Source organism: Nocardia sp. bgisy134 (genome assembly GCF_057708325.1).
Genome location: NZ_JBYIRW010000007.1, coordinates 171,133 through 228,237 on the forward strand (window position 1 = coordinate 171,133; position 57,105 = coordinate 228,237).

53 protein-coding genes (2 of these 53 cut by a window edge) are annotated in these 57,105 nt (G+C 69.9%); 27 read left to right on the forward strand and 26 right to left on the reverse strand.

Features of this window, described 5'->3' with window-relative positions; translation table 11 throughout:
• Positions 1-2,965, reverse strand: partial view of a DUF5691 domain-containing protein gene (locus tag AC3ERS_RS14945; protein WP_431967741.1) — the 5' portion only. The gene continues 41 nt to the left of window position 1, outside the view; only the first 2,965 of its 3,006 coding nucleotides appear in the window; it begins with the start codon at positions 2,963-2,965; the stop codon falls past the left edge of the window.
• Between the two features lie 477 nt (positions 2,966-3,442).
• On the opposite strand from AC3ERS_RS14945, the gene AC3ERS_RS14950 reads away from it, so the two are divergent.
• From AC3ERS_RS14950 to AC3ERS_RS14965, 4 genes are read left to right on the forward strand one after another with little or no spacing between them, the layout of a single operon-like run.
• The gene (locus AC3ERS_RS14950) at positions 3,443-5,851 is read left to right on the forward strand and encodes an AAA family ATPase (protein WP_431967743.1); all 2,409 of its coding nucleotides are present in this window, start codon (positions 3,443-3,445) and stop codon (positions 5,849-5,851) included.
• The gene (locus AC3ERS_RS14955) at positions 5,848-6,321 is read left to right on the forward strand and encodes a hypothetical protein (protein WP_431967745.1); all 474 of its coding nucleotides are present in this window, start codon (positions 5,848-5,850) and stop codon (positions 6,319-6,321) included. Before AC3ERS_RS14950 ends, AC3ERS_RS14955 begins: the two co-directional genes overlap by 4 nt.
• Positions 6,322-6,343: 22 nt before the next feature.
• Positions 6,344-6,733: a YchJ family protein gene (locus AC3ERS_RS14960; protein ID WP_431967747.1), complete on the forward strand. Its 390-nt coding sequence runs from the start codon at positions 6,344-6,346 to the stop codon at positions 6,731-6,733.
• Between the two features lie 44 nt (positions 6,734-6,777).
• Positions 6,778-7,068: an Rdx family protein gene (locus AC3ERS_RS14965; protein WP_431967749.1), complete on the forward strand. Its 291-nt coding sequence runs from the start codon at positions 6,778-6,780 to the stop codon at positions 7,066-7,068.
• A gap of 12 nt (positions 7,069-7,080) precedes the next feature.
• On the opposite strand, the gene AC3ERS_RS14970 is transcribed toward AC3ERS_RS14965, so the two are convergent.
• The gene (locus AC3ERS_RS14970) at positions 7,081-7,305 is read right to left on the reverse strand and encodes an FmdB family zinc ribbon protein (RefSeq protein WP_357453088.1); all 225 of its coding nucleotides are present in this window, start codon (positions 7,303-7,305) and stop codon (positions 7,081-7,083) included.
• A gap of 153 nt (positions 7,306-7,458) precedes the next feature.
• Between AC3ERS_RS14970 and AC3ERS_RS14975 the strand changes: the two genes are divergently transcribed.
• Positions 7,459-9,030: a carboxylesterase/lipase family protein gene (locus AC3ERS_RS14975; RefSeq protein WP_431967752.1), complete on the forward strand. Its 1,572-nt coding sequence runs from the start codon at positions 7,459-7,461 to the stop codon at positions 9,028-9,030.
• A 7-nt stretch (positions 9,031-9,037) separates the two neighbouring features.
• On the opposite strand, the gene AC3ERS_RS14980 is transcribed toward AC3ERS_RS14975, so the two are convergent.
• The 3 genes from AC3ERS_RS14980 to AC3ERS_RS14990 form a co-directional block, all read right to left on the reverse strand.
• Positions 9,038-10,351: a cytochrome P450 gene (locus AC3ERS_RS14980; RefSeq protein WP_431967754.1), complete on the reverse strand. Its 1,314-nt coding sequence runs from the start codon at positions 10,349-10,351 to the stop codon at positions 9,038-9,040.
• A 138-nt stretch (positions 10,352-10,489) separates the two neighbouring features.
• Positions 10,490-11,212, reverse strand: a complete 723-nt coding sequence (locus AC3ERS_RS14985) for a TIGR03089 family protein (protein WP_431967756.1) — start codon at positions 11,210-11,212, stop codon at positions 10,490-10,492.
• Between the two features lie 15 nt (positions 11,213-11,227).
• The gene (locus AC3ERS_RS14990) at positions 11,228-12,706 is read right to left on the reverse strand and encodes an LCP family protein (protein ID WP_435591030.1); all 1,479 of its coding nucleotides are present in this window, start codon (positions 12,704-12,706) and stop codon (positions 11,228-11,230) included.
• Between the two features lie 164 nt (positions 12,707-12,870).
• Here AC3ERS_RS14990 and rfbD point away from each other — a divergent pair, with 164 nt between their 5' ends.
• From rfbD to manB, 3 genes are all read left to right on the forward strand, one after another.
• Positions 12,871-13,734: a dTDP-4-dehydrorhamnose reductase gene (gene rfbD / locus AC3ERS_RS14995; protein ID WP_431967757.1), complete on the forward strand. Its 864-nt coding sequence runs from the start codon at positions 12,871-12,873 to the stop codon at positions 13,732-13,734.
• 222 nt (positions 13,735-13,956) lie between these two features.
• Complete coding sequence (locus tag AC3ERS_RS15000) at positions 13,957-14,862, forward strand: glycosyltransferase family 2 protein (RefSeq protein ID WP_431967759.1); 906 nt, start codon at positions 13,957-13,959, stop codon at positions 14,860-14,862.
• Positions 14,863-14,987: 125 nt separating this feature from the next.
• Positions 14,988-16,067: a mannose-1-phosphate guanylyltransferase gene (gene manB / locus AC3ERS_RS15005; RefSeq protein ID WP_431967761.1), complete on the forward strand. Its 1,080-nt coding sequence runs from the start codon at positions 14,988-14,990 to the stop codon at positions 16,065-16,067.
• A 193-nt stretch (positions 16,068-16,260) separates the two neighbouring features.
• On the opposite strand, the gene AC3ERS_RS15010 is transcribed toward manB, so the two are convergent.
• Both AC3ERS_RS15010 and AC3ERS_RS15015 read right to left on the reverse strand, forming a co-directional pair.
• Positions 16,261-16,959, reverse strand: a complete 699-nt coding sequence (locus AC3ERS_RS15010; RefSeq protein ID WP_431967763.1) for a response regulator — start codon at positions 16,957-16,959, stop codon at positions 16,261-16,263.
• Positions 16,956-18,449 (reverse strand): sensor histidine kinase, encoded by a 1,494-nt coding sequence (locus AC3ERS_RS15015; RefSeq protein WP_431967983.1) that lies wholly within the window; start codon positions 18,447-18,449, stop codon positions 16,956-16,958. Before AC3ERS_RS15015 ends, AC3ERS_RS15010 begins: the two co-directional genes overlap by 4 nt.
• 251 nt (positions 18,450-18,700) lie before the next feature.
• Here AC3ERS_RS15015 and AC3ERS_RS15020 point away from each other — a divergent pair, with 251 nt between their 5' ends.
• Entirely contained in the window at positions 18,701-20,056 is a 1,356-nt protein-coding gene (locus AC3ERS_RS15020) for a cation:dicarboxylate symporter family transporter (protein WP_431967765.1), read from the forward strand.
• A gap of 152 nt (positions 20,057-20,208) precedes the next feature.
• Here AC3ERS_RS15020 and AC3ERS_RS15025 read toward each other — a convergent pair whose 3' ends face one another.
• Both AC3ERS_RS15025 and AC3ERS_RS15030 read right to left on the reverse strand, forming a co-directional pair.
• Positions 20,209-20,424 carry a DUF4287 domain-containing protein gene (locus AC3ERS_RS15025; RefSeq protein ID WP_431967767.1) on the reverse strand — a complete coding sequence of 72 codons (216 nt, stop codon included), beginning with the start codon at positions 20,422-20,424 and terminating at the stop codon, positions 20,209-20,211.
• A gap of 90 nt (positions 20,425-20,514) precedes the next feature.
• Entirely contained in the window at positions 20,515-20,931 is a 417-nt protein-coding gene (locus AC3ERS_RS15030; RefSeq protein ID WP_431967769.1) for a DUF4267 domain-containing protein, read from the reverse strand.
• 100 nt (positions 20,932-21,031) lie between these two features.
• On the opposite strand from AC3ERS_RS15030, the gene AC3ERS_RS15035 reads away from it, so the two are divergent.
• Entirely contained in the window at positions 21,032-21,625 is a 594-nt protein-coding gene (locus AC3ERS_RS15035; protein WP_431967771.1) for a TetR/AcrR family transcriptional regulator, read from the forward strand.
• Between the two features lie 9 nt (positions 21,626-21,634).
• Positions 21,635-23,104, forward strand: a complete 1,470-nt coding sequence (locus tag AC3ERS_RS15040; protein WP_431967773.1) for a phytoene desaturase family protein — start codon at positions 21,635-21,637, stop codon at positions 23,102-23,104.
• A 61-nt stretch (positions 23,105-23,165) separates the two neighbouring features.
• Here AC3ERS_RS15040 and AC3ERS_RS15045 read toward each other — a convergent pair whose 3' ends face one another.
• From AC3ERS_RS15045 to AC3ERS_RS15075, 7 genes are all read right to left on the reverse strand, one after another.
• Positions 23,166-24,089, reverse strand: coding sequence for a cation diffusion facilitator family transporter (locus AC3ERS_RS15045; protein ID WP_431967775.1), 924 nt, complete (start codon positions 24,087-24,089; stop codon positions 23,166-23,168).
• Between the two features lie 83 nt (positions 24,090-24,172).
• On the reverse strand, positions 24,173-25,393 hold the full coding sequence (gene manA / locus AC3ERS_RS15050; protein ID WP_431967777.1) for a mannose-6-phosphate isomerase, class I: 1,221 nt from the start codon (positions 25,391-25,393) through the stop codon (positions 24,173-24,175).
• A complete protein-coding gene (locus AC3ERS_RS15055) occupies positions 25,393-26,616 on the reverse strand; it encodes a tobH protein (RefSeq protein WP_431967779.1) in 1,224 nt (407 codons plus the stop codon). The genes manA and AC3ERS_RS15055 overlap by 1 nt, the downstream gene beginning before the upstream one ends.
• A gap of 169 nt (positions 26,617-26,785) precedes the next feature.
• Positions 26,786-28,162 (reverse strand): phosphomannomutase/phosphoglucomutase, encoded by a 1,377-nt coding sequence (locus AC3ERS_RS15060; protein WP_431967781.1) that lies wholly within the window; start codon positions 28,160-28,162, stop codon positions 26,786-26,788.
• 359 nt (positions 28,163-28,521) lie between these two features.
• A complete protein-coding gene (locus AC3ERS_RS15065) occupies positions 28,522-28,899 on the reverse strand; it encodes a DUF3499 domain-containing protein (RefSeq protein ID WP_431967985.1) in 378 nt (125 codons plus the stop codon).
• Between the two features lie 249 nt (positions 28,900-29,148).
• Positions 29,149-29,637: a metallopeptidase family protein gene (locus tag AC3ERS_RS15070; protein WP_431967783.1), complete on the reverse strand. Its 489-nt coding sequence runs from the start codon at positions 29,635-29,637 to the stop codon at positions 29,149-29,151.
• 62 nt (positions 29,638-29,699) lie between these two features.
• Entirely contained in the window at positions 29,700-29,933 is a 234-nt protein-coding gene (locus AC3ERS_RS15075; RefSeq protein WP_029901515.1) for a WhiB family transcriptional regulator, read from the reverse strand.
• Positions 29,934-30,422: 489 nt separating this feature from the next.
• Between AC3ERS_RS15075 and cofD the strand changes: the two genes are divergently transcribed.
• The 15 genes from cofD (at position 30,423) to hpf (ending at position 46,176) form a co-directional block, all read left to right on the forward strand.
• Positions 30,423-31,421, forward strand: a complete 999-nt coding sequence (gene cofD, locus AC3ERS_RS15080; RefSeq protein ID WP_431967785.1) for a 2-phospho-L-lactate transferase — start codon at positions 30,423-30,425, stop codon at positions 31,419-31,421.
• On the forward strand, positions 31,418-32,761 hold the full coding sequence (locus tag AC3ERS_RS15085; RefSeq protein WP_431967787.1) for a coenzyme F420-0:L-glutamate ligase: 1,344 nt from the start codon (positions 31,418-31,420) through the stop codon (positions 32,759-32,761). Before cofD ends, AC3ERS_RS15085 begins: the two co-directional genes overlap by 4 nt.
• 73 nt (positions 32,762-32,834) lie before the next feature.
• Entirely contained in the window at positions 32,835-33,353 is a 519-nt protein-coding gene (locus AC3ERS_RS15090; RefSeq protein ID WP_431967789.1) for an NUDIX hydrolase, read from the forward strand.
• Between the two features lie 215 nt (positions 33,354-33,568).
• Entirely contained in the window at positions 33,569-34,804 is a 1,236-nt protein-coding gene (locus AC3ERS_RS15095) for an alkane 1-monooxygenase (protein WP_431967791.1), read from the forward strand.
• On the forward strand, positions 34,801-34,971 hold the full coding sequence (locus tag AC3ERS_RS15100) for a rubredoxin (RefSeq protein WP_431967793.1): 171 nt from the start codon (positions 34,801-34,803) through the stop codon (positions 34,969-34,971). The genes AC3ERS_RS15095 and AC3ERS_RS15100 overlap by 4 nt, the downstream gene beginning before the upstream one ends.
• Positions 34,968-35,150, forward strand: coding sequence for a rubredoxin (locus tag AC3ERS_RS15105; RefSeq protein ID WP_431967795.1), 183 nt, complete (start codon positions 34,968-34,970; stop codon positions 35,148-35,150). Before AC3ERS_RS15100 ends, AC3ERS_RS15105 begins: the two co-directional genes overlap by 4 nt.
• Before the next feature lie 40 nt (positions 35,151-35,190).
• Complete coding sequence (locus AC3ERS_RS15110; protein WP_431967797.1) at positions 35,191-35,811, forward strand: TetR/AcrR family transcriptional regulator; 621 nt, start codon at positions 35,191-35,193, stop codon at positions 35,809-35,811.
• A 264-nt stretch (positions 35,812-36,075) separates the two neighbouring features.
• A complete protein-coding gene (locus AC3ERS_RS15115; RefSeq protein ID WP_431967799.1) occupies positions 36,076-37,233 on the forward strand; it encodes an alkane 1-monooxygenase in 1,158 nt (385 codons plus the stop codon).
• Positions 37,234-37,338: 105 nt separating this feature from the next.
• Positions 37,339-38,823 carry an adenosylhomocysteinase gene (gene ahcY, locus AC3ERS_RS15120; protein WP_431967801.1) on the forward strand — a complete coding sequence of 495 codons (1,485 nt, stop codon included), beginning with the start codon at positions 37,339-37,341 and terminating at the stop codon, positions 38,821-38,823.
• Between the two features lie 220 nt (positions 38,824-39,043).
• Entirely contained in the window at positions 39,044-39,691 is a 648-nt protein-coding gene (locus AC3ERS_RS15125; RefSeq protein ID WP_431967803.1) for a dTMP kinase, read from the forward strand.
• Between the two features lie 78 nt (positions 39,692-39,769).
• Complete coding sequence (gene mtrA / locus AC3ERS_RS15130) at positions 39,770-40,447, forward strand: MtrAB system response regulator MtrA (RefSeq protein WP_040781845.1); 678 nt, start codon at positions 39,770-39,772, stop codon at positions 40,445-40,447.
• 98 nt (positions 40,448-40,545) lie between these two features.
• Positions 40,546-42,471, forward strand: a complete 1,926-nt coding sequence (gene mtrB, locus AC3ERS_RS15135) for an MtrAB system histidine kinase MtrB (RefSeq protein WP_431967987.1) — start codon at positions 40,546-40,548, stop codon at positions 42,469-42,471.
• A 2-nt stretch (positions 42,472-42,473) separates the two neighbouring features.
• The gene (gene lpqB, locus AC3ERS_RS15140) at positions 42,474-44,276 is read left to right on the forward strand and encodes an MtrAB system accessory lipoprotein LpqB (RefSeq protein ID WP_431967805.1); all 1,803 of its coding nucleotides are present in this window, start codon (positions 42,474-42,476) and stop codon (positions 44,274-44,276) included.
• A gap of 255 nt (positions 44,277-44,531) precedes the next feature.
• Positions 44,532-45,176: a ComF family protein gene (locus tag AC3ERS_RS15145; protein WP_431967807.1), complete on the forward strand. Its 645-nt coding sequence runs from the start codon at positions 44,532-44,534 to the stop codon at positions 45,174-45,176.
• A gap of 310 nt (positions 45,177-45,486) precedes the next feature.
• Positions 45,487-46,176 (forward strand): ribosome hibernation-promoting factor, HPF/YfiA family, encoded by a 690-nt coding sequence (gene hpf, locus AC3ERS_RS15150; RefSeq protein WP_431967989.1) that lies wholly within the window; start codon positions 45,487-45,489, stop codon positions 46,174-46,176.
• On the opposite strand, the gene AC3ERS_RS15155 is transcribed toward hpf, so the two are convergent.
• From AC3ERS_RS15155 to AC3ERS_RS15170, 4 genes are all read right to left on the reverse strand, one after another.
• Positions 46,163-47,326: an MAB_1171c family putative transporter gene (locus AC3ERS_RS15155; RefSeq protein WP_431967809.1), complete on the reverse strand. Its 1,164-nt coding sequence runs from the start codon at positions 47,324-47,326 to the stop codon at positions 46,163-46,165. The genes hpf and AC3ERS_RS15155 overlap by 14 nt on opposite strands.
• Complete coding sequence (locus tag AC3ERS_RS15160) at positions 47,323-47,847, reverse strand: hypothetical protein (RefSeq protein WP_431967811.1); 525 nt, start codon at positions 47,845-47,847, stop codon at positions 47,323-47,325. The genes AC3ERS_RS15155 and AC3ERS_RS15160 overlap by 4 nt, the downstream gene beginning before the upstream one ends.
• A gap of 114 nt (positions 47,848-47,961) precedes the next feature.
• Positions 47,962-48,396 (reverse strand): hypothetical protein, encoded by a 435-nt coding sequence (locus AC3ERS_RS15165; RefSeq protein WP_431967813.1) that lies wholly within the window; start codon positions 48,394-48,396, stop codon positions 47,962-47,964.
• Positions 48,397-48,406: 10 nt separating this feature from the next.
• Positions 48,407-49,108: a helix-turn-helix domain-containing protein gene (locus AC3ERS_RS15170; protein ID WP_431967815.1), complete on the reverse strand. Its 702-nt coding sequence runs from the start codon at positions 49,106-49,108 to the stop codon at positions 48,407-48,409.
• Between the two features lie 390 nt (positions 49,109-49,498).
• On the opposite strand from AC3ERS_RS15170, the gene AC3ERS_RS15175 reads away from it, so the two are divergent.
• Positions 49,499-50,791, forward strand: coding sequence for an acetyl-CoA C-acyltransferase (locus AC3ERS_RS15175; protein ID WP_431967817.1), 1,293 nt, complete (start codon positions 49,499-49,501; stop codon positions 50,789-50,791).
• Positions 50,792-50,855: 64 nt separating this feature from the next.
• On the opposite strand, the gene bluB is transcribed toward AC3ERS_RS15175, so the two are convergent.
• From bluB to AC3ERS_RS15205, 6 genes are all read right to left on the reverse strand, one after another.
• The gene (gene bluB, locus AC3ERS_RS15180; RefSeq protein ID WP_431967992.1) at positions 50,856-51,530 is read right to left on the reverse strand and encodes a 5,6-dimethylbenzimidazole synthase; all 675 of its coding nucleotides are present in this window, start codon (positions 51,528-51,530) and stop codon (positions 50,856-50,858) included.
• 132 nt (positions 51,531-51,662) lie between these two features.
• Positions 51,663-52,937 (reverse strand): fatty acid desaturase family protein, encoded by a 1,275-nt coding sequence (locus AC3ERS_RS15185; RefSeq protein WP_431967819.1) that lies wholly within the window; start codon positions 52,935-52,937, stop codon positions 51,663-51,665.
• An 88-nt stretch (positions 52,938-53,025) separates the two neighbouring features.
• The gene (locus AC3ERS_RS15190) at positions 53,026-54,465 is read right to left on the reverse strand and encodes a fatty acid desaturase (RefSeq protein WP_431967821.1); all 1,440 of its coding nucleotides are present in this window, start codon (positions 54,463-54,465) and stop codon (positions 53,026-53,028) included.
• A gap of 161 nt (positions 54,466-54,626) precedes the next feature.
• Entirely contained in the window at positions 54,627-55,763 is a 1,137-nt protein-coding gene (locus tag AC3ERS_RS15195; protein WP_431967823.1) for a ferredoxin reductase, read from the reverse strand.
• A 214-nt stretch (positions 55,764-55,977) separates the two neighbouring features.
• Complete coding sequence (locus AC3ERS_RS15200) at positions 55,978-56,529, reverse strand: DUF6912 family protein (protein ID WP_431967994.1); 552 nt, start codon at positions 56,527-56,529, stop codon at positions 55,978-55,980.
• Positions 56,530-56,539: 10 nt separating this feature from the next.
• A protein-coding gene (locus tag AC3ERS_RS15205; protein WP_431967825.1) for a WS/DGAT/MGAT family O-acyltransferase crosses the window boundary here: on the reverse strand, positions 56,540-57,105 show its end. Its footprint extends 856 nt past the window's final position; 566 of the gene's 1,422 nt are visible here — the last part of the coding sequence; the start codon falls outside the window, past its right edge; its stop codon occupies positions 56,540-56,542.

The following is a 57,105-nucleotide window of genomic DNA, read 5'->3' on the forward strand; positions in this document are numbered from 1 at the left end:
CGGTGGCGAGCTGGTCGAAGGCGCGGGCCCAGGCCACATCGTCGCAGCGCTGGGCGATCGTGGCGACGGCGGCCGCCGCGTCGACGGGCAGGTGCACCGATGCCGCGGTGAGCAGGGATCGGTGCGCGGCGGGGCCCGTTCCGTGCCCGCCCGCGCGCTGGGCGGCGATCCTGGCGCGTTCGAACAGCAGCAGGATCACGTGTTGCGCCATGGGCTGCGGCCACGGGTGCGGCACGGCGGGCAGCAGCGCCTCCAGCTCGGAGAGCCAGGCGCCGTCGAGGCGAAGCAGGTGCCGGACGCGCTCGTCCACCGGCAGTAAGGCGAACAGCTCGCGGCGGCGCAGCAGCGCGGTGTCGGAGGGCACGCCGTTGGCGAACAGCGCCGCGGCCCAAGACGGATCCCGTTGCGCCAGTGCGGCATCCACCCAGCCGTCGAACAGCGGCTGGCGGAACCGCTCGTCCACCGTGACGCGCACCGCTCGCTCGGGTGCGCCGAGCACGGCCGTCCAGTGCCGCAGCGGCGTCGCGGCGACCAGCTGGCGCAGGCGGCCCGCGGTGACGTCGGGGACTCCGTTCCAGCGGTAGCTGAATTCGACGGCGCGATCGGTGATGCCGTCGCGGCGCACGTCGGCGTCGAGCGGGTCGGGCAACGCGATCCGCAGCGCCGCCCCGTCGGCCTCGACGACGATCCAGTCGGCCGCGCGGCGCAGCATGCGGTGTGCGAAGGACGAATCGGGAAGCAGCGCGAGCAGTCCGGCGGCGGTCCGGCGCACCTCGGCGCGGCGGTCGTCCAACGCCGTCTCCAGCAGCGGCTCGTCGGCCGCCGCGATGCCGTCGCCGAGGACCGCGAGCAGCTCGGCCCTGGCCTGGCCGGTTTCCGTGCCCCAGGTGGCGGCCAGGGCGGCCCGCGCGGCGTCGGCGTCGCGGGCGCGCAGCCGGGCGAGCCAGGCGCGTCGTTGCGGTGCGGCGCCGTAGCGCCAGATCTCGTCGGCTTCGGTGTCGAAGACGAACTCCGACAGCAGTTCCCGCCATTCCGGATGCCACTGCGCGAGCCATCGGCCGCGTGCGCCCGCCAGCCGAAGCAGCGGTTCGCGCAGTGCGGACTGCGCGCTCGCCGCGTCCAACAGCTCTGCGGCCAGCGCATCGGGCGCGCGGAAATCGTGCGGTTCGGCGGCCGCGAACCATTCGGGCAGGAAACGGGACCGGTCGCGCAGCAGGTCGGCCAGTCGCCGCGCGGCGGCGCGGGGCAGCAGCGCGCGATCGTCGTCGGGCGCGGGCGGTGGCGCGGCGGCATCCCGCGGTGCGACCCCGCCGCGCGCGAAAGTGTCTCGTAGCGCGGCGGATTCGAGAAGTAGAAAGGCCGGGTCGGTGCGCAGGCGAGCGGCGACGGCTGCGGCGGGCGCGGGCAGCAGGGCGGGGTCGAAGGCTCGGCGGGCGGTGCCGAGCAGCGCCGTCGAGATCAGGTCGTCGGTCTCGGCGCTCGGCGCGGGGGAGTCCCGGTGCGGCGCGGGCTCGCTCTCCACGTCGATCATCTCGCCCACCGCGAACGCCGAGAGTGGGACGAGTCCATCCGCCGTCCACTCGCCCAGCACCGTGACGGGATGCCCGCCGGAGACCGCAGAGACCGTCCACGGTTGTTCCGCAGGGGCCAGCGGCAGCGCCGCGCCCTGCGCGTCGACCACCCGCCAGCCCGCGTCCGTGATCACCGGAACCACGTCGCGCAGCAGCACCGGCCACGACCGCACCCACGGGTCGGCGCCAAGCGCCGTAGCGTGCGCCTCGAGCGCCTCGCGGACGGCGCCGCCTGCCGCTCCGGAACGGCTGCCTTTCGTCCCGATCGCTGCGGCACGCGCACGGGAGTCTCGTTCGCCGATGCGAGCGGTGTCGAGGGATGCGGCCGCCTCTTTCGCCGCGACAGTCGGGGCCAGGGATGTGGCCACCTCTTTCGCTGTGGGGGCGGCGGCCGTCGGGGCCGCGGGCAGGGTGGTGAAGGGTTCGTCGATTCCGTGGCGCTCGCCCCAGAGCGCGCGCAGGGGCGCCGCGCCTGGGTAGTAGTGCAGGTCCGCTTCGGCCATGCTCCCGAGGACGGGCGCGGTGGCCGGAAAGGCGGGTGCGCCGAAGGCGTGGTCGACGAGCAGCGCCCAACGGTGCGTCCGGCGGCCGTAGAGCCAGGTGCGGCGGGTGTAGAGCCGCTCGTCCTCGGTGCTGCGCACGCCGAGGGTCATCCACTGATCGCGGACGGCCGGTTCGGCGCGCACCGATTCGGCCGGGCTGGGATAGCCGACGTGGGTGCGGACGCTGGCGCGCAGCGCGGGCGGCAGGTCGTCGATGCGGCGGTGCGCCGCCACCAACAGGTGCAGCCTGGCGTATTCGCGCAGCACCGGTTCTGGCCAGTCGGCGCGGGTCGCCATGATCAGCGGCAGCCTGCGTAGTGCGCCCGCGACGCCGGGGGCCTGCGCGTCCACCATGCGCGCGGCGATCGCCTCGAACGCGTGGTAGGAGCGATCGGCCTGGGCGAGGCCGGTGCGCACCTGGTCGCCGAGCCAGATGTCGAGTTCCTCCAGTCCGGCGGTGACGCGCACTCGCCGCTGCTCCGCGGTGGCGGGGTTGGCCGTGCGCGCCGTCGCTGGCGTCGCGGGGCGGGCCGCGCGGGCGGCCAGCCATTCCGCCGCGAACTCCGCGACCTCGGCCGACGGCGCGACAGCGCCCTGGGACCAGTGCAGCAGCAGCGAGAGCGCGTGTTTGCACGGCGACTTGCGGCTCGGGCAGGTGCACGTATACGCGGGGCCGGAGAGATCGACGATCGTCGCGTACGGCTCGGGACCGCTGCCCCGGCACCGGCCCCACACGGCCTCGTCGCGGTACCCGGTCTCGCGCCAGCGGTCCGCGAGGCCACGCGCCGCCGCGAGCGAGCTCGCGTCCGGCGCGAGCGCGCCGACCCGTTCCTCGGGCCACGGTGCGTTCATCGGGTGGCGTCCGAACGTCCGTGCGTCATTCTCGTCTCCCCTGATCCTCTTGTTCGGATTTCTACCCCAGCCCACCGACAGCTCCGCAGGTACCCACGGCTTTCAGCCCGAAAACGCTGTGCGGGCGACGGATTCGCGCACCGCTTCGTCTTGCGCCGAATTCTGTTGTCTGGCATCCTGTTCTGTTCGGCTCCGACCGGGCCACCCACACCGGGTGAGACACCATCGAGCTGCCCGCCGGGGTTGGGCCGAGGGGTGGACATCGAGTCGCGGCCCAGCCGGCTCGATGGCCATATCCATCCCCGCGGGCAGGTTCGCATCTCCTTCCTCTCGTCCACCGCCGGTGGGCGGATGCGGCTCGATCGGGTAGCGTTTCGCTCAGCTTTCGACGGTGACACCGCGCGCGAATGTCGGGAGGGGCGCGCCGCGGTGCGGTGTGTAGGGGGTTTCAACGTGTGCCCGGAGCCCGCGGTCGACATGACGGCGGAGACCGTACCGCGCCTGACCGACGTGGTCGCGCGACGGTTGAACGAGGACCCGGCGGTCACTCCCGACGTGGCGCATGCCGTTCTGCGCGCGCTGGGCGCCATCGATTCCCGCCTCCGGGCAACCGAATTCGACGACTCCGGCATCTTCCTGCGCGCGATCCGAGTGCGCGGCTTCCGCGGCATCGGCCCCGAGGTGACGTTGCGCGTGCCGCCCGGCCCTGGCCTGACCCTGGTGGTCGGGCGCAACGGCAGCGGCAAGTCCAGCTTCGCCGAGGCCGCCGAACTGGCGCTGACCGGCGGCAACCGCCGCTGGGAGGGCCGCTCGGCCGCGTGGCGCGAGGGCTGGCGCAACCTGCACGACGGCGATATCGCCCGCATCGAACTGGAGTTGCTCACCGGCGGAGCCGATCCGGAGCTGACCATCGCCAAGGAGTGGTCGCCGAAGGACGAACTCACCGAGGCGCGCTGGACCGAGCGGCGCAAGGACGGCGCACCGGCGGATTTCGACGCGGGACGGTGGGCATCGGTGCTCGAGCTGTACCGCCCGTTCCTGTCCTACAGCGAGCTGGGCACCCTGGTCGACGGCAAGCCGAGCGACCTGTTCGACGCGCTGCACCAGCTGCTCGGCCTCGACGAACTCACCCTGGCGCAGGAACGGATTCGCGCGCGCAGGCTCGAATTGGAGCGCGCCGCACGGGATTCCCGGCAGGAGCGGCTCGACCTGCTCGCGGCCATGGAGACGCTGGCCGACGACCGCGCGGTACGAATGGCCACCCTGCTGCGCCCCGCGCAACCCGACCTCACCGCGGTCGGCCGCGACATGCTGGGCGGCGCCGACGGCGGCGACGGCCCGGCGGGCCTGCGCGCCATCGTGCGGCTCGCGCTGCCCACCGAGGCCCAAGTGGACGCGGTCGCCACCCGGCTGGAGTCCTGCGCGGCCGCACTGGCGCGGGATTCCACCGCCGACGCCGAGGCCGACCTGCGGGTACTGGAACTGCTGCGCCGCGCCCGCGAACACGCTGCGGCGAACGGGGATTGCGCCTGTCCGGTCTGTGGGCGGGGCAGGCTGGACGCGGAGTGGGCCCGCGGCGCGGACGCCTCGATCGCGCGGCTGAGCGCCCGGGTCGACGCGCTCACCACCGCCCGTGACGAGCTACGCAACGCGGTGCGCGCCGCGCGGGCGCTGCCCGACCACGTACCGCCCGAACTGGACTTCGATCCGCGCAATCCGCCCACCGTCGACACCACCGCGGTGCGCGCGGCCTGGATGGAGTGGGCCGCGCTGAGCCACGCGGAGTACTCCCAGGAACTGCCGGATCGGTTGCGCTGGGCGCACACTCGGCTCGTCGACGAGCTCGAGCTGGTCCAGCAGGGCACCCGCAAGGAGCTCGACCGGCTCGACGAGGTGTGGGCCCCGCTGGTGCCGCGGATCGCCGCCTGGCTGGAGGGTGCGCGCGAAGCGGCCCTGCGGGCGGGCGAGCTGCGCACACTGAAACGCGCCGAGGATTGGCTGAAATCGGCGACGGCGGGTCTGCGCGACGAGCGCATGGCCCCGTTGGAGACCACCGCGCGCTGGGTCTGGCGCACCCTGCGCCAGCAGAGCAATGTGGAACTCGGCGCGATTCGCTTGCAGGGCAACGCGGGCACCGCGCGCCGGGTGCTGCTCGACGTCACCGTCGACGAGGTGGACGGCGCGGCGCTCGGCGTGATGAGCCAGGGCGAGCTGCACGCGCTCGGCCTCTCGCTGTTCCTGCCGCGGGCGACGGTGGAGGAGAGCCCGTTTCGCTTCGTGATGATCGACGACCCGGTGCAGGCCATGGACCCGGCGAAGGTGGACGGGCTGGCCAGGGTGCTCGCGTTCGTCGCGTGGACGCGGCAGGTCGTGGTGTTCACCCACGACGAGCGGTTGGCCGAGGCGGTGCGCCGGATGCAGCTGGATGCCTGCGTGCTGGAGGTGCAGCGGCGCGAACGGTCCGTGATCGAGGTGCGCACGTCGAGCGATCCGGTGCGGCGCTACCTGGACGACGCGCGGTCGCTGGTGCGTACCCCGCAGCTACCGGAGGCGATCGCGGACGAGCTCGTCGCGACCTGCTGCCGGTCGGCGGTGGAGGCGGCCAGCCTGGCCAGGGCGCGGCGCGAGCTGCTGGCGCGCGGCATGAACCATCGCGAGGTGGAGCGGCACATCGAGGGCGCGCAGACCACGAGGGCGATGGTGGCGCTTGCGGTGATGGGCGTGCAGTACAACGTCGACAACCTCAACAAACACCTTGCGCGAGAAGGCAGATGGCTGGTCGGCGCGTTGCGCGACGTGACGGCGGGCGCGCACGTGCCCATCGATCGCGGCATGCGGGAGCTGATCGCGAACACCGAGCGGTTCATCGCCTGGATGGGCCGGTGACCGGGTCGCGCGGACCGCGGCGTCGTCCGCCCGGCCGGCCGCGCGGAGCCAAGCAGAATGCGCCGCGCCCGACGGTCGCCGAGCGGCTCGACGCGGTGGACCGGCTGCTGGACGGCGAGGTGACCGCGGCGGGCGGGGTGTGGTCGCGGGCGACGGCCTGGATTCTGCGGCTGGCCCTCGAACAGGCGGTGGACGAATTGTGGGTGCGCCTCGCGCCGGAGCTGGTGCGTTGCCCGATGCGCGCCCAACTGCTCGCGCTGCGCGTCTACGCCGGACCGGAGACCGGCGCGCAGGTGGCCGCGGTGTGGGCGGCGCTCTCCCGGGCCGCTCACCATCACGATTACGAACTCGCGCCGAGCGTCACCGAACTGCGGCGCTGGCGCGAGCAGACCGCCGCCGTCGCGGGCGTGCTGGCCAGGGTCGGCCGCGGGGATTCGGTGTGGGTGCGCACCGAGATCGTCCCGGAGTGACCGGGCGGGGGAGAATCCGGGCATGGATGAGTCGCAGCCGTGTCCGTGTCGTCGCGGGGAGTCGTTCGGGGAGTGTTGCGGTCCGGCGCTGTCGGGCGTGCGGCCCGCGGCGACGGCGGAGGCGTTGATGCGGTCGCGCTACACCGCGTTCGCCGTCGGCGACGTCGATTATTTGCGGCGGTCCTGGCATTCGCGGACCAGACCGCGGCGGCTCGAGCTGGATTCCGACCAGCGGTGGATGTTCCTCGAGATCGTGCGCACCGAGCGTGGCGGGCCGTTCGACGACACGGGGACCGTGGAGTTCGTCGCGCACTACCGCGCCGAGGGCGGACGCGGCTCGATGCACGAGGTCAGCCGGTTCGTGCGGGAGAACGGCGCGTGGGTCTACCTCGACGGTGTCGTCGAGCCGTGAGCACGGAGCGCGCTCGTGGCCGTGCTTCGGTAGCGTCGACTGCTATGCCACGTGTCGCGATCGAGTACTGCACCCAATGCCGCTGGCTGCTGCGGGCGAGCTGGATGGCGCAGGAACTGCTGAGCACCTTCGCCACCGAACTGGGCGAGGTCGCGCTGATCCCGGGCACGGGCGGGGTGTTCCGGATCACCGTCGACGGCGATCAGGTGTGGGAGCGCAAGGCCGACGGCGGGTTTCCCGACATCGCCGTGCTCAAGCAGCGGGTGCGCGACCGGGTCGCGCCGGACCGTGACCTCGGCCACGCCGACCGGCGCGAGGGCGAGCGCACCGACTGAGCCGCGGGCGGGTCAGCCGCAGCAACCGCCGCCGCAGCAGCCGCCACCGCTCGGCGGGGGCGTCGGAGCCTGCGGTGCGCCGCCGCCACCACGGCCGACGGTGGCGAACGTGGTCAGCAATTTCACCGTGTCGTCGTGGCCCTGCGGGCAGGCGGCCGGGTCCGACGACTGGGCCATGGGGCGGTTCACCTCGAAGGTGTCACCGCAGCTGCGGCAGCGGAAGCTGTAGTTCGGCACCGGCCAAGGGTAGCGCCCTGATCACGGTTGATGCGTCCTACCGGTGGCGCCCGCGAAATCGCACGTACTCTCGAAAAGAGATCACGACGTGCGGACCCGGGGTGTGGCAAACCCTCAGCGCACCGATGGGTCGCGGGCAGGAGGTGCGGGACGATGAGCACTCGGTTCGAGATCGAACGGGACTGGGATGCGGACGGCGCCGGGCCCATAGTCCAGACCACTTCCGGCCGGGTGCGCGGATTCCTGGACGGACCGATCGCCGCATGGCGCGGCATTCCCTATGGCGCGCCGGTCACCGGGACGCGGCGTTTCCGGCCGCCGACCCCGCCGGAGCCGTGGGACGGCGTGCGTGACTGCCTGACGTTCGGCGCGATCGCCCCGCAGACGATGGGCGCCATGGTGCCGGTCGATTCGGAACTGCGGATGGGCGAGGACTGTCTCTGGCTGAACGTCTGGGCGCCCAGCAGTCACGAGCAGGAGCCGCGTCCGGTCATGGTCTGGCTGCACGGCGGCGCCTACTGCCTCGGCACCGCGGCCCAGCGCATCTACGACGGTCGCAAGCTCGCCGAGACCGGCGACGTCGTCGTGGTCGGCGTCAACTACCGGCTCGGCGCGCTGGGATTCCTCGACCTGTCCTCGCTGTTCCGCGGGTTCACGCCGAATCTCGGACTGCACGATCAACTCGCGGCGCTCGAGTGGGTGCGCGACAACATCGCGCGGTTCGGCGGCGATCCGGACAACGTCACCTTGTTCGGCGAGTCCTCCGGCGCCGGATGCGTGACGGCCCTGCTCACCGCGCCGCGGGCGGCGGGGCTGTTCCACCGCGCCATCGCCCAGAGCCCGCCCGCCACAACTGTCTTCGGCCAGGAGCGCGCCGCGATCGTGGCGCGGCGCTACCTGGAGCTGCTGGAGATGTCCCCGACGCAGGCCCTCGACCTGATCGACTTGCCCATCGAACGGGTGGTGCAGGTGGCCGGGGTGCTGTTCGACGAGATTCCGCTCAAGGAGCCGGGGCGTCTGGCCGCGGCGCCGGTGGTGGACGGTGACCTGCTACCGGGTTATCCGATCGACCTGTTCCAACGGGGCCGTTCCCATCAGGTGCCGCTCATCGTCGGCACGAACAAGGACGAGGCCTCGCTGTTCCGGCTGTTCCGCTCGCCGATCATGCCGGTCACGCCGGACGCAGTGAACATCATGCTGCGCGACGCGGCGGCCAACCATCCGGGTCTGTCGGCCGAGCGGATCGCCGAGATCACCTCGGCCTACCCCGATCTGGCCAAGACCCGCGGCGCGCTGGCCATGTCCACCGACGCGGCGTTCCGGATGCCCGCGCACTGGGTGGCCGACGCGCACGCGGCCCATTCGATGACCTGGGCCTACCGCTTCGACCACGCCACCCCGATGCTGCGCGCGGCCCGCGTCGGCGCCGGGCACGCCACCGAATTGCCGTATGTTTTCGGCAATTTCGGCACCTTCAACCACGACCCCACGTTCTGGCTCGGCGGTCGCAAGCAGGCGACGGAGGTGTCCGGGCGGATGATGCGCCGCTGGCTGGCCTTCGCCAGGCACGGCGTGCCCGCCGCGCTGGACGGTTCCAAGCACTGGCCGCCCTACCGGTCGTCGACGCGCACCACGTTGCTCATCGACGCCGCCGACCGCGTCGTCGACAATCCCGACCGCGACCAGCACACCGCGTGGGGCGACCAAGCCGTCGGCTTCAGCTGAGCCGGGTTCAGACCGAGCTGGGTTCGGGCGCCTCGGCCTCCGCGCGACGGCCGAGGCGCACGGGCATGCGCTCGTAGCCGTGCAGCGTGAACAGCTCCCTGCGCTGCGGCGGGCCGTCCAGGCGCAGATCGGGGAACCGCTCGAACAGCGCGCGCAGCGCGTAGACGCCTTCCATGCGGGCCAGGCTCGCGCCGAGGCACGCGTGGATGCCGTTGCTGAAGGAGAGGTGATCCTTGGCGTTCGGGCGGGCCACGTCGAAGCGGTCCGGTTCGGAGAAAGTCTTCGGGTCGCGGTTGGCGCCCGCCAGCGACAACACCACGGTGTGGCCCTTGCGCAGCTGCTGGCCGTCGAGCTCGATGTCGGTCAGCGCCGTGCGCGCGGTGGTCTGCACCGGGGAGTCGATGCGCAGCACTTCCTCGATCGCGTTCGGCCACAGCTCCGGTTCGGCGCGCAGCCGGTCCAGCTGGTCGGGGTGGGTGAGCAGCTGCACGACGCCGTTGCCGATGAGGTTGACCGTGGTCTCGAAACCCGCGCCCATCAGCAGGCTCGCGGTGGCCTTCAGCGCGTAGTCGTCCAGGTCGCCCGCGGTGACCAGGGTGCTCATGATGTCGTCGCCGGGTTCGCGGCGCAGCCGGGCGATGTGACCGTCGAAGTAGTCGTTCATCACCTCCATCGCCTTCATGGCGCGGAGGTGCGCGCGCCATGGGATGCCGACATCGAGCAGCGGGGTCAGCTGGTCGCCCCAGGCGAGGAAGCGGGCGCGATCCGCATCGGGGAAGCCGAGCATTTCGGAGATGATCGCGATCGGCACCTGGGAGGCGAACGAGGCGACCAGGTCCGCGGATCCGCCGGACGGCAGCGCGTCGAGCAGCTCCTCGGTGACCGTCTCGACCCGCTCACGCAGTTTGGCGATGGCGCGCGGGGTGAACGCCGAGGCCACGGGCTTGCGCATGGCCGTGTGGTCGGGCGGATCGATCACCAGCATGGAGGGCGGCTCGACCGGGTTGGGCGGCATCGGCGAGCGGTCCGCGAGCAGTTGCATGGGTTTGGGGATGTCGAAGCTCTCGGTGTTGCGCACACCGAAGCGGGTGTCCCGCAGAATGGTTCGGCACAGCTCGTGGTCGAAGGTGGCCCAGGACAGCGAGGTGCGCATGATCCTGCCGCGCCCGCGCATCTCCTCGATCAGCGGATACGGATCGGCGATCCCGTCCGGCCCGCCCATCAGCCGCGCGAACGGATCACCACGGCGCGCCCGGGTACGCAAGACCAGCCTCGGCAAGCCTTGCTGCGACAACCAACGAACCCAATACTGCGGCTTCATATCCCACCAACCCCATCGTTGTGCGATACCTCCACCGTACGGACTTCGCCCCAGTTCTGGAACGTCCTCCGGTCGGATGCGTTCTCCTACCGGAGTAGGAGAACGCTCCCGCGCCGCCCGACGGCGACGACCGCGACGTCAGCCGACCTGTGCGGTGACGCGTTCGGATTCGATGCGGCGCTGGCGCTGGTCGGGGTCGGGGTTGACGACCTGGACGAGGGAGGCGCCCGCGGCGAGGACGGCGACGAAACCGTTGATCAGTTCGTCGGGGGTCTCCCACGGTGCGCTCGACAGCACCCGGTCGCCCTCCGCGAAACCTTGGCGCATGGCCGACTTCCGCGCGGCGGCGAGCACCTCGGCGACCGGCATGCCGTCCAGCGCGACGCCCGCGCCGCGCGGGAAGAACTGGTCGCCGTGCACGCGCACCGCGGTGGCGAAATCGGTGATGCCGACCGGCAGGTCCCTGATCGGAGCGCCGAGCGGATCCAGCGACAGCGCGGCGACCTCGGCGACGCCGTCGGCGTCATCGATGCGGTCGGCCGTCACCAGCGCCAGGTCGGCGTCGGGATCGGGACTCAGCACCACCTCGGTGCCCGCCCACCAGCAGCCCAGCAGCACGGCGGCGGTCTGCCAGTGCGCGGGGAGCAGCACCGCGACTCGCGCGCCGGGGCTCAGGCCGAATTCGTCCCGGAGCAGGTTGGCCGTCTTGGCGGCCCAGTTCGCCACCGTCAGCCCGGACAGCTCGATCCGGGCGCCGGTGGCGTCGTCGTAGTAGGTGACACGCGGGCCCGCGGGTTCGCGGGCGAGGATCGGGTCGAGCACCGCCTCGGTGAGAGTCAGTGCCTGGTTCTTGTCACGCATCAGTGGCTTCACGATTCAGTTCACGCATTTCGGTCCATTCTGGCCTGCGTCGATCGGTGGGGCGGGCGGAACCGGCGTCGCGGATGTCGACGTTCCGGAGAGGTCGAACATGGTGCTCGCGGCCGAGCCCGGCCCAGAATAGTCGCTCGCCAGCACGACGCTCACCGAGTCCGGCGACATCGACGGGTCCGCGACCACCGTGAGCTTGCCGAGGGCTTCGGCGACAGCCTTGGCCTTCGGATCCGCGGTGTCCGCCGCGAGCACCCGGCTGCCGGTGACACTCCCACCGGAATAGTTGCCCACCCGGCCCGCCTGGAAACCCTTGGCCGCCAAGGCTTGCGACACTTGAGCCGCCAGCCCGCCGACGCCGCCCGCGTTGAGCACGTTCACGGTGACCGTCGCCGGGTCCGCCGCGGGCGCCGAGACCTCCTCGGCCTCGGCCTGCTCGCCGACCAGCGAGGCCACATAGGACTTGACCGCCTTGGGATCCACCCGCACCACCGACTCGCCGTCGCTGGTCGTGCCGTTGAGATCGGTCACCGGGATGGTCTCGAACTGCACCTGACCGCCGGAGAGATCCTGGAGCTGCTGGAGGAAGGCCACCACGTCCCAGTCCTCGTCGAGCACCACGGTGCGTCCCACCGCCTCGCTGAGGTGGCTCAGGCGCGCCGGATTGGCGAGCATCTTCGCGCTGAGCATCTGACCGACCAGCTGGGCCATGAACACCTGCTGGCGCACGATCCGGTCCAGGTCGCCGCGCTGCAGGTCGTGGCGCTGACGCACGAAGCTCAGCGCCCGGGGCCCGTCCAGCCGCTGGCGGCCCGCCGGGAATTCCGCGCCCGACATCCACTCGTCGACCGGGTTGTTCAGGCACACCTCGACGCCGCCGACCGCGTCGGTGAGCAGCACGAAACCGAGCAGGCTGACCTCGGCGTAGTGGTCGACGGTGATGCCGGTGAGAGTGGCGACGGTCTTGATCAGCGCCTGCCGCCCCGCCTTGGTGGACTGCCGTTCGGCCTCGGCCTCCGGGACGCCCTGCTCGATCAGCTTCTCTCGCTCTGCCTCCTTGGTTACGCCGTACGCCGAATTGATCTTGCCCGTGCCGATGCCGGGAATGTCGACGTAGGAGTCGCGGGGCAGCGAGATGGCGGTCGCGGACCGGCCGTCGTTGGGCACCCGGACCAGCACGATGGTGTCGGTGTTGGTGCCCACCTCGTCGCCCGCGTGCAGCATGGCCCGTTCGGCGTTGGTGAGCGGATTGCCGTGCGCGTCGGTGCGACTGTCCACCCCGACCAGCAGGATGTCGACCGCGCCGTCGCGGCCGCCGCCGAGACCGAGGTCGCCGATGCGCTCGATGTTGGCGATCAGCGAATCGACGCTGTGCCAGGCGAAGCCGGTGATGACCAGCACCACGGCCGCCACGGCGGCGACGAAGGCGTGCAGCAGGCCCCACGAATCGGCGCCGGTGTCCGCGCCGGCGAGTCGCGACCGCACCGGTGTCCTCCTCCGCTGCAACTGCGCATCCTCTCGACAAGCCCCTGTATGCACCCCGACCGCCCCCGCGTCCGCCCGCCCCCGGAAGACGCCGCTCAAGGCTAACCAACGGTTACCCCGCGCGGCCGTACCCGCAGGTGTCACGGCGTGCCAGACTTGCGCCCGTGACCGCCGCCGTACCGCCCGCCGCCACCGCACGTCTCGTCGTCATCGGGGCCGCGGGCCAAGTCGGCAGGGAGTTGTTGCGCCTGGCCCCGAACGCCCGCGGTTACCGCCGCGCCGACCTCGACATCACCGACGCCGACGCCGTGCGCGCCGTGATCGCCCCCGGTGACGTGGTGCTCAACTGCGCCGCCTACACCGCGGTGGACAAGGCCGAGTCGGAACCCGATGCCGCGTTCGCGGGCAACGAGACCGGCCCGGCCGTGCTCGCCGCCGCCTGCGCGCGCGCCGATGCCCGGCTCATCCATCTCTCCACCGACTATGTCTTCCCGGGTACCCAGCGCGCGCCGTACGACACGGACGACCCCACCGGTCCGGCCACCGTGTACGGGCGATCCAAGCTCGCGGGGGAACGGGCCGTGCTGGATTCGGCTCCGCACGCGCACGTCGTGCGAACGGCCTGGGTGTATACCGGGCGCGACAACGATTTCGTGGCGACCATGCTGCGCCTGGAACGCGAGCGCGAGACCGTCGACGTGGTGGACGACCAGATCGGGTCGCCGACCTACGCCGCCGATCTCGCCGCGGGCCTGCTCGAGCTCGTCGCGCGGCCCGGCGCACCGCGGCTGCTGCACGCGACCAACGCCGGCGTGGCGAGCTGGTTCGACCTGGCGAGGGCGGTGTTCGAGGAGATCGGCGCCGATCCGGAGCGCGTGCGCCGATGCGATTCCACGGCGTTCCCGAGACCGGCTCGGCGCCCGTCCTATTCGGTGCTGTCGGACCGGTCCTGGGTGACGGCCGGTCTTGCGCCGCTGCGGGACTGGCGCAGCGCGCTGCACGACGCGCTGCGCGCGGTACGGGCCTGAATCCGGTGAGAAACGGTTGGCCCGTGGCCTTTTCGATCACCGCGTCGCGGCGTCCCCGCGAGCGGTGGAAGACCGATCGGTCTGGGGCCGGGTTCGCACCGGAGGACGCGCGGTCACGTCGTTCCGACTAGGCTTTCGGGTCGTGAGTGAGCGTAAGCGAGTGAACCATCGACACAGCGCGCCTGCGCGCACGACGCAGCCGAGCGTCAGCGAGGCGGAGTCGTGAGCGCTTCCGATTCCACGGCCCCGGGTGGCCTTGCCGTCGTCACGGTGACTTATTCACCCGGCGAGCACCTCGAGCACTTCATCACAACCCTCGCCCACGCCACCAGCGAGAAACCGCAGGTGATCCTGGCCGACAACGGGTCGGTCGACGGCGTGCCCGAGCTGGTGGCCGAGGCCAACTCGCACGTGCGGCTGCTGCGCACCGGCGGCAACATCGGATACGGCGGCGCGATCAATCGCGCCGTGGCCGAGATCGACCCGAGCATCGAATTCGTCGTCATCGCGAATCCCGACGTCCGCTGGGGCTCCGACTCCATCGACAAGCTGCTCGAGGCCGCCGAGCGCTGGCCGAGGGCGGGCGCGCTCGGGCCCATGGTGCTCGAGCCGGACGGCAGCGTGTACCCGTCGGCGCGGTCGGTGCCCGGCCTGCTGGACGGGGCGGGCCACGCCATCCTCGGCACCGTCTGGCCGGGCAACCCGTGGACCCGCCGCTACCGGCAGGAGAACGAGGAGATCTCCGAGCGCAACGTCGGCTGGCTGTCCGGCTCGTGCCTGCTGGTGCGCCGCGCCGCCTTCGACTCGATCGAGGGCTTCGACTCCCGCTACTTCATGTACATGGAGGACGTCGACTTCGGCGACCGCATGGGCAAGGCAGGCTGGCACAATGTGTTCGTGCCCACGGCCGAGGTCACCCACGCCAAGGGCCACGCCGCGGGGCGCCACCCCGAGGTGATGCTGCCCGCGCATCACGCCAGCGCGTACCGCTTCCAAGCCGACCGGCATCCGCACTGGTGGCAGGCCCCGCTGCGGCTCGCGTTGCGCGCCGGACTTGCGATTCGCTCCCGGATTGCGGTTCGATCTGCGCTGCGTGAGTTGGCCCGGGAGCGCGGCCGACAGGCGTAGGAGCACGGCCGACGAGCGCGGACCGCGGCCACCGGGCGTAGCTGCCACGGTGACGGCCGCGGGAAAGCGGTCGCCTCGGACCGGTGCCCGGCTCGGAACGATCCACTGTGAACAGGGGAACTTTGATGGCAGGACATCCAGGCACCGACGCCGTGATTCTGGTCGGCGGCCAGGGCACGCGGTTGCGCCCGCTGACCCTCTCGGCACCCAAGCCGATGCTGCCGACAGCGGGCCTGCCGTTTCTCACCCACCTGCTCGCGCGCATCGCCGAGGCCGGGATCTCCCACGTCGTGCTCGGCACCTCCTTCAAGGCGGAGGTGTTCGAGGAGCACTTCGGCGACGGCGCCGAGCTCGGCCTGGAGCTCGAGTACGTCACCGAGACCGAGCCGCTCGGCACCGGCGGCGGCATCCGCAACGTGCTGCCCAAGCTGCGCGCCGACAACGTCATGGTGTTCAACGGTGACGTGCTCGGCGGCACCGATCTCGGCGCGATCCTGGACACCCACGAGGCGACCAACGCCGACGTGACGCTGCACCTGGTACGCGTCTCCGATCCGCGCGCGTTCGGCTGCGTACCCACCGACGAGAACGGCCGGGTCACCGCGTTCCTGGAGAAGACCCAGGATCCGCCGACCGATCAGATCAACGCGGGCTGTTACGTCTTCCGCCGCGAATACATCGAGAAGATCCCCTCCGGGCGTCCGGTGTCGGTGGAGCGCGAGGTTTTCCCCGCGCTGCTCGCCGAGGGCGCGCGGGTGCAGGGCCACGTCGACTCGTCGTACTGGCGTGACATGGGCACCCCCGAGGACTTCGTGCGCGGCTCGGCCGATCTGGTCCGCGGCATCGCCCCCTCGCCCGCGCTGCCGGGCCAGCGCGGCGAATCGCTGGTCCACCCCGGCGCGGGCGTCGCACCCGGCGCGCTCCTCATCGGCGGCACCGTCGTCGGCCGCGGCGCGGAGATCGGCGCGGGCGCTCGCCTCGACGGCGCGGTGATCTTCGACGGCGCCATCGTCGAAGCGGGCGCGACCGTCGAACGCTCCATCATCGGCTTCGGCGCCCGTATCGGTCCCCGTGCCCTGGTCCGCGACGGCGTCATCGGCGACGGCGCGAACGTCGGCGCCCGCTGCGAACTCCTGCGCGGCGCCCGCGTCTGGCCCGGCGTCGAGATTCCGGACGGCGGCATCCGCTTCTCCACCGACGTCTGACGGCAATCCGTTCGCACAGACCAGCCAAGCGCCTCACAGCGGCACCTCCGTTGTGAGGCGTATGCACGCTGTGTGAGGCCGCCGAGGGTACTGGCCACATCGCCTGGACCTTGTGCACGCAGCGCAGCGCAGACCAGTCTGTGCGCGGACTGCGGGGCCACCGAGGCTGCGGTGTGTCTGGACGGCGCAGCGTTCAGTCGGAGCGTTTCCAGACGTAGCGGGTTTTGGGGCGGCCCGCGCGGCCGTAGTCGGAGCGGCGGACGACGAGGCCGTCGTCGGCGAGCTTCTCCAGGTAGCGCCATGCGGTGATGCGGGAGACGCCGATGCTGGTCGCGGTGTCGGCGGCGGTGATGCCGTCCTCGGCGCCGCGCACGATCCGGGAGATCTCCTCGAGTGTCTGCGGGGCAACGCCTTTCGGGGTGTTGGCGCGCTGGTCGGGGGTGCGCAGGGCGCTGAGGGCACGGTCGATGTCGAGCTGGGTCAGCGCGGACTCGCCCGCGGGCAGCGCGGTGCGGAACTCCCGGTAGCGCTCCAGCTTGTCGGCGAACGCGGCGAACGTGAACGGCTTCAACAGGTAGAGGACCACGCCGCTGGCGACGGCGGTACGCACCATGGCCAAGTCGCGAGCCGAGGTGATGGCGATGACGTCCGGACTCGGCGCCAGGCCGCTGAGCGCGGCGGCGACGTCCAGGCCGCTGGTGTCGGGCAGGCCGATGTCCATCAGCACCAGGTCGACGGGTGCGCCCTCGGCCGCGGCCGCGGCGGTCGCCCGCATGGCCTCGCGTCCGGTGTGCGCGACACCGATCGGGGTGAAGCCCGGGATGCGTTCGACGTAGGCGCGATGCGCCTCGGCGATCAGCGGCTCGTCCTCCACGATCAACACTCGGATCACGATGCGTCCTTTCCTGACCCGCGCGGAATGGTCACCGTCACCGCGCTTTCCGGCTCGCGGGCGTCGATCGTCCCGCCGTGCCTGGTGACGACCCGGTGCACCAGCGCGAGGCCGAGCCCGTGATGGTCGTCCTTGGTGGTGTACCCCCGCTCGGCCGCCCGCGCGAACGTCTGCGCCGACATTCCGGGCCCGCTGTCGGAGACGCGCAGGAAAAGATCCGAATCTGCTTGGCGCACTGTGACTTCCACCCACGCGCCCGCGCTGTCCGCGGCGGCGTCGATGGCGTTGTCGATCAGGTTGCCGACCAGTGTGACCGCCTCGCGGGCGGAGAGCGGCGCGGTGGCGTCGAGGGCGGTGTCCGCCGAGATCGTCAGCTCCACACCGCGTTCGGCGGCCTGATTCACCTTGCCGAGCAGCAGCGCGGCCAGCGCCGGATCGCCGACTGCGCCCATCATCCGGTCGATCAGCGATTGGGAGAGCCGCAGTTCGGCGGTCGCGAATTCGACCGCCTCGCGACACCGGCCGAGCTCCACCATGGTGATCACCGTATGCAATCGGTTGGCGGACTCGTGCGCTTGGGCGCGCAGCGATTCGGCGAAACTGCGCACCGAGTCGAGTTCGCCGAGCACATGGCGCAATTCGGTGTGATCGCGGATGGTCATGACGGTGCCGAGCGAGTGGCCCTGCGAGGTGACGACGTCCTGGTTGACCAGCAGGATCCGGTCGTTGGTCACGTGCATCTCGTCGCGCACCGCGCCCCAGCTCATGTGGTGCATCGAGACCGGCAGGTCGCCGCGCAGCACGATGCCGTCAGGCAGGTCGAGCAGCCGCCGCGCCTCGTCGTTGACGACCTCGGCCTGCTCGCCCGCGCCGAAGACGACGAGGCCCTCGTGGATCGAATGCAGCACCGCGTCGTGGTGTTCGTACATGACGCGCAGTTCGTCGGGCGCGAGGCCGTGGGTCTGGCGGCGCAACCGGCGGCTGAACAGGAACGAACCGAGCGCGGCGACCGCAAGGCCCGCGCCCGCGACGCCGAGGATCTTCGGTAGCTGCGTGGCGACCTGATCGCCGATGCGCGCTCGCGTGACGCCCGCGGATACCAGCGCCACGATCCGATCGTCGTTGTCATACACCGGAGTCACGGCGCGGATGGACGGTCCGAGCGTGCCCGTGAACGTCTCGGTGAACGTCTCCCCGGCCAGCGCCTTGTCGATGGTGCCGCTGAACGGCTGGCCGATGCGTTCGGGGTTGGTGTGGGTGAACCGCGTCCGGTCCGGCGCCATCACCACGATGAAGTCCATTCCGGTCTGCACCCGAATTCGCTCGGTCACCGGTTGCAGCTGCTCGGTGGGGTTGGCGGAGAGCACCGCCGCGCGGGTGGACGGAGCGTGCGCCACGCTCACCGCCACGTCGGTGACCTCCTGTTCGGTGGTCACGTCGCTGGTGTGCCGTGCGTCGATCACCGCGAGCACCACCGCGATGGCGATCATCAGCGCGAGCACCACGAGTTGCAGGACGAAAGCCTGGCCGGCGAGGGAGAGCCGCGGGCCGCGCGGCCGTCTCTCGCCGCGAGCGCGCGGGCCGGACCCGGCGGCGTCTGTGAAGCGACGACGTCGCACGAGCTGACCTCCACTGAACGTTATGCACCAAACAGTGACCCGCGTCACGCGCGTCGTCATCATTTTGCACACGCGGCCGGTAAGGCCCGCATTCCGGTACCACTCGGAGGACATGATTCGCCATGAGCGACACACCCCGCGCGTCGCGGCGCGACCGCACCCACTGGCTGTATCTGGCGGTCATCGCCGCTGTCGGCGCAGGCATCCTGGTCGGCTGGCTCGCGCCTGACGTCGGCGTCTCGCTGGCCCCGCTCGGCACCATGTTCGTCGATCTGATCAAGATGATGATCGCGCCGGTCATCTTCTGCACCATCGTGCTCGGTATCGGTTCGGTGCGCGCCGCGGCCACCGTCGGCAAGGTCGGCGGGATGGCGCTCGGCTACTTCCTGATCATGTCGACGGTCGCGCTCGGCATCGGCCTTGTCGTCGGCAACCTGCTCGAGCCGGGCAGTGGGATGAACATCGCCAAGACCGCGGGCGCGGGCGCGAAGTACGCCGACCAGGCGCACAGCGCGGGCGGCACCTGGGATTTCATCAACAACATCATCCCGACCACGCTGGTTTCCTCGCTCACCGAGGGCAGCGTGCTGCAGGCGCTGTTCGTCGCGCTGCTCGTCGGCTTCGCGGTGCAGGCCATGGGCAGCGCGGGTGAGCCGATCCTGCGCGCGGTGACGCTGGCGCAGAAGCTGGTGTTCCGTGTCCTGTCGATGATCCTGTGGCTGGCCCCGATCGGCGCGTTCGGCGCGATCGCGAACGTGGTCGGCAAGACCGGCCTCGACGCGGTGGTGCAGCTCGCCACCCTGATGATCGCCTTCTACCTGACCTGCCTGGTGTTCGTCTTCGGCGTGCTCGGAGTGCTGGTGCGCGTGGTGTCCGGTGTGTCGATCCTGAAGCTGGTCCGGTACCTGGCGCGGGAGTACCTGCTCATCGTCGGCACGTCGTCCTCGGAATCGGCGCTGCCGCGGTTGATCGCGAAGATGGAGCACCTCGGCGTCGAGCGCACCACGGTCGGCGTCGTCGTGCCGACCGGATACTCGTTCAACCTGGACGGCACCGCCATCTACCTGACCATGGCCTCGATCTTCATCGCCGACGCGATGGGCAAGCCGCTCAGCCTGCCCGAACAGCTGGGCCTGCTGCTGTTCATGATCGTCGCCTCCAAGGGCGCGGCGGGCGTCACCGGCGCGGGCCTCGCGACCCTCGCAGGCGGTCTGCAGAGCCACCGTCCGGAGCTGCTCGACGGCGTCGGCCTGATCGTCGGCATCGACCGCTTCATGTCCGAGGCCCGCGCGCTGACGAACTTCTCCGGCAACGCGGTCGCGACCGTGCTGATCGGCACCTGGACCAAGACCATCGACGTGGACCAGGTCCGGCTGGTGCTCGACCGCAAGCTGCCCTTCGACGAACGCACCATGATCGACGAGCACGCCGCGCCGGAGGCCGCGGAACCGGCTGAGCAGAACCTGGTCTCGGCCTGACACCCGACGTCCCCGGCCAACGTCGGGGCCGCGGGCGGCATCGCACCACCCACTGCCTCCGCGGGCCGGTGCCGCCTTGGCGATCGACGAAGGGCCCGCATATCCCGCGGGCCCTTCGTTCGTTTCCGCGCCGGTGCTCGTTCCGGTGTGGTTCAGACCGCCCACTTGCCGGGGTTGAGGTGGTACTGGACGAGCGCGGTGGCGTGGCCGTGGCCCATCCCGTGCTCGGTCTTCAGCCACTCGACCTGCGGCTTGTGCCCCTCCAGACCGCAGTCGCGCAGCAGGGTGAACCATTCGTCGATGCCGCGGCCGTACTTGGTCTCGATGGTGGGGAAGTAGGACGCGGGGCCGTGCGGCTTGGTCGCCATGGTTCGTTCTCCTGTGCTCGCGGTGTCTTCAGAGAAATGGACGGCGCTGGGTCGCGCAACTCATCGCGGGAACCGGGTCTATGTCGCGGATCACACCGCGGCGGCGACGCGATCGTCCTTCGTGACCGCCCGTTCCCGGATCAGCAGCGCGCCGGTGAGCGCCACGAGCGCGGCGGTGAGTCCGTGGATACCGAAGGCCGCGCCCGCCGAGCCGTCCCAGCGCAGCACGGTGAGCATGTCGCCGAACGGAATCAGCGCGATCACCACGGTGGCGATGCCGAGCGCATACCGCTGCTTCGCGGCGAGCAGGGCCAGGATGACCAGACCGGACGCGATGTCGCGCACGCCCTTGAGGTTCATGAAGGCCGCGGCCTCGCCGTCCGGCCAGGCGGGCAGGCCGAAGCCGGGGGCGACGCTGTCGGGCGCGATCACGTAGCTGAGGCCGACGTAGAGGATGAACGCCGCGCCGATCAGGGACAGGACGGTGGCGATGCGGGAGATGGTCACGGGGTGCTCCTCGGTGGTGCTCTGAATTCTAGCGTCGCTAGATCTGAGAGCAACGGTAGACGAGCCTCGATAGATTGTCTAGCGGTGCTAGAATTTTGGCATGAGCACCCAGACTCGCAAGGAACGCGAACGGGCCGAACGCCATCGGCGCATCATCGACACCGCACGCGAACTCGCCGAGTCCCAAGGCTGGGAATCGGTGACGGTGCGCAGGCTGGCCGACCGCATCGAGTACAGCCAGCCCGTGCTCTACAGCCACTTCGCGGGCAAGACCGCGATTGTCACGGCGGTCGCCGAACAGGGCTTCGCCGAACTCGCCGACGCCTTGCGCGCGGCGCACGCCGGCGCCGAGACCCCGGCCGCGGCGCTGGAATCCGTGGCCAGGGCGTACCTCGACTTCGCGGACGCCAATCCCGCCCTCTACGACGCGATGTTCCTGATGAAGACCGACCTGGCCTTCGGACCGGAGGCGCCACAGGCGCTGCGCGACGGCTGGGGCGAGCTGGAACGCCTGTTCCGCCCGTTCGTCGGCGAACCCGATCTCGGGGCGCGCACCGAAGTGGCCTGGAGTTCGATCCACGGCATGGCCACCCTCGGCCGCGGCGGCAGGCTGCTGCCGCAGTTGCGGGAGGCGCGACTGCGGATCCTGGTCGACGAATGGCTGGCCGGCGTGGGGGCCGTCGAGCGCAGGTAGCGTGGGGCCATGGCTGATGTGGTGGTGGTCGGCTCGGGACCCAACGGCTTGGCCGCGGCGGTGGTCCTCGCCTCTGCGGGACTGTCCGTCGAGGTGTACGAGGCCGAGACCACAGCGGGCGGGGGCGCGCGTACCGCGGAGCTGACGCTTCCCGGGTTCCACCACGACGTGTGCTCCGGCGCGCACCCGATGGCCTTGGCTTCGCCGTTCTTTCGCGCCTTCGACCTCGGCGCCCACGGGGTCGACCTACTCGCCCCCGAGGTGTCCTACGCGCATCCGCTCGACGGCGGCCGGGCCGGTCTGGCTTGGCGGGATCTCGATCGCACCGTCGCGGACCTGGGCCGCGACGGCGACGCCTGGCGGCGGCTGTTCGAACCGCTGGTCGGGAACTGGCGGAGCGTGGTCGACCTGACCATGGCCGACCTGCGTCGCCTGCCCCACGATCTGCCCACCGCGGTGCGCTTCGGTCTGCGGCTCGTCGAACAGGGCTCGCCGCTGTGGAACGCGCGGTTCCACGAGGACATCGCGCCCGCACTGCTGACGGGCGTGGCGACCCACGCGATCACCTCGCCGCGCGCCCTGCCCGCGGCAGGCGCAGGGCTGCTGCTTGCCACGCTCGGTCATGCGGGCGGCTGGGTCGTTCCGCGCGGCGGCAGCCAGGCCATCCCGGACGCGCTCGTCGACCGACTCGAAGAGCTCGGCGGCCGGGTGCACGTCGGCCACCGGGTGGACTCGCTGGACGAGTTCGCCGGTGCGCGCGCCGTCCTGCTCGATCTCGCGCCGGAGGGTCTGCTTCGCCTGGCCGCCGACCGGCTGCCCACCCGATATGCCAAGCGGCTGCGGCGATTCCGCTACGGCGGCGCGGCGTGCAAGGTCGATTTCGCGCTCTCCGGTCCGGTGCCGTGGCGGGCCGAGGGATGCGAGCGCGCGGGCACCCTGCATCTGATCGGCAGCCGCGCCGAGGCGATGGCCGCCGAAGGCGCGGTCGCCGCGGGCCGGCACGCCGAGCGTCCGTATGTGCTCGCCATTCAGCCGGGCGTGGTCGATCCCAGCCGCGCGCCCGGTGACGCGCAGACCTTCTACACCTACGCCCATGTGCCGAACGGCTCCGATCGCGACATCAGCGACGCGGTCATCGCCCAGGTGGAGCGCTTCGCGCCCGGCTTCCGCGATCTGATCCTCGCCACGAACGTGTGCACCGCCGCGGAAATGCCCGCGCACAACGCCAACTACGTGGGCGGCGACATCTCGGCGGGCGCGATGACCTTGCGCCAGACCGCGTTTCGCCCCGCCCCGCGCTGGAACCCGTACGCCACCCCGCTGCCCGGCGTCTACCTGTGTTCCTCGGCCACCCCGCCCGGCCCCGGCGTGCACGGTATGAACGGCGTGCACGCCGCCCGCCACGTGCTGCGCCACGAATTCGACATCCGCACCGACCCGCTCGATCTGCTGCGCGAGCGTCAGCCGCAACACCGCTGACCGCCGCCCCGTGCCCAATGGTGCTCACGCACTGTGGGCAACGGTGCTCACGGAAGAACGATTACGACACCGGTTGTGTGCGGTACAGGTCGGGCTCCACGTAGATGATGCGTGCGGCGGGCACGGCCCTGCGCACCCGCGCCTCGGCGGCGTCGATGGCCGCGGCGATGGTCGCGATGTCCAGCCCCGGCGTGATCGCCACCTTGGCCGCCACCAGAATCTCCTCCGGACCGAGGTACTGGGTCTTGAGGTGGATGACGCGGTCGATGCGCTCGCCGTCGACCAGGCTCTCTCGAATCGCCCTGTCCTCCTCGGGCGTCGCGCCCTCGCCGATCAGCAGACTCTGCATCTCGATGATCAGGATGATCGCGATGACACCGAGCAGCGCGCCGATGCACAGCGTGCCGATGCCGTCCCAGATCGCGTTGTCGGTGAGCATGGTGAGGCCGACGCCCAGGAAGGCGAGGACCAGACCGACCAGCGCGCCGGTGTCCTCCAGCAGCACCACGGGCAGTTCGGGGCTGCGCGAGTTGCGGATGAACCGCCACCAGCTGGCGCCGCCCTTGAGCGGGCGGGACTCGCGCATGGCGGTGACGAAGCTGAAGGTCTCCAGGCCGATGGCGATCAGCAGGATGACGATCGCGACGATCGGCGAGCTCAGCTCCTCGGGATGCTGGATCTTGTGGATGCCCTCGTAGATGGCGTAGACCGAGCCGAGCGTGAAGAGCACGAGCGCCACGATGAACGAGTAGAAATAGCGGTTGCGCCCGTATCCGAACGGATGCAGTTCGTCGGCCTCCTGTTCGGCGCGACGCTGGCCGAACAGCAGCAGGCCCTGGTTGGAGGTGTCGGCCACCGAGTGCACCGCCTCGGCCAGCATCGAGGCCGAACCGGTGATCGCCGCGCCGACGAACTTCGCCACCGCGATCCCGGCGTTCGCCGTCAACGCGGCCAGAATCGCCTTCTTGCCACCGCCAGCAGACATGTCGTGAAGGTCCTCTCTCGTTTCGCCGATCCCGGCTAACTTAGCGTGTTCGCCGATCTTCGGCCGAGCGCCTGCCGCGTCGCTCAGTTGCCCGCGCCGAGGCAGGCACAGAACACCTGGGCGGGTCCGTCCACCGCTTGGGCGCGAACATCGCTGTCGGCGGCCGAGATCCAGGCCGCCGCGCCGCGCCCGACCAGCAGCTCGGTGCCGTCCTGGAGCAGCCGCACCGTACCCGCCGTGCACAGCACGATGCCGGGCCCCGCCGAGGTGAGCGGCACCTGTCCGGAGCCTTCGGTGAGATCGAAGCGGCGCAGCGCGAATTCGGGCGCGGGCGTGCGATACCGCACCGAGCCGTCGCCCGCCGGTTCCGGCAGCACGACGGGCAGGTCGATCGGCTCGAAATCCAGCACCCGCAACAGTTCCGGCACGTCGACGTGCTTGGGCGTGAGCCCGCCGCGCAGCACGTTGTCGGAGTTGGCCATGATCTCCACGCCGAGCCCGCGCAGGTAGGCGTGCAGGTTCCCGGCGTCGAGGAACAGTCCCTGGCCCGGCTCCAGCGTCACCCGGTTCAGCAGCAGCGCGGCGAGCACACCCGCGTCGCCGGGGTAGGCCTCCGCGAGTTCGAGCGCCGTGCGCGCCTCGAGGGTGAAGGCGCGCTTGCCCTTTCCGGACAGATAGCGCACGCAGCCGTCCAGCACCGCGGGCAGCAGCGTGGCGAGCACCGGCTGAGGCAGCGTGATCCAGGTGGTGAACAGCGTGCGCAGACCCGCCGAATCGGGTTGGGAGGCAAGCATCTCCGTGTAGGACACGAGTTGGGGCACCTCGAGCGCGCGGAACAGCTCGACGGTGCGGTGCGGCTCGCGGAACCCGGCCAGCGCCTCGAAGCGATCCAGCGCCACCACCAGTTCCGGCTTGTGGTTCTCGTCGCGGTAGTTGCGCATCGGCGAGTCCAGCGGCACCCGCGCGCGATTCTCCCGCTCGAACCCGGCGCGCGCCTGCGTCGCCGACGGGTGCGCCTGTAGCGACAGCGGCTCCTCGGCCGCCAGGATCTTCAGCAGGAACGGCAGTTTGCCGCCGAATTCCGGCGCGGCGGAGCCCAGTTCGCGATGCGGATTCGCCGCGACGAACTCCAGCAGCGACGTCGTGCCGATCGCCGTCTTGACGTGCGCGGGATCGGCGGGATGCGCGCCGAACCAGAGTTCGGCCTCCGGGTGTGCCGAGGGGACCGGTCGGCCGCACAGCCTAGCGAGCGCGGTGCGCGAACCCCATGCGTAGGAACGCAGTGCACCAACGAGTTCGTGCACTAGTAGCGTCCCCCGTCGTACTGTTCGCCGCCGAAGCCGCCGGGGGTCTCGGCGGCCGCGCCGCGCGAGCCGATCAGCCGTAGGTAGGCCGCGGCCATCTCCAGGCGCAGTGCGAGCACCGCGAGCTGTTCGAGTTCGGTGCCGCGCCCGGACGCGCCGGACGCCTCGGTCCGCGCGGATGCCGGAGCGGCCGGATCGGTCATGCTGTTCTGCAGCAGGTCGACGTCGGCGCTCACCAGATCCGCGTCGACGAGACCGGAACCGCCGCCGCCGAACACCGCGACCCGGCGCCGCGCGGCGGCTTGGTCGGAATCGGCGCTCAGCACGAACACCCGGATCCGCTCGACCGGCGCGGGACCGTCGAACTCCTCGTCGTGGAAGAGCGGATCGAAGCCGGGCGCGGATTCGCCCGCCGCCTCGACCATGCGCGGATTGGCGGCCACCGCCTCGGCGAGATCGGCCGCGGTGGCCACCCGGCCCGCGGCCTGGAGCAGCACCTCGGCGCCGTGCTCGGCGAGTTCCGCCGCGGCGGGGGAGTCGCCCGCCAGCACGATGCCGCGCTGCTGCATGCGCGCGGCCAGCGTCTTGGCCGGATTGTGGAAGACCTCGTTGTGCGGGCCGTCGCGCAGCGCCTCGGCGTCGAGCACGTCGGCCAGCTCGGTCAGGTCGGGCACGGCCGTACCGGCGCGCGTGGGGTCGACGATGCGCAGCACGGCGATCCCGGCCGCGAGGAAGCGCAGCAGGCGGTTGTGGTCGAGCACCGGAACACGCGGCTCGAGCAGCGCGGCCCGGCCCGCGGCCGCGGCGCGCAGCGGTCCCTCGTGCGGTGCGGCGACGACCACCTCGGCGCCGCGGCGCAGTGCGCGGTCCACCGCTTCGATCAGGCGAGGATCGCCGGCGTCGTCGCCCGCGACGAGCACCACGTCCAGCGGACCGACCCAGGGCGGCAGTGCGGACGCGAGCACCACGGGCAGGCCTGCGCGGTCGCCGAGCGCGGCGACGAGCAGACCCGCGGCGCGGGCGGCGCGACCGGAACCGGAGACCAGCACCACGCTGCGCGGGCGTAGGTCGGCGAGACGGGCCAGCGCGTGTTCGGCGATGGCCGCCGCGGTGGCGCGCACCTGGGCGCCACCCGAGGCGGCGGAGCGCAGGGCGCCGCCGCTATCTGCCGCCTCGAGCGAAGCGGCATCGTCGAGGTCGAGCACCGGTGTTCCAGCGATCATCGGGCGTCCCACCTCCCCTCATCGCGCTGCGTCCGGATCGTCCACTGTGCTTCCACTATTCCAGTCGGGAGTGGACGATGCTCGGGATCTCGCGTCGAGCAGAATCGTCTGCTTCCCCGGTCGAATCCTGAGCGTGTGATTCCATTCCGTCGTATCTCCACTATCCCAGTCAGGACCGGACGATGCTCAGAATCTCGGTTACGAGTGCGTCTACTTCCTCCGGCGATCGGGCCTCGACGTTCAGCCGCAGCAACGGCTCGGTGTTCGAGGCACGCAGGTTGAACCAGGCGTTGTCGGCCAGCTGAACCGTCACCCCGTCGAGCCGGTCCACCGACTTGGCGCGATCCTCGAACGCCTCGACCACCGCCAGCGTCCGTTCCTTGGCGTCGGCCACCGTCGAATTGATCTCGCCCGAGGCGGCATACGTCTCGTACGACGACATCAGCTCGGAGATCGGCCGGTCCTTCTCGCCGAGCGCGGCCAGCACGTGCAGCGCCGCGAGCATGCCGGAGTCGGCGCCCCAGAAATCGCGGAAGTAGTAGTGCGCCGAGTGCTCACCGCCGAACACCGCGCCGGTCGCGGCCATCTGCTGCTTGATGAACGAGTGGCCGACCCTGGTGCGCACCGGGGTGCCGCCGAGCTCGTGCACCAGCTCGGGCACCGCCCGCGAGGTGATCAGGTTGTGAATGATCGTCGCGCCCGGCTCCTTGGCGAGTTCGCGCTCGGCGACCAGTGCGGTGATGGCCGAGGGGGAGACCGGCTCGCCGTTCTCGTCCACCACGAAGCAGCGGTCGGCGTCGCCGTCGAAGGCCAGTCCGATGTCGGCGCCGCAACTGCGGACCAGCTGCTGCAGATCGACCAGGTTCTTCGGGTCCAGCGGGTTGGCCTCGTGGTTGGGGAACGAGCCGTCCAGCTCGAAGTAGAGCGGGACGATGGTCACCGAGGACAGCGTGCCGAGCACCTCGGGCACCGTGTGGCCGCCCATGCCGTTGCCCGCGTCCACGGCGATCGTGAGCGGGCGGATGCTCTCCAGGTCGACCAGCCCGCGCAGGAACTTCGCGTAGTCGGCGAGCAGGTCCACCTCGGTGGCGCTGCCGCGCGGCCCGTCGAATTCCGGCACGCCGGTGACGAGTTCGTCCTTGATGGCGGTGAGTCCGGTGTCCTGGCCGACCGGCAGCGCGTTGGCGCGGCACAGCTTGATGCCGTTGTAGCGGGCGGGGTTGTGGCTCGCGGTGAACATGGCGCCGGGACAGCCGAGGTGGCCGGAGGCGAAGTACAGCTGATCGGTGGAGGCCAAGCCGATGTGCGTCACGTCGAGGCCCTGCGCCTGCACGCCGTCGGCGAAGGCCGCGGCGAGCTCGGGGGAGGACTCGCGCATGTCGTGACCGATGACCACGCGGCTCGCGCCCTCGCCGCGCATCAGCCGCGCGAAGGAAGCGCCCACGTCCCTGACGAATTGCGCGTCGATCTGTTCACCGACCACACCGCGAACGTCGTAGGCCTTGATCACCGCGTTCACGAATTCGGCAGAGCGGGCGACTGTCATGGCCCCTACCCTAGTGTGCCCCGGCGCGGCCGCGGGACCGCTCCCTACCCTCGGGCCCGATTTCCGCGCATGCGGCAGGTACGGCGCGGTGTGCGAGGTGGACGATCGCGGTCGGATCCGCGCCGTGGGCAATCGGTTTCGCCGCCCGCGTGCGGCGGCGCGGCCGAGGTGCGCGCGGTCGCGGGTGAGCGTCCGGTCCCGCGGTGAGCAGGTGGGGCGAGCGTGAAGGGAGAAGGAAACGTGGCCTGGCGTCCGTCACCGATGCCTGCTGCGGGTGCGACGTCTCCGGACGGTCGTCGGGTGAGGCTCGGCGTTGCGATCGACTCGGCAGCGCCGGGTCGTGTTTCGCGTCGACCGGTTCAGTTCGGCGGATCGGGTAGCACGCGCAGGTGCCCGCGCCTGCCGGTGCGGGTGGTGCGCTGCGGCGCGGGCGCGTACTCGCGGTAGCCGCGCTGATCGGGCTCGGGGGGACGCCGCCGCAGACCGGCCTCGCGGACGGCTTCGGCCAGTGCGGTGAGGTCGTCGTCGTCCGGCGTGGTGGAGAAGCCGCCTTCGTGGCGGACCAGCTCCCACCCCTTCGGCGCGGTGATCCGGGATCCATGCGTTTCACAGAGGTCCCACGAGTGGGGCTCGGCCACCGTCGCGAGCGGACCCACCACCGCGGTGGAGTCGGAGTAGACATACGTGAGCGTCGCGACGGCCGGATTCTTGCAGCCGGGTCGGCAGCAACGACGCATGGGGATCACGTCGATGAGAGTAACCCCCCTGGCCTCCGGATGTGGATAGACACGCGCTAAGAGTCACGGCTCACATGTGCGTACCTTCGCCTTCGCTCCGGCCGTGCGCTCTTCGCGTACCTCCTCCGCCTTCGGTCCGGCCGTGCGTGGACTTGGGGCGGACTGCGTCCGACCCGTCCGCTGTGCGTACCCCGGCCGTGCGTGGACTTCGGGCGGACGTCGCCCGGCTGCGTCTGCCGGGCGGATCGCCTACTCTTCTTCCTCCTCCTCGGGGTCGATCACGTCGGGATCGACGCCGAGGTAGGTGGCGATCTGCTGCACGAGCACCTCGCGGAGCAGATCGACGAGATCGTCCGGATCGCTCGCGCGGAGTTCGAGCGGTTTGCGGAACAGGACGACCCGCGCGCGGGTCGCCTGCCCGTGCCGGTCGACGCCCGCGGGGATCAGCCGGGAGAGCGGGACCGGTCCGTCGGCCACCACCTCGTCCGGCCAGGTGACCGAATCGGGGTGCAGCGGACGGATTTTCGGTACGTCGTCGACCGCGATGTCGAGTTTGGTGAGCCGGTCGTGCCAGCGGCTGTCGAGCGGGGCGAACGCCTCCAGCACGAGCCGGTCGAACTGCTGGCCTCTGGTGCGCCACGCGGGCACCGTCGGCGGCAGCATCGGCCCGCGCACCCCGCGGCCGCGGCGGATCACCGACCTGGCAGTGGGCGGGCGTCGATGGCGTGAACGGGACATACTCAAAATCTAGGTGAACTCGCACCGACCTCGCGCATCGAGGTCGGTGCGCCGCCTACATGTCAGCCGATACCGCGCTTGAGGCGCCGGCGCTCCCGCTCGGAGAGACCGCCCCAGATGCCGAAGCGCTCATCGTGTGCGAGTGCGTACTCCAGGCACTCGTCGCGCACCTCGCAGCCCATGCAGATCCGTTTCGCCTCGCGGGTCGAGCCGCCCTTCTCGGGGAAGAACGCCTCCGGATCGGTCTGCGCGCACAGGGCACGCTCTTGCCACTGCTCTTCGATGGATTCGAACATCTCGTCGAAGCCCGTCACGACCAGGCTGAGCCGGGGTGTCGACACCGCGTCACCGCCGTCTTGCTCGCTCCGGCCGATGTCTGCGCAGACGCCACGTGCTGCGCCTGCTGTGGAATCGGGTTGCGAGACCATATCGTTGGCCATCGCTCCGCCTCCTCACTGTGTGTTAGCGCAGAATGATTCTTTCCGTCGGACCAACACGCACACCGACGGCCGTACCCCGCGACGTAGTCCCGCGGACATCCCCGAGCTCGCCACCCCGGCTCGAACGCCTGTTCGAAAAGTTGTCCGCGCCTTGCACTCTCGCGCGAACCCGGAATGACACGACTGTGATTAGACACGCCGAACGCGTCGATGGTCAAGCCGTCGTCGCTATTCCGTTACTATCCGCGACGGGTTTCCGTGCTGATCTTGGTGTACGGCATAGCAAATGAATAGCAAATAACGCCCCGGCACCGCTCTCTTCGGCAGCGCATAGGCTGTGCGGATGTGACTGGACAACAAGCGGACATCGCGCCCGCGAAGGGACCCAAGATCGCCGTCCTTGTCGGCGGAGTCGGCGGCGCGCGCTTCCTGCAGGGCGTGCGGGAACTGCTGCCGGAAGCCGATGTTTCCGCGATCGTGAACGTCGGCGACGACGTCTGGATGCACGGCCTCCGGATCTGCCCCGACCTCGATACCTGCATGTACACCCTCGGCGGGGGGATCGACACCGAACGCGGCTGGGGCCGGGTCGGCGAGACCTGGCACGCCAAGGAAGAGCTCGCGAAATATCACGCGCAGCCGGACTGGTTCGGCTTGGGGGATCGCGATATCGCCACGCACTTGATTCGAACCGAAATGTTGCGTGCCGGGTATCCGCTCTCCGCTGTCACCGAAGCGCTCTGCAACAGGTGGCAACCGGGCGTGAAACTCATCCCGGCAACCGACGATCGGTGTGAAACACATGTGGTTGTCAGTGACCCCGAGAACCCTGGCGAACGCCGCGCGATCCATTTCCAAGAGTGGTGGGTTCGATACCGCGCAGACATCGACACCCATGGATTCGCCACAATCGGTGCGGATGAAGCCAAACCGGCCCCAAATGTGACCGATATCATAGCGTCCGCCGACGCGGTGCTGCTGGCCCCCTCCAACCCGGTGGTGAGCATCGGCGCCATCCTCGCGGTGCCCGGCATCCGCGGCGCGCTGCGCACGACCGAGGCGAAGGTGATCGGCGTGTCCGGTGTCATCGACGGAAAGCCGTTGCGCGGCATGGCCGACGAGTGCCTCTCGGTGATCGGCGTGGAGACCACGGCCGAGGCGGTCGGCCGCTACTACGGGGCGCGCTCGGCCACCGGCATCCTCGACGGCTGGCTGATCCACACCACCGACACCGCCGACGTCCCCGGCGTCGAGGTGCGCAGTGTGCCGCTGCTCATGACCGACCCGCCGACGACCGCCGAAATCGTGCGCGAGGCACTGGATCTCGCGGGAGTGAAGCCGTGACCTCGATCGACCACGCCGCGGGCGAGTTGAGCATCCTGCCCATCACCGGCCTGCCGGAATTCCGTCCCGGCGACGACGTCGCCGAGAGCATCGCCGCCCGCGCGCCCTGGCTGGCGGACGGCGACATTCTCGTGGTGACGAGCAAGATCATCGCCAAGGCCGAGGGGCGCATCGTCGCCGCGCCACTGGATCCCGAGGAGCGCGACACCGCGCGCCGGGCGCTGGTCGACCAGGAGGCCGTGCGGGTGCTGGCCCGCAAAGGCCGCACATTGATCACCGAGAACAAGCTGGGCATCGTCCAGGCCGCCTCCGGCGTGGACGGCTCCAATGTCGAGCAGGGTGAACTGGTGCTGCTGCCCGCCGATCCCGACGGCAGCGCCAAGGCGCTGCGGTCCGCGCTGGCCGAACGGCTCGGTGTGACCGTCGCCGTCGTCATCACCGACACCATGGGCCGGGCCTGGCGCAACGGCCAGACCGACGCCGCGATCGGCGCGGCGGGGCTCCGGGTGCTGCACGACTACGCGGGTTCGGTGGACGGGCAGGGCAACGAGCTGCACGTCACCCAGGTGGCCGTCGCCGACGAACTGGCCGCAGCGGCGGATCTGGTGAAGGGCAAGCTCGGCGGCGTCCCTGTCGCGGTGGTGCGCGGGCTGCCGGTCGTCGACGACGGTTCCGGCGCAACGGATCTGCTGCGCCGCGGCACCGACGACCTGTTCTGGCTCGGCACCGCGGAAGCCATCGAGCTCGGTCGGCGTGAGGCCGTGCCGCTGCGTCGTTCGGTGCGCCGATTCGCCGACACCCCGGTCGATCCGGAGCGAATCCGCGCGGCCGTCGCCGTCGCGCTGACCGCGCCCGCGCCGCACCACACCCGGCCGGTCCGGTTCGTCTGGGTGCGCAAGCGGGGCCTGCGGGACCAGCTGCTCGCGGCGATGGCCGACAAGTGGCGGGCCGACCTCACGGCCGACGGTCTCGACCCCGAGCGGGTGGAGCGGCGGGTGGCGCGTGGCCGGATCCTGTTCGACGCGCCCGAGGTGATCATCCCGTTCTGTGTGCCCGACGGCGCGCACGACTATCCGGACGAGCGCCGACGCGCCGCCGAACGGACCATGTTCACCGTGGCGGTGGGTGCGGCGGTACAGGGCCTGCTCGTCGCGCTGGCCACCGAGGGGATCGGCAGCTGCTGGATCGGCTCGACCATCTTCGCTCCGGAGATCACCAGGGATGTGCTCGGCCTGGAGGCGGACTGGAACCCGTTGGGCGCCATCGCCATCGGTCATCCGCTGGAAGAGCCGACCCCGCGCCAAGTGGCCGGTCCCGGGGCGGGCCTGGTCGAACTATGAGCGAACGGAGTGAGCGAATCGTGTGTCAGCGCGCTTCGCGCATGCCGGAGCCGAGCGTCAGCGAGGCGCAGGCATGAGCGCTGATTCGCTGCACGCGTCGGCCACCGAGCTGCTCCAGGCCTGGTCTCCCGCCGCTGATCACGATCGGTCGCTGCGCGAGGCCATGCTCGCGTTTCTGGGTTCGGCGCCACGTGGCTGTCTGCGCGAGCACGCCGCGGGGCACATCACCGCCTCGGCGGTGGTGTTCTCGCACGACGCGGCCGAGGTGCTGCTGACCCTGCATCCGAAGGTGGGGCGCTGGATTCAGCTCGGCGGGCACTGCGAGGAGGGCGACGAGACGGTCGCCGATGCCGCGCTCCGCGAGGCGACCGAGGAATCGGGCATCCCGGGGCTCCGGATCGAGCCCGGCCTCTACGGTGCGCAGGCGCATCCGATCACCTGTTCGCTCGGCGTCCCGACCCGGCATCTGGATCTGCTGTTCCGTATCACCGCGCCCGCGGGCGCGGTCCCGGTGCGCAGCGCGGAGTCGACGGACCTGCGGTGGTGGCCGGTGGACGCGCTGCCGGAGGATGCCGAGGTCCTGCTGTACTGAGGCCTTTTCACGCCTGAGGCATCGCACGAAAAGTGGTTTCTGACCGATAGGCGTCCGGTTGGTGCTCAGCTCCGGCCGGACGCCCTTTCGTTATGTCATAACATCTTTACAAATCGCCAATTTTGTATAGACACAAGACAGTTGTCGTTCTAGTGTCCACATCAGAAGTATTGTGCGTCACACCTCGGTGTGCGCCGCGCTGATGGGAGACATCGATGTCTACTGATGCCGACGCGCCGCAGCGTCCGGTCGAGGCTCCGGCCTGGCGGGATCGCAAGCGTTATCTCTGGCTCTGGGGGCTGTTCGCGCCGACCGGCTTGTTCACGATCGCGCTTCCGCTGATCTGGGCATTCAACGAGCTCGGCTGGCATCGCCTCGCGCAGGTGCCGTTCTGGCTCGGCCCGATCCTGATCTACCTGGTGATCCCGCTGGCCGACGTCTTCTTCGGGCCCGACGGTGAGAACCCGCCCGACGAGGTGATGGAGTACCTGGAGAACGACAGGTACTACCGGTACCTGACCTACCTGTACCTGCCGTTCCAGTACACCACGCTGATCATGGCCTGCTACCTGATCGGCGCCGACGACCTGAGCTGGCTCGGCATCGACGGCGGATTGCACGTCGTCGACGAGATCGGCTTGGCCATCACGGTCGGCATCATCGGCGGCATCGGTATCAACACCGCGCACGAACTCGGTCACAAGAAGGTCGATCTGGAGCGCTGGCTCTCCCGCATCGCGCTGGCCCAGTCGTTCTACGGTCACTTCTACATCGAGCACAACCGCGGCCATCACGTCCGCGTCGCCACCCCGGAGGACCCGGCGAGTTCCCGTGTGGGCGAGACGTTCTGGGGCTTCTGGCCGCGCACCGTGTGGGGCAGCCTGAAGTCCTCGTGGCGGCTGGAGAAGGTGCGGCTGGAGCGGCTCGGCAAGAAGCCGTGGTCGCTGCGCAACGAGGTGCTCTCGGCCTGGCTGATGTCGGTGGCGCTGTACGCGGCGCTGGTCGCGATGTTCGGTCTTGGCGTGCTGCCGTACCTGGCGCTGCAGGCCGTGATCGGCTTCAGCCTGCTGGAGGCGGTCAACTACCTCGAGCACTACGGACTGGTCAGGCAGCGCACCGCCACCGGTCGCTACGAACGGCCCGCGCCGGTGCACAGCTGGAACAGCGACCACATCGTCACCAACATCTTCCTGTACCACTTGCAGCGGCACAGCGATCATCACGCGTATCCGACCCGCCGCTACCAGACACTGCGCAGCTGGGACGGCGCGCCGAACTTGCCGAGCGGTTACGCGAGCATGGTCCTGCTCGCCTACTTCCCGCCGCTGTGGCGCAAGGTGATGGACAAGCGGGTGCTCGCGCACTACGGCGGCGACATCACGCGCGCCAACATCCACCCGGGCAAGCGGGACCGGGTGCTCGCGCGGTACGGGGCGGAGGTCGAGTCGTGAGATATCGCTGCCCGGTCTGTGATTACATCTTCGATGAGGCCAAAGGCGCTCCGCACGAAGGCTTTCCGGCTGGCACCCCGTGGACCGATGTGCCCGACGACTGGTGTTGCCCGGACTGCGGCGTGCGCGAAAAGATCGACTTCGAACCTGCAGAGGTGACCAAGTGACCGAATACAAGCTGTACCAGTGCATCCAGTGTGGCTTCGAGTACGACGAGGCCAAAGGGTGGCCGGAGGACGGCATCGCGCCTGGCACCCGGTGGGACGACATCCCCGACTACTGGACTTGTCCGGACTGCGGCGCGGCCAAGGCCGACTTCTTCATGGTCGAGATCGAGCGGTCGTGAGATTTTGACTGCGGCGGACGCCCGTGACAACCTCGCGGGTATGCCGCGCACTGGACCGAGGGTTCCGTATCAGGAGGCGGCGCGGGAACTCCTGCGCACCTCCGTCCTCGACGCCATGCGCGAACTGCTGACCGAGCGGGACTGGTCCAAGATCACGCTCGGCGACGTCGCTGGCAGGGCCGGGGTGAGCAGGCAGACGCTCTACAACGAGTTCGGATCGCGCGCGGGGTTGGCGCAGGCCTACGCGCTGCGCCTGGCCGACGACCTGGTCGACCACGTCCGCAGCGCCATCGCGGGCAACGAGGGCGACGTCCGCGCCGCGTTCCGGGAGGCGCTGTCCGGCTTCTTCCTGGACGCGGCCGCCGATCCGCTGGTGCAGTCGCTGCTCGCGGGCGAGGTGAAGCTGGATCTGCTGCGCCTGATCACCCTGGACGCCGCGCCGCTCGTCGAACACGCCACCGAGCGGCTCGCCTCGGTGTTCCAGCACAGCTGGGTGGACGCCACGGAGGAGGAGTCGGTGGTGCTGGCGGGCGCGCTGGTCCGCATCGCGCTCAGCTACATCCCGACACCGCCCGCGCCGGGCCGCAATGCGCCCGCCGATCTCGCCCAACTCCTCGGTCCCTACGTCGAGGCGATCCTGGCCACCCGCGAAGTGGGCTGAACGGCTGCCTCGAATTCGCTCCGATAGGGGATCGCACCCCGGGAAATGGGGGCTCCGGCCGTCCTGGTTAGGGGATCCTTAGGGGCCCATCCCCGATTTGCGGGAGGTGTGCGGTGACTGCTATCACATGTGAAGTCGCTGAAAAACCGACCGCCACGCTTGTAACGGTCGACACGTTTGGATCGAGAACTCCGGTGTAACGGAGGTCATGCCTGTAAGTATTCTCATGCATCGGAGTTGAGAATTTTGATTAGCGGGGCAAACGTGCAATCGGTTGGCAAACCGTCGGGATCGACCGATCCCAAACGCCATCTGTGGGTTCTGGGCCTGATCGCGCCGGCCTCCGCGTTGCTGCCCTCACAACTCGTGTTGCACACGGGCGCCGCGGTGTTCTGGTGGATCGGACCGATCATCGTGCTGGTGATCATCCCGGTCCTCGACTGGGTGGTCGGCGAGGACGGCAGCAATCCGCGCGACGAGGACTACGAGCGGCTGTCCAACGATCGCTACTACCGGTGGTGCACCTATCTGTTCCTGCCGATCCAGCTGATCGGCTTGATCATCGCCGCCTACATGTGGGCGGGCGACGAACTCAGCGTGCTCGACAAGCTCGGCCTGGCCGCCACTCTCGGCTTGGTCAGCGGCATCGGCATCAACGCCGCGCACGAACTCGGCCACCGCGTCGAGCACATGGAGCGCTGGCTGGCCAAGATCGCGCTCGCACAGTCCGGGTACGGGCACTTCTTCGTCGAACACAACCGCGGCCACCACGTGCGCGTCGCGACACCGGACGACCCGGCGAGCGCGCGGCTCGGTGAGTCGCTGTGGGAGTTCCTGCCGCGCAGCGTCGCGGGCGGCTTCCGTTCCGCCCTGGTGCTGGAGAAGGAACGGCTGGCGCGCAAGGGCCTGCCCTGGTGGACCGTGCGCAACAACGTGCTGCAGGCATGGGCGATGACGCTGGTGCTGTTCGGCGCGCTGATCGCCGCCTTCGGCTTCGCGGTGCTGCCCTGGCTGCTGTTGCAGGCCGCGATCGGCGCGGGCCTGCTGGAGACGGTCAACTATGTCGAGCACTACGGCCTGCTGCGCGAGCGCAGGCCGAACGGCAGCTGGGCCCGCTGCTCGCCGCGCGACAGCTGGAACAGCGACCGGCTCGTCACCAACATCTTCCTTTTCCACCTGCAGCGGCACAGCGATCACCACGCGAATCCGGGACGCCGGTACCAGACCCTGCGCAGCTCGGAGGACGCCCCGCAGCTGCCCGCCGGCTACGCCAGCATGATCGTCTTCGCGGCCATCCCGCCGCTGTGGCGCTCGATCATGGACCACCGGGTGCTCGCCCACTACGACGGCGACATCACCCGCGCGAACATCCAGCCGCGCAAGCGCACGCGGATCCTCGCGATCTACCGGGCGACCGCCTGAGACGGGCGGGATCACGGGCGGGGCGAGGCCGGGACAGGCGCGTGGTGTGTTCCCATGCGCTCAGCGACTAGCCTTGCATCGGTACAGCCGACCATGGAGAGGCACATGACGACCTCAGAACTTCCCGCACGCACGTCCCTGACTCCCGATGTCCGCAACGGCATCGACTACAAGGTGGCGGACCTGTCGCTGGCCGAGTTCGGCCGCAAGGAGATCCGTCTGGCCGAGCACGAGATGCCGGGTCTGATGGCGCTGCGCCGCGAGTACGCCGACGTGCTGCCGCTGAAGGGCGCGCGCATCTCCGGCTCGCTGCACATGACGGTGCAGACCGCGGTGCTGATCGAGACCCTGGTCGCGCTCGGCGCGCAGGTGCGCTGGGCCTCCTGCAACATCTTCTCCACCCAGGACCACGCCGCGGCCGCGGTCGTCGTCGGCCCGCACGGCACGATCGACGAGCCCAAGGGCACCCCGGTCTTCGCCTGGAAGGGCGAGACCCTGGAGGAGTACTGGTGGGCGGCCGAGCAGATGCTGACCTGGCCGGGCGAGCCCGCCAACATGATCCTCGACGACGGCGGCGACGCCACCATGCTGGTGCTGCGCGGCGCGCAGTTCGAGAAGGCAGGCGTGGTGCCGCCCGCCGACGAGGACCACTCCGCGGAGTACACGGTCTTCCTGAACCTGCTGCGCGAGCGCTTCGAGACCGACAAGGGCAAGTGGAGCGCGATCGCCGAGAGCGTGCAGGGTGTCACCGAGGAGACCACCACCGGCGTGCTGCGCCTGTACCAGTTCGCCGCCGCCGGTGAGCTGGTCTTCCCGGCGATCAACGTCAACGACTCGGTGACCAAGTCGAAGTTCGACAACAAGTACGGCACCAGGCACTCGCTCATCGACGGCATCAACCGCGGCACCGATGTGCTCATCGGCGGCAAGAAGGTGTTGATCTGCGGCTACGGCGATGTCGGCAAGGGCTGCGCGGAATCGCTTGCCGGACAGGGCGCTCGGGTGCAGGTCACCGAGATCGACCCGATCAACGCGCTGCAGGCGCTGATGGACGGCTACGACGTGGTGACCGTCGAGCAGGCGATCGGCAACGCGGACATCGTGATCACCTCGACCGGCAACAAGGACATCATCACCCTCGAGCACATGAAGGCGATGAAGGACCAGGCCATCCTCGGCAACATCGGCCACTTCGACAACGAGATCGACATGGCGGCGCTGGAGCGTTCCGGCGCAACGAAGTTGAACATCAAGCCGCAGGTCGATCAGTGGACCTTCGGTGCGACCGGCAAGTCGATCCTGGTGCTCTCGGAGGGTCGTCTGCTGAATCTGGGTAACGCGACCGGACATCCGTCGTTCGTGATGTCGAACAGCTTCTCCAACCAGGTGATCGCGCAGATCGAGCTGTGGACCAAGCCGGACGAGTACGACAACGAGGTCTACCGCCTGCCCAAGCACCTGGACGAGAAGGTCGCCCGCATCCACGTCGAGGCGCTCGGCGGCACGCTGACCAAGCTCACCAAGGACCAGGCCGAGTACATCGGCGTCGACGTCGAAGGCCCCTACAAACCGGACCACTACCGGTACTGAGTCTTCGCTCGTCCCGAGCGGCCCGGCAACCCGTGCGGTTGCCGGGCCGCTCGCCGTGTAAGCCCTTGCCGCGCAACTACGCCGACGCGCACCTCGGGCTCGGGCGATCGGCGGCGGAACCGGCGATCGAGTCCGTCGTCCTCGGCGCGCGTGAGCCGCGCGTGCGCGCTACCGGTGTCGGTGGGTGGGGCCCAGCCCGCGATCGGTACTGTGACCTGCCATGGGTGCCCTGATCGCGGTGGAAGGTCTGGACGGCGCCGGGAAGCGCACGCTGACCGACGCCGTGATCGCCGCGCTCGCCGAGCGCGGGCTGCGCGCGGTCACACTGGCGTTCCCGCGCTACGGGCGATCGGTGCACGCCGATCTCGCCGCCGAGGCGCTGCGCGGCGCGCACGGGGACCTCGCCGACTCCGTGTACGCGATGGCCTTGCTGTTCGCGCTGGATCGCGCCGACGCGCGCGCGGAGCTGGCGAAGCTCTTGGCGGACAACGACATCCTCATTCTCGACCGCTACGTTGCCTCCAACGCCGCCTACAACGCCGCCCGCCTGCACCAGTCGGCGGAGGGCGAGATCGCGCGTTGGACAGCCGATTTGGAGTTCGGCCGGTTCGGTCTGCCGAAGCCGGACGTGCAGGTGTTGCTGGACGTCTCCACGGAGGTCGCCGCCGAACGTGCGCGCCTGCGCGGCGAACTCGACGAGTCCCGCGCGCTCGACGCATACGAACGCGACGGCGAGCTCCAGCGCCGCACCCTCGAGGTGTACCGTGAGCTGGCCGAACGGAACTGGCACGGCCGGTGGTGGACGTACCGATCCGGTGACGATCCGGCATCGCTGGCCGCGCGCATCGCAGAAATTGTTGCCGGATAGGGTTGGATGTGCGGCGGGTTCGCACCAGTGTTGGCGTGGCGGCCCGATCCTGGCCTGGGAGATGACAACATAGTAATTATGAAGCCGAAGATTCTGGTCGTCGACGACGATATGGCACTCGCTGAGATGCTCACGATCGTCCTGCGCGGGGAAGGGTTCGACCCGCATGTGGTCGGCGACGGTACGCAGGCACTGGCGGCGGTTCGCGAGATCCGTCCCGATTTGGTGTTGCTGGACCTGATGCTGCCCGGCATGAACGGCATCGATGTGTGCCGTGTGCTGCGGGCCGATTCCGGAGTCCCGATCGTCATGCTCACGGCGAAGACCGACACGGTCGACGTCGTGCTCGGTCTGGAGTCCGGTGCCGACGATTACATCGTCAAGCCGTTCAAGCCGAAGGAGTTGGTCGCTCGGGTGCGCGCCCGCCTGCGTCGCACCGAAGAAGAACCCGCGGAGCTGCTGTCGATCGCGGACATCGTCATCGACGTGCCCGCGCACAAGGTGAGCAGGGGCGGTCAGCAGATCTCGCTGACCCCGCTCGAGTTCGACCTGCTGGTGGCGCTGGCCCGCAAGCCGCGCCAGGTGTTCACCCGAGAGGTGCTGCTCGAGCAGGTATGGGGCTACCGCCACGCGGCCGACACCCGCCTGGTGAACGTGCACGTGCAGCGGCTGCGCGCCAAGGTCGAGAAGGATCCGGAGAATCCCGAGATCGTGCTCACCGTCCGAGGCGTGGGCTACAAGGCCGGACCGCCGTGACCGAAGGCGATGCCCAGTCCGCGGGTGCCCAGCGCCCGCGCGACGATGCGCCTGCCGCGGGTGACCGCGCGGGCGCGCCGGGCGGAGTGTTGCCACGTCTGGAACACACGCTCGCCCCGGTGGTCGCCTGGTTCAAGGAGGCGGGCACCGCGCTCGGTCATGTCTGGCGGCGGTCGCTGCAGCTGCGCGTCATCGTCTCCACGCTGACGCTCTCGCTCATCGTGATCACGATCCTCGGTGTGGTGCTGACCAGTCAGATCACCGACCGGCTGCTGGACGCGAAGATCAACGCCGCGGTCGAGGAGATGGATCGCGCCCGCAACACGGTGGAGAGCCAGTTGGTGGGCGTGCAGGACGTGGGCACCCAGGAGCAGCGTCTCACCGACGCGCGCAACGCCCTCTCCAACCGCGGCGGCACCGGCCAATCCACCGGCGCCGCAGGCAGTTTCGACTCCGCGCTGAGCATCGTCGGCGGCATACCGCAGCGGCAGATCGCGACCGGGCCGATCACCGAGGTGCCGGAGGAACTGCGCCGGTTCGTGCAACGCAACCAGGTCAGCTACCAGTTCGCCACGGTCGAGGACCCGGACGGCTACCAGGGGCGGGCGCTGATCATCGGCAGCCCGAGCGCCGAGGTGCCGACCCTGGAGATCTACCTGATCTTCCCGTTGGCCAACGAGGAGCGCAGCCTGGCGCTGATGCGCGGCACCATGATGATCGGCGGTCTGGTGCTGCTGGTCCTGCTCGCGGCGATCACCGCGCTGGTCACCAGGCAGGTGGTGCTGCCGATCAGGTCCGCGGCGCGGATCGCGAGCCGCTTCGCCGACGGTCGCCTCAAGGAGCGCATGCTGGTGCGCGGCGAGGACGACATGGCGCGGCTGGCGCAGGCGTTCAACGAGATGGCCGAGAGCCTGTCCAACCAGATCACCCAGCTCGAGGAGTTCGGCAATCTGCAGCGGCGCTTCACCTCGGATGTGAGCCACGAGCTGCGCACGCCGCTCACCACCGTGCGCATGGCCGCCGACCTGATCCACGGCAGCAGCGAGGACCTGGATCCCGCGCTGGCGCGTAGCGCCGAGCTGCTGGTCACCGAGCTGGACCGGTTCGAGGGTCTGCTCAACGACCTGCTGGAGATCAGCCGCCACGACGCGGGTGTCGCCGAACTCCAGGTGGAATCCCTCGACGTGCGGATGTGCGCGCGGGCCGCCATCTCGACCGTGCGCCATCTGGCCAAGGACGCCGGCGTCGAGGTCGTCATCGACCTGCCGGAGGACCCGCTGGTCGCCGAGGTCGATCCGCGTCGCGTGGAGCGGGTGCTGCGCAACCTGCTCGCGAACGCCATCGACCACAGCGAGGGCAAGCCGGTGCTGATCCGCATGCGCGGCGACGCCGAGGCCAACGCCGTCGCCGTCGTGGTGCGCGACCAGGGCGTCGGCCTGCGGCCCGGCGAGGAGAAGCTGGTCTTCAATCGCTTCTGGCGGTCGGACCCGTCGCGCATGCGCCGTTCCGGCGGCACCGGCCTCGGCCTGTCGATCAGTGTCGAGGACGCCAATCTGCACGAGGGCAGGCTGGACGCGTGGGGCGAGGTCGGCGTCGGCGCCAGCTTCCGCTTGACCCTGCCGCTGGTGCGCGGTCGCAAGATGGGCCCGAGCCCGCTGCCGCTGGAACCCGCGTTGCGCAGGACACCGCCGCGTTCGCCCGAGGCCGACGATTCGCCGACGATTCCCTTCTCGCACGCCGATCCGAGCGCGTTCGGCGAGCCGATCGGCGCGGCGGCGAGCGGAACGGTGTCGTCGAGCACGACGGCCAGCGGCGCAGTGGCGAACGATCCGGTGGCGAACGTGACCGAGGGCGCGGAAGCTGCGGACGGCCCCGCTGAACGCGCCGGGTCGACGGACGGTACGGGAGAGTCGACCGTGGCGCGCAACGGCGTCAGCGAGGCAGAGAAGGGGTCGAACGCGGGCGATGCGGACGGCTCCGGTTCCGGCAAGGTACTCACCGAACGCGGAGACGTACAGTCATGAGAATGCCGGCTGTGAGATCCTCTCGACTCGCCGCGGTGGTCGCGACGCTGGTCGCGGCACTGCTGGCGATCAGCGGATGCGCGAGCCTGCCGGAGTCGTCGGCCCCGCAGGCGCTCGGCACGCTCAACAGGGAGCCCACCTCCGAAGGTCCGCCGCCGCCCATCCAGGGCCGTGATCCGGATCTGCTGCTGCAGGATTTTCTGCAGGCCACCGCGGATCCGACCGACCGCCACCTTGCGGCGCGGCAGTACTTGACCCCGGCTGCTTCGGCACAGTGGGACGACGCTGCCGCCGCCGCGATCGTCGAGAAGCCGGACACGCTGCGGGAATCTCGATCCATCGATCAAGCCACGTACGTCATCCGGGCGCGCAAGATCGCTGAGGTCAGCGCGGACGGGGCCTATCGAGCCGTGGACGACAGCCTCGAGAACAAGATCGAGATGACCAAGATCGACGGCGAGTGGCGCATCGACGAGCTGCCCGACGGCCTCGTCATCGACAAGTCCGCCTTCGGCAAGTCGTATCGGCGCAACGTGCTGTACTTCGTGAACCAGGCAGGCACGTCGGTGGTACCCGATCTGCGGTGGGTTTCGATCCCCAAGGATCAGCTTCCCCAGCGGCTGCTGACTCTGCTCGTCGAGGGGAGCCAACCCGCGCTGGCCCCGGTGGTGCGCAACCTGCTCGCGGCGCCGGTGACGTTGCGCGGCCCGATCACCAAGGCCAACGGCGATCCTGACGAAGTCGGCTTGGGTCTCGGCGGTGTGCGCGTCGACTTCTCCGGCGCCTCGGTGTTGAGCCCGCGCGATCGGGAACTGCTCGCCGCTCAGGTGGTGCTCACCCTCTCCGCCGCGGACATCCTCGGACCGTACGTGCTGCTCGCGGATGGCAAACCGCTGGACGACCGGTTCGCCGCGAACGGCTGGTCGGTGGCCGACGTCCAGCAGTTCACCCCGTCGGCGCAGGCGCGCTACAAGGCGGGGCTGCACGCCCTGCGCGAGGGCGCGCTCGTCGAGGTGGCCGCGGGAGGAATCGCCCCGGCGCCCGGGTACTTCGGCGCGGTGAACAATCTGCAGTCGGCGGCTCTCACCCCCGACGGCCAGTTCGTCGCCGCGGTCGCCGACGCCGGGCGGCCTGCGCCGCAGCTGCCGCGCACGCTGATGGTCGGCACCTACGGCGGTACGCAATTCCCGGTGGCCGAAGGAACGACCATCAGCAGGCCGTCGTGGACGACCGATGGCGCCGCCGCCTGGGCGGTGGTCGACGGCGAGCGGGTGATCCGTGTGGCCAACGACCTCGCCACGGGCACCGTCTCGGTTCAGGAGGTCGACACCTCCGCATTGCTGGACGGTGCGAACGGCGTTTCGCTGCGGCTGCCGATCACCGAGATCAGGATTTCGCACACCGCGACGCGGGCAGCGCTGATCGCCGACGGCCGGGTCTACATGGCGGTGATCGAGCGGCGGCCCGACGGTCGCTTCGCGCTGTCCTCGCCGCTGCCGATTGCCGTGGGCCTCAGCACCCGGGTGATCTCGCTGAGCTGGCTCACCGACGACAAGATCATCCTCGCCCGTGAGGGGAACGTCGACCCGGTCAGCACGGTGTCGATCGACGGATCGGATCTGTTGCCGGAGACCAGCCGCAACCTGACCCCGACGCTGCGCATGGTCACCGCATCGCCGGAGACGCAATATGTCGCCGACTCGCGCGCGGTGCTCGAGCTCGCGGCCAATCCGGACGGCGGGGAGCCGTACTGGCGCGAGGTGCCCGGCCTGGGCGCCAGCGCGGTCCCGGTGCTGCCCGGATGAGGCTGATCGGTCCTTGCGAACCCAGCCCCCGCGGCCGCCGTCGGGGTTCCGAATGAATTCGCACTCCACGAGGTAGCCCTCGCGAATCCGCTGGCGCTCGCATTCGCACTCGTTGCGGTAGCTGGACGGCTACGCAGTGGCCGATGGCGGAAGCCCTTGTGCCACAGGTCATGTCTGCTAGCAGACCGCTGTAGGGTTCCGGCCGTCGCGTTCCGGCCGCTCGGATCTGTCGGTGGACGCGGGCACACTCTGGCGATGCGAACACTGCTGGACTTGGTGCTGCCCGCCGCGTGCGCGGGCTGCGGCGCGGCGGGCGTCGGATGGTGCCCCGACTGCGCGGCGGCGCTGACCAACGGTCCGACGCGGGTGCGTCCGCGTGCCGATCCGGGTGTGCCGTGCTGGGCGCTCGCCCCGTACGCCGGGCCCGCGCGCCGAGCGGTGCTCGCCGTCAAGGAACGCGGCAGGCGCGATCTGACCGGGCCGCTCGGGCTGGCGATGGCGCGCGGGCTGGCCCAGTTGCGGGCGCCCGATCGACCCCTGATGCTGGTTCCGGCGCCCAGTCGCGGCGGCTCCGCGCGGCGGCGCGGCGGGGACCCGGTGCTGCGGACCGCGCGCGCCGCCGCGGGATGGCTACCCGATTGCCGGATGGTGCCGATGTTGCGGGTGTGGTGGGGTGTGCGCGATTCGGTGGGCTTGACACCCGGTGAGCGCCAACACAATCTGCGAGGCCGGATATCGATGCGGCACGGGCCACTCGCAAGGCTCGGCGATACCGGGAACGCCGAGGTCGTCGTGGTCGACGACGTGCTGACGACCGGTGCGACGGCCCGCGAATCGGTGTGTGCGCTAGGGCGGGCGGGAGTCGAAACAAGTGCCGTCCTGGTGACGTGTTCGGCTTGACTCCGGGAAATTTGCGTGAACACTGGCGGACCGCCCGTTGGCGTACTACCGTCGCGATCACACACCCGAACCGAGAGTTTGGAGGTGGCGCCTCGGACAACTTCGTGTCGCGCGATTCCCCGGTGTGAGCCAAGCCCGAAGGCGTCAGACTGTCTGACAACGAACGGGCTCTCGCGCACCTATGAAACCCGGATTTCGCACGGCACGGCTCAATCCCGCCGCACGGGAAATCGGTCCGTGCGGCCAGATCCGGGAGGTACGCGTGACGACTTCTTCACGTCCTTCAGTGAAAGACGCAGATCCTTCGGTGCTGGATACCGGCGCCTTGGATGCGACAGAGCAACCCGCAGCGGACCAACCACGGGCCAATCGCGCCGACATCGTGGTGAAAGGCCGCAACGTCGAGGTTCCCGATCATTACCGAATCTATGTCGCGGACAAACTCTCCCGTCTCGAACGCTTCGATCCGTCGATCTTCCTCTTCGACGTCGAGCTGTTCCACGAACGCAACCGTCGTCAGCGCAAGGCCTGCCAGCGCGTCGAGATCACCGCACGCGGCAAGGGCCCGGTCGTCCGGGCGGAGGCCTGCGCGGACAGCTTCTACGCCGCCTTCGAGTCGGTGACCGCCAAGCTGGAGAGCCGACTGCGTCGCACCAAGGATCGGCGCCGGGTCCACTACGGGGAGAAGACCCCTGTCTCGGTCGCCGAGGCCACCGCCGACTTGGTCGACGATTCGCTGTTCACGTTGGCGAACAGCGTTTCCGCGGTGCACGAGCACCCCGGTGAGCGCGCCGAACAGGAACCCGAGTACGAGGCCGGTCCAGGCCACATCGTGCGGACCAAAGTGCATACCGCGACTCCGATGACCGTCGACGACGCCCTGTACCAGATGGAGCTCGTCGGTCACGACTTCTTCCTGTTCCAAGACAAAGAGACCGATCGACCGTCGGTCGTCTATCGTCGTCACGCTTTCGACTACGGCCTGATCAGGCTCGCATAGCCAAGCGCCGAAACCGTCCGGCCGACGCCCAGGAGGGCGTCGGCCGTTTCGTCTCCGCGTCGACCGCGGCGCGCGCGGCAGGCCACGCGCGGGCCAGCTCCAGCAGCTGTCGCAGCTCGGAATCGAGGTCGCGGGACTCGGGCACGCCGGTACGGGGCGCGGCGTGCACGGGACCACGGCCCTCGGCCTTGGCTTGGATCGCGTACGCGATCCGCACCGCGTAGCGGTGCACCGGTCCGGCCGCCGCGGGTATCGGAAGGTCGTGTGGCGCATACCTGTTCAGGTGCAGCAGCGCGTCACGGATCTCGACGGTCATCCGGATCAGCCGGACCTCGGGCTCGTCGTGTCCGGTGGACGCGGGATCGAGCACGATCTCCGGCACCGCGCCGGTCACGTCCGTCCAGAGCGGGCCGAGCCGACGGCAACAGCGCCGGGCCCGATCCCAGCCCGCGCGTGTTGCCAGCACATCGAACAGCGGCACGGCGAGCAACGCGGCGGTGAGCACGATGACGGTGCTGTTCGGCCACGCCCAGCGGATCAGATCCGGATCCTCGATCGGCACCCAGTCGCCGAACAACAGCGCCGCGAACGGCAGTCCGCACGCGCCGACGGCCAACGCCGTGAGCAGCGCGCCGAAGACGAGCCGCTCCCGGCGGGTGGTGTCCGCTCTGACCAGTTCGCGGTACAGAACCTGGCCCATCCGGCGGCCGCACGCGATCGCGGGCAGGCAGAACGCCAGCGCGGAGGCCGCCGACCACATGTCAGGCGTCCCGCCGAGCAGCGTGCCCTGCTCCCTGGCCGGCGTGCCGACGATCAGGATGACGGCGGCGCAGGCGGCGGCGAACAGGTTGTAGCGGCGCTGGCGCCGCCACGCGCCGTTGGGGTCGGCGCCTGCCCACAGCGTCGCCGCGCCGTAGGCGCTCATGACCGCGAAGAGCATGCAGCCCATGGAGAGTTGGTGCATCAAGCTGCCGAACCGCGGCGCGATCCCGCGCTCCAGCAGCAGCATCCCGGCGCCCGCCCACGCCAGCGCCCGGTTGAGCAGCCGATCGGTGACGGTCTGGTGCAGCAGCGCCCATCGGCCGAGCGCCACCACGGCGACGAACCCGATCAGCGGAGCCGCGATGACGCCGGGAATGGGCGAGTTCACCTGCGTCGGTCGCGGAAGAACGTGCGGTGCAACAGGGAATCGCGGCGCGGCGGGCGCATCGCCTGCAGCATCACCATGTCGGCGAAGGTCTCGGCGTCGCGTTCCCTGCTGGTGCCGTAGTCGGTGCGACCGAGCACGTGCGCAATGGATTCCGGCGAGATCGATGGCAGCAGTTCGGCCACGGCAGCGAGGGTGTGCGCGGTCCGGTCGCTCGGCGGCGGCTCCGATTCCGGGCCGTGCCCGAGCAGCATGTGCCCGAGTTCGTGAGCGATGATGTGCTCGGCGTGCCACTCGGTGGTGTCGGCGCCGTACACGATGACATCGCTGTCCCGCTTGGCGATCCACAATCCGCTGCCCGTGCCGCAGCCCGCGCCCGCGAGCACCGCGGTGTCCACCGGCTGCAACGTGATCGGGCGGTCACGGAACTCGGCGACGGCATCGAGATAGGTATTCAAATTCCATGGATGCGGTATCGGTACGTTGCGGGAAAGCTCCCGGAACCGGGTGTCCATACCGGCCATGCGATGCGATCTCCTACAGCAGTTCCGCGGTCCCGCCCCGTGTAGCTGAAGATGGTACCCAGGATGGTGCGCCGTGGGCGACCCCGCGGTAGGCGCCTGCCTTCCGATGACGGGTCAGCGCGGCAGATCGCTCGATTCGGCGGCGTCCTCGGTGTCGCGGATCAGCCGGGCGAGCATGGCCCGGTCCACATCGGAGCCGCGCAGCGCGATGCTGGCGACATTGGCGTCGCGCATGGTGGCCAGCAGTTCGAGTTCCCTGTCGATGCTCGCGGCGGCCTGCCCCGTGGTGGTCAGATACCGGGGCGCGACGCCGAAGCAGGAGGCGATCGCCGCGAGGATCTCGAATTCGACTGCCGCGCCGTCGTGTTCGTCGTCGAAGCGGCCGTCGCGCAGCTGTTCGAGATAACCGGCGGCCACCGCTCGCTGCAGCTGGCCGCTGACCTGTTCGGCGACGGATTCGGTGCTGCGTTCCGGCGCGGAGCGCGGGTGCATCACCGCGAAGAGTCTGTTGATCTTGTGGCTCAGCGGTAGCCGCGTGGCCTCGGTCATCTCGATCACCTCAGTGCTTGCCGTTGCGATTCGGCGCGGTTGTGCTGTTGGCCGCCAGCCATCTGGCCCGGAACTGAGCTTCGGTACCGGCGCTCACATTTTCGCTGCGGCCTGCCAGCCAGCGTCGATAGCGGCGTTCTTCGAGTTCGGTCGCGTCGTCGGCGTCGGCGGGGACCTCGAGCAGGTGCGCGAACGCCATCTCCACCAGCGGGTGCAGCTGGCGGCCTGGTCCGCCGTTGCGCTCCAGCATGACGGTGGCGTACCGGGCCGAGAGCCGGGACACCACGCGGTTCAGGTCCGAGATCGCCTCCACCACGGCGGGTTCGGTGGTCTGGCCGCGTTCCACGGCGTCGGTGAGGCGGCCGGTGGCGGCGAGCAGGCCGGTGAGGTCGGAGATGTCGAACCGGATCGAGGTCGGGCCCGCGACGATCGACTCGTCGCCGGAGCGCTCGCCCCCTACTTCCTTCGGCGCGGGCGCGCCGCCCGCGTAGGCGCGCGCCGCACTGCCGGGCAGCCAGCGCAGCGGCGCGTCCAGCTTGTTCAGCGTGTGGGTGCTGATCGCCGCGTCGCCGTCCTCGATCTTTCGGATCGTCGGCGCGGAGGGCCCACCCAGATCGCCGATCTGCAGCTGCGTGAGGCCGAGCTCGTCTCGGCGTTCCTTGATGATTCGGCCGAAGCGCTTCTGCCGCGACAGCTCCGAAGGGCTTCTCATAGTGGGCGCCATAGTATGCCGAACTAGTACCGGATGACAACTTCATAGAAAAGATTTGAAAAATCAGTGGAAAGAACGCTACTGTTCTTTCTGCGCCGGATGCGCGGTGCCGGCACCGACGCGGTTCCGGGACGAGCAGGGGCGTTCGACGGGACGGCGCCCCAGCCTGCGGCGCAACGGCGCGCCGCAGGCCGGCTCAGCGGCATCTGGAGGGGATCGCTGAGCCGCCTGGGGCTTCGCCCGCCGTGGTGCGGGACCGAATCGGGGTCGAGGGGGGCGGAAAGCCTGCCCGCCCGGAGGGGTGCGGGGAGGCGTTTTCCCGTCCGTGACGTGGACCGAGAACTTACTTCAGAGTAAGTTTGTGGTGTACGTCTCTGGAAAGGAATTCGCATGGCTTCCGACGCCGCTCGCCGTGCCGTAGTCGTGTCCGGTGCGCGCACCCCGTTCGTGCGGGCGTTCACCGACTTCACCCGAATGGACTCCATCGCGCTGGCCGACGCCGCCGTCCACGGTCTGCTCGAGCGCACCGGGCTGCCCGGCGCGCAGGTGCAGGCCATCGTCTGGGGCGGGGTGATCCTGCCGAGCGCCGCGCCCAACATCGCCAGGGAGATCGCCCTCGACCTGCGCCTCGACCCGGGCTGTGAGGGCTACACCGTCACCAGGGCGTGCGCGTCGGGTCTGCAGGCGGTGACCGCCGCCGCGGCCGCGATCGAGCGCGGCGAATACGACATCATGATCGCGGGCGGCAGCGATTCCACCAGCAACGCCGAGGTGAAGCTGCCGCAGAAACTGGTGCACGCCGGCGCCCCGCTCGCGCTCGGCAAGCCGAAGCTGAAGGACTACCTTTCGGCGGCAGCGCAATTGGCGCCGTTCACCGACATCCTGCCCAGCAGGCCGAAGATCGCCGAGCGCACCACCGGCGAGGTGATGGGCGAGTCGGCGGAGAAGATGGCCCGCATCCACGGCATCGGCCGGGCCGAGCAGGACGAGTTCGCGGCCCGCTCGCACCAGCGCGCCGCGGCGGCCATCGCGTCCCGGCGCTTCGACGACGAGGTGCTGCGGGTGCGCACGCCCGACGGCGCCGACATCGAGCGCGACGGGCTGGTCCGCGCCGACACCAGCGTGGCGAAACTGGCCAAGCTGAAGCCGGTGTTCGCCGAGGACGGCACCGTCACCGCGGGCAACGCCAGCCCGCTCACCGACGGCGCCGCCGCGGTCCTGCTGATGAGCGAGCAGAAGGCGCGCGAGCTCGGCTACCGGCCGCTCGCCGCGTTCCGCTCCTGGAGCTACGTCAGCGTCGATCCCACCGACCAGGTGCTCATCGGCCCCGCGATCTCGATGCCGCGCGCGCTCGACAAGGCCGGAATGGCGCTGTCGGACATCGACTTCGTCGACATCCACGAGGCCTTCGCCGCCCAGACCCTCTCGGTGCTCAGCGCACTCGCCAGCGACGAATGGGCCAAGAAGAAACTGGACAGGGACACCGCGGTCGGCGAGGTCGACATCGACCAACTCAACGTGCACGGCGGGTCGGTCTCCCTCGGCCACCCCTTCGGCGCGACCGGCGCCCGCATGGTCACCACCATGGCCAACGAACTCGCCCGCACCGGAAAGAACGCCGCCCTGCTCGGCATCTGCGCGGCGGGCGGCATCGGCGCGTCGGCGGTGCTCGAACGGGTCTGAGATTGGCGCGGTTGCCCTGGAAGTGGCTGGGGTGCCCGCGCACATCGTGTCGCGTGGGGGTTCGTCAGGTTGTGGCGGAATCCATCGCCGGGCCCGCTGCCGGGGGTTCGGCGGAGAGGCGCCCGCCGAAGGTCTCTCGGTGCACGGCTTCCGACAACGGGCGTCCGGTGCGCCAGCCGAAGCGTTCCAGGTCTGGGACCGTTTGGAATTCGCGCACCGGGCCGACGCAAAGCCACGCGACGGGACGGATGTTCGGCGGCAGGCCGACCAGTTCGGCGAGGAACGCCGCATCGTAGAAGGACACCCAGCCCACGCCGATGCTCTCGGCGGTGGCGGCGAGCCACAGGTTCTGGATTGCGAGAACCGCCGAGTAGATACCGGTTTCGGGGACGGTGGCGCGGCCGAGCACCTGCGGCCCGCCGCGGTCGTGGTCGTAGCTGACGACGACGCCGGTGCCGCTCTCGACGATGCCCTCGATCTTGATCGGCTCGAAGGTCGCGGCCCGCTCGGGCGGCAGCGCGTCGCGGAACTCGACGCGCTTGTCCGCCACGTGTTCGGCGAAGCGGCGCAGCGTCGCCGGATCGCGCACCACGACGAAATCCCATGGCTGCGAATTGCCCACGCTGGGCGCCCGGTGCGCGGCATCGAGAATCCGCCACAGCGTGGCCTCGTCGACGGGCGCCCCGGTGAATTCGGCGCGCACGTCGCGGCGTAACCGGATGGCCTCGTAGACGCTCAGGCGATCAGCACTCACCGGGCCAGTCAACCAAAGCGGACCGGCGGGTCCACACCCGCCGGTCCGCTTTGTCGAAGGTTCGCTGATTCGCCGCGTCGATCGTTCGCGCGCTCACCGCGTTGCCGGTTCGTGCACTCACTGCGCCAGCGGGAGCGCGGGCTCCCGCCGTGCGGCGCGGCGCGTGATGCGCCGCTTGCCCTCGGCCAGTGCGGTGCGCAGGCCGCGCCGCTTGCCGGTGGCCGGGTCGATGGTGGCGAGGGTGTTGCCGCCGAACCTGCGCTCGGAGGAGGTCTCCGGGGCGTCGTCGGCCGTGTGGCGCAGGTACTTGTTCGGCAGCGCGAGTTTGAGAATCGTGCGCCACGACTTGAAGTACTGCACCGGCAGCGAGCCCGTGGTGTAGGGCAGGTCGTACTTGTCGCACAGCGCGCGCACCCGCCCCGCGATGTCGGCGTAGCGGTTGCTCGGCAGATCTGGGAACAGGTGGTGTTCGATCTGGTGGCTCAGGTTGCCGGTCATGAAGTGCATGATCGGACCGCCGGAAATGTTGGCGCTGCCCAGCATCTGGCGCAAGTACCACTCGGAGTGGGTCTCGCTGTCGATGTCGGCCTTGGTGAACTTCTCCGCACCGTCGGGGAAGTGGCCGCAGAAGATCACGGCGTTCGTCCACACGTTGCGGATCATGTTGGCGGCCAGGTTCGCGGTGAGCGTGGAGAAGAACAGCGGACCGGTGAGCGCCGGGAAGATCACGTAGTCCTTGAGCACCTGCTTGCCGACCTTGGTCAGCACCTCGCCCCGCTTGCGCTCGAACTCCGCGCGCTCGGGGGTGCCCTCCTTGTACCGGCCCGCGGCCAGCTTGCCGAGCTCGAGGTGCTGGATCGCGACGCCGTACTCGAAGAACAGCTGCAGGAGCAGGTTGTAGACCGGGTTGCCCAGATTGAACGGCTTCCAGCGCTGGTCGCGGGTGACCCGCAGCAGGCCGTAGCCGATGTCGTCGTCCATGCCGAGGACGTTGGTGTACTTGTGGTGCAGGTAGTTGTGGGTGTGCTTCCAGTGCTTGGACGGGCCGGTGTTGTCCCACTCCCATGAGCTGGAGTGGACCTCTGGATCGTTCATCCAGTCCCACTGCCCGTGCATGACGTTGTGCCCGATCTCCATGTTCTCGATGATCTTGGCGGTGCTGAGCAGGGCGACGCCCGCGAGCCAGGCGGGCGGTAGGAAACCGGCGTAGAGCACTGCGCGTCCGCTGATCTCCAGCGCGCGCTGCAGCCTGATGACATTGCGGATGTACCGCGCATCCGATTCACCGCGCGAGGATTCGATTTCCCGCCGGATCGCGTCGAATTCCGCGCCCAGCGCCTCCACATCCGCGGCGGTGAGGTGCGCGTACTCCTTGACATCCGAGATCGCCATGGCGGTTACAGTACCGTAAGTTACGACACCGTAAGTTTCTGGAACTGTGGCAAATCCCGCATTGCGTTCGTGACCGCCGAATGTTATATCAGGCGCGTCGCCAGCGCGCGCGGAAGCGCTTCTCTCGCACGGCCTTCCTCCGCAGCGCCGACCGCTCGGTGCGCGCCTTCTCCTGCAGGGCGATTTTGGCCTCGCGCAGCAGCTCCTTCTCGTGCTCGGCCTTCTCCTTCAGCGCCCGCTTGGCCTCGCGCAACACTTCTTTCTCGTGCCGCGCCTTCTCCTCGAGCACCACCTTCGCCTCGTGCAGCGCCGAGCGCAGCCCGCGCCGCTGCCCGGTCTCGGGATCGGTCAGCAGCCAGTTGTTGTCGGCCCAGCGCTCGGTGCTCGGCAGCGTGATGCCCGCGAACTTGCGTTCCGAGGAGGTCTCGGGGGCGTCATCGGCGGTGCGCTTGAGGAACCGGTCCGGCAGCGCCAGCTTGTGAATGGTGCGGAAGGCGAGCAGGTACTGCTTGGCCAGCGAGCCCGTGGTGTAGGGCAGGTCGTACTTGTCGCAGAGCTCGCGCACCCGTGCGGCGATCTCCGGGTACCGGTTGCTCGGCAGGTCCGGGAACAGGTGGTGCTCGATCTGGTAGCAGAGGTTGCCGCTCATGAAGGCCATCGCGGGCCCGGCCTTGAAGTTGGCGCTGCCCAGCATCTGGCGCAGGTACCACTCGGCGCCGGTCTCGTCCTCGAGCTGCTCGATGGTGAACTTCTCCGCGCCGTCGGGGAAGTGGCCGCAGAAGATCACCGCGTAGGCCCACAGGTTGCGCACCAGGTTGGCGGTGGCGTTGGCCTTCAGCGTCGACTTCCACGCGGGCCCGGTCAAGGCGGGGTACAGCACGAAATCCTTGGCCGCCTGGCGCGCGATCTTGCGGGCGAACTCCCGATTCGGCGCCGACAGCAGTTCCTGGCGCGGGACGCCGGACAGCTGCTTCTCGATGCTCCAGTCGTGCAGCGCGATGCCCCACTCGAAGGTGGCGGCCAGCAGCAGGTTGGCCAGCGGCTGCACCAAGTGGATCGGGCGCCACTCTTCGTCGCGGGTCATCCGCAGGATGCCGAAGCCGAGGTCCTCGTCCTTGCCGAGGACATTGGTGTAGGTGTGGTGGGAGTAGTTGTGCGCCCGCCGCCACTGCGACGACGGCCCGACCTGGTCCCACTCCCAGGTGCCCGAGTGGATTTCCGGATCGTTCATCCAGTCCCACTGCCCGTGGCTGACGTTGTGCCCGAGCTCCATGTTCTCGATGATCTTGGCGACCGAGAGCAACGCGGTGCCCGCGAGCCAGGCCCAGCGGTTGCGGCTGCCGAACAGCACCGCGCGCCCGGCGACCTCGAGGCCGCGCTGGGCCGCGATGGTGCGGCGGATGTATTTCGCGTCGCGTTCGCCACGGGAGAGTTCCACGGACCGGCGAATGCTGTCGAGTTCCTGCCCCAGGGTCTCGATATCGGCGGCCGTGAGGTGGGAGAACGTCTGGATATCGGTGATGGCCACCGGAGTCCCTTCTCTGCTCGACTTATGCGGTCGAGGGTACCTGCGTCTCAGGAGGTATGGATTCTGTCTGCAACGGGCCTGATCGCCTCAGTGGTGTCGGAGGTGTCCGAGGCGGGGCCCCGCGTGGTCACGCTGCGCTGCCTCCTCCGGGCCTGACCGCCTCAGACGTCGAGCGTGCAATCGCCCGCGGCGGCCGAGATACAGGTCTGCACCTTGTCGCCCTCGCGGCGCTCCTCGCCGTTGCGCAGATCCCGGGCGTGTCCGGAACTCAATGTCACCACACAGGTCTGGCAGATGCCCATCCGGCAGCCGAACGGCATCTGAACCCCGGCCGACTCACCCGCCTCCAGCAGGCTGGTCGCGCCGTCGACCTCGACGCTGCGGCCGGACTTGCCGAAGTTGACAATGCCGCCTTCGCCGATCGCCGAGCGCTCGATCTCGAACCGCTCCACGTGCAGCCGGTCGGCGATGCCCGCCCCGCGCCAGTGCTGTTCGATCTCGTCGAGCATGGCGGCGGGCCCGCAGGCCCAGGTGTCGCGTTCGCGCCAGTCCGGGAACTTCACGTCCAGATCGGTGAGCGCGAACTTGCCCTGCTCCCCGGTCAGGTGCAGATGCGACTCGAAGCTCGGGTGCCGGTCGTGCAGCGCGCGCAGTTCCTCGCCGAACATCACGTCCTCGGCGGTGCGCGCCGAATGCAGGTGCACCACGTCGGACACCAGGCCGCGCCGGTCCATCGCCCGCAGCATCGACATCACCGGGGTGATGCCGCTGCCGGCGGTGAGGAACAGCACCTTGGCAGGCGGCGGGTAGGGGAGCACGAAACCGCCCTGCGGCGCCTGCAACCGGACGACCGTGCCCGGCTTGACGCCGCCGACGATGTGGCTGGACAGGAATCCCTCGGGCATCGCCTTCACGGCGATCGAGATGACGCGCTTGCCGCCGTGCTCGGGGGCGCTCCAATCCGGAGGGCAGGTCAGTGAGTACGAACGCCAGTGCCAGCGGCCGTCCACCAGCAGGCCGATGCCGATGTACTGGCCCGGCTGGAACTTGAAGTCGAAGCCCCAGCCCGGCTTGATCACCAGGGTCGCCGAATCCGCGGTCTCCTTGCGCACGTCGACGATCCGCCCGCGCAGTTCGCGCGCCGACCACAGCGGGTTGGCCAGGTGCAGGTAATCGTCCGGCAGCAGCGGCGTGGTCACCCGGGCGACGGCCCCGCGCAACACGTTGAGCCGACCCCCCCGATCGGCGACGCTCGCCGCAGGCGCTTCGAGCCAATCGCGGACATTCTTGAAGACCATCGGTGCCGTTCGTCTTTCTGTCGAGGTGGCGGCCGCCGTCGGGGCCGCTCTCGGCCAGGTTACGGCATCGTAGGTTAGCGGGCAGCGGCGACCGCGCGCCCACTTTCCCGCCGCGGCCCCAACGCGAATGAACCCCGGCACCATCGAGCCTCGGCGCAATTCGGCCTCAGCGCAAGTGCGCCTCGCCACAAGCGGAGCTCAGCGCAAGTCGGCCTCAGAGCAATTCGAGCAGGAACGGCAGTTCCTGCGCGGCGTACCAGGCGAGCTGGTGGTCCTCGGCGTCGCCGAGCACGAATTCGGCGTCTGCGTCACCGAGATCGGCCGCGTCGATGACGTCCACCGCCTTGGCCACCTCGGGCTCGGCCTCGGCCAGGTCGACGTGGATCGAGGCGATCCGCGCGTAGCCGATCGGTCCCGCGAGCTTGACCACCGCGTCGTCGAGGTCGGGCCGCAGCTTGGCGCCGGTGACGTCCGCGGCGATCACGGCCCGCCGGTACACCGGACCGCCGGACGGCCGCGCGGCCACGGGTTCGCCGTCTTCGATGTCCTCGACGATCGCCTCGCGTTCGGCGGCGAGCAGGCGCAGCGAGGCGCGGGCCGCCTCGAGCATCGCGACCTCGGCCAGTTCCTCGTCGTCGCCGGAGGCGTAGGCCTCGCGCAGCGCGGGCGTGACCGCGAAAGCCGTGGCGCCGATCGGGAAGATCTCCCGCTCCTCGACCAGCGCGCGCAGCATCGGCACCGTCGCGGGCACGTACACCCGCAGGATGTTCTTCTGATCAGGCGCAGGCACCGAGCATCTCCTCCATGGACTCGTGCACCGCGGCGGCCAGCACCTCGATGTCGGCCATCGCGTCGCGGTCGGCGTTGAGTCCGTAGAAGACCCGTCCGTCGTAGGACGTGATCCCGATGCTCGAAGCCTGATTGCGCAGCAGCGGCGACACCGGATACATCTCCAGCATCCGCGCGCCGCCGATGTACATCGGCGTCTGCGGACCCGGCGCGTTGGTGATCACCAAGTTGAACGTGTGCTCTGCGAACGTACTCGCCGCCCGCACGCTCATCGCATGCAGGCTGGCCGGAGCGAACCCGGCCATGTGCACCAGCGTGCGCGCCCGCACCCCGCGCCTGGCCTTGCTGTTGGCCTCGGTGGCGTGCGCGATGTGCGAGAGCCGCATCACCGGATTGGGCTCGCCGACCGGCAGATCCAGCAGAAACGAGGACACCTCGCTGGCGGGTTCGAGCCGATCCCGGTCCGGGCCTTCGATGTACACCGACATCGGCACCACCGCGCGCAGCGTGGTCGACTCGATCAGCGCCTCGCCGCGGGACAGCAGCCAGCTGC

What these genes read in the sequence shown, in the direction of transcription:
- lpqB (WP_431967805.1), top strand. Translation starts at nt 42,474, where the DNA reads ATGCCGGCTGTGAGATCCTCTCGACTCGCCGCGGTGGTCGCGACGCTG.
- AC3ERS_RS14950 (WP_431967743.1), top strand. Translation starts at nt 3,443, where the DNA reads ATGACGGCGGAGACCGTACCGCGCCTGACCGACGTGGTCGCGCGACGG.
- AC3ERS_RS15185 (WP_431967819.1), bottom strand. Translation starts at nt 52,937, where the DNA reads ATGGCGATCTCGGATGTCAAGGAGTACGCGCACCTCACCGCCGCGGAT.
- AC3ERS_RS15125 (WP_431967803.1), top strand. Translation starts at nt 39,044, where the DNA reads ATGGGTGCCCTGATCGCGGTGGAAGGTCTGGACGGCGCCGGGAAGCGC.
- mtrA (WP_040781845.1), top strand. Translation starts at nt 39,770, where the DNA reads ATGAAGCCGAAGATTCTGGTCGTCGACGACGATATGGCACTCGCTGAG.
- manB (WP_431967761.1), top strand. Translation starts at nt 14,988, where the DNA reads ATGGCAGGACATCCAGGCACCGACGCCGTGATTCTGGTCGGCGGCCAG.
- AC3ERS_RS14980 (WP_431967754.1), bottom strand. Translation starts at nt 10,351, where the DNA reads ATGAAGCCGCAGTATTGGGTTCGTTGGTTGTCGCAGCAAGGCTTGCCG.
- AC3ERS_RS14960 (WP_431967747.1), top strand. Translation starts at nt 6,344, where the DNA reads ATGGATGAGTCGCAGCCGTGTCCGTGTCGTCGCGGGGAGTCGTTCGGG.
- AC3ERS_RS15110 (WP_431967797.1), top strand. Translation starts at nt 35,191, where the DNA reads ATGCCGCGCACTGGACCGAGGGTTCCGTATCAGGAGGCGGCGCGGGAA.
- AC3ERS_RS15055 (WP_431967779.1), bottom strand. Translation starts at nt 26,616, where the DNA reads ATGATCGCTGGAACACCGGTGCTCGACCTCGACGATGCCGCTTCGCTC.
- AC3ERS_RS15175 (WP_431967817.1), top strand. Translation starts at nt 49,499, where the DNA reads ATGGCTTCCGACGCCGCTCGCCGTGCCGTAGTCGTGTCCGGTGCGCGC.
- AC3ERS_RS15170 (WP_431967815.1), bottom strand. Translation starts at nt 49,108, where the DNA reads ATGAGAAGCCCTTCGGAGCTGTCGCGGCAGAAGCGCTTCGGCCGAATC.
- AC3ERS_RS15065 (WP_431967985.1), bottom strand. Translation starts at nt 28,899, where the DNA reads ATGCGTCGTTGCTGCCGACCCGGCTGCAAGAATCCGGCCGTCGCGACG.
- AC3ERS_RS15075 (WP_029901515.1), bottom strand. Translation starts at nt 29,933, where the DNA reads ATGTTCGAATCCATCGAAGAGCAGTGGCAAGAGCGTGCCCTGTGCGCG.
- AC3ERS_RS15160 (WP_431967811.1), bottom strand. Translation starts at nt 47,847, where the DNA reads ATGGCCGGTATGGACACCCGGTTCCGGGAGCTTTCCCGCAACGTACCG.
- AC3ERS_RS15060 (WP_431967781.1), bottom strand. Translation starts at nt 28,162, where the DNA reads ATGACAGTCGCCCGCTCTGCCGAATTCGTGAACGCGGTGATCAAGGCC.
- AC3ERS_RS15015 (WP_431967983.1), bottom strand. Translation starts at nt 18,449, where the DNA reads ATGATCGCCATCGCGGTGGTGCTCGCGGTGATCGACGCACGGCACACC.
- AC3ERS_RS14985 (WP_431967756.1), bottom strand. Translation starts at nt 11,212, where the DNA reads ATGCGTGACAAGAACCAGGCACTGACTCTCACCGAGGCGGTGCTCGAC.
- AC3ERS_RS15070 (WP_431967783.1), bottom strand. Translation starts at nt 29,637, where the DNA reads ATGTCCCGTTCACGCCATCGACGCCCGCCCACTGCCAGGTCGGTGATC.
- AC3ERS_RS15040 (WP_431967773.1), top strand. Translation starts at nt 21,635, where the DNA reads ATGGCTGATGTGGTGGTGGTCGGCTCGGGACCCAACGGCTTGGCCGCG.
- AC3ERS_RS14975 (WP_431967752.1), top strand. Translation starts at nt 7,459, where the DNA reads ATGAGCACTCGGTTCGAGATCGAACGGGACTGGGATGCGGACGGCGCC.
- AC3ERS_RS15020 (WP_431967765.1), top strand. Translation starts at nt 18,701, where the DNA reads ATGAGCGACACACCCCGCGCGTCGCGGCGCGACCGCACCCACTGGCTG.
- AC3ERS_RS15045 (WP_431967775.1), bottom strand. Translation starts at nt 24,089, where the DNA reads ATGTCTGCTGGCGGTGGCAAGAAGGCGATTCTGGCCGCGTTGACGGCG.
- AC3ERS_RS15035 (WP_431967771.1), top strand. Translation starts at nt 21,032, where the DNA reads ATGAGCACCCAGACTCGCAAGGAACGCGAACGGGCCGAACGCCATCGG.
- AC3ERS_RS15025 (WP_431967767.1), bottom strand. Translation starts at nt 20,424, where the DNA reads ATGGCGACCAAGCCGCACGGCCCCGCGTCCTACTTCCCCACCATCGAG.
- AC3ERS_RS15145 (WP_431967807.1), top strand. Translation starts at nt 44,532, where the DNA reads ATGCGAACACTGCTGGACTTGGTGCTGCCCGCCGCGTGCGCGGGCTGC.
- AC3ERS_RS15195 (WP_431967823.1), bottom strand. Translation starts at nt 55,763, where the DNA reads ATGGTCTTCAAGAATGTCCGCGATTGGCTCGAAGCGCCTGCGGCGAGC.
- AC3ERS_RS14965 (WP_431967749.1), top strand. Translation starts at nt 6,778, where the DNA reads ATGCCACGTGTCGCGATCGAGTACTGCACCCAATGCCGCTGGCTGCTG.
- AC3ERS_RS15165 (WP_431967813.1), bottom strand. Translation starts at nt 48,396, where the DNA reads ATGACCGAGGCCACGCGGCTACCGCTGAGCCACAAGATCAACAGACTC.
- ahcY (WP_431967801.1), top strand. Translation starts at nt 37,339, where the DNA reads ATGACGACCTCAGAACTTCCCGCACGCACGTCCCTGACTCCCGATGTC.
- AC3ERS_RS15095 (WP_431967791.1), top strand. Translation starts at nt 33,569, where the DNA reads ATGTCTACTGATGCCGACGCGCCGCAGCGTCCGGTCGAGGCTCCGGCC.
- AC3ERS_RS15090 (WP_431967789.1), top strand. Translation starts at nt 32,835, where the DNA reads ATGAGCGCTGATTCGCTGCACGCGTCGGCCACCGAGCTGCTCCAGGCC.